Source organism: Pseudomonas sp. TCU-HL1, from assembly GCF_001708505.1.
GTDB lineage: Bacteria > Pseudomonadota > Gammaproteobacteria > Pseudomonadales > Pseudomonadaceae > Metapseudomonas.
On the sequence record NZ_CP015992.1, the window covers coordinates 4065394 to 4122881 of the forward strand.

The 57488-nt window shown below is 65.3% G+C and carries 50 protein-coding genes (2 of these 50 only partly in view); 35 read left to right on the top strand and 15 right to left on the bottom strand.

Annotated elements, in window-relative coordinates:
- From ccoG to hemN, 6 genes are all read left to right on the top strand, one after another.
- A protein-coding gene (gene ccoG, locus THL1_RS18850) for a cytochrome c oxidase accessory protein CcoG (protein ID WP_069084647.1) crosses the window boundary here: on the top strand, nt 1-1160 show its 3' portion. Its footprint begins 256 nt before the window's first position; the window shows 1160 of its 1416 coding nt (coding positions 257-1416); its start codon lies off the left edge, out of view; its stop codon occupies nt 1158-1160.
- A gap of 14 nt (nt 1161-1174) precedes the next feature.
- Nucleotides 1175-1672, top strand: a complete 498-nt coding sequence (locus tag THL1_RS18855; RefSeq protein ID WP_069084648.1) for a FixH family protein — start codon at nt 1175-1177, stop codon at nt 1670-1672.
- A gap of 7 nt (nt 1673-1679) precedes the next feature.
- Nucleotides 1680-4079, top strand: a complete 2400-nt coding sequence (locus THL1_RS18860) for a heavy metal translocating P-type ATPase (protein WP_069084649.1) — start codon at nt 1680-1682, stop codon at nt 4077-4079.
- A gap of 26 nt (nt 4080-4105) precedes the next feature.
- Nucleotides 4106-4324 carry a cbb3-type cytochrome oxidase assembly protein CcoS gene (ccoS, locus tag THL1_RS18865; RefSeq protein WP_069084650.1) on the top strand — a complete coding sequence of 73 codons (219 nt, stop codon included), beginning with the start codon at nt 4106-4108 and terminating at the stop codon, nt 4322-4324.
- The gene (locus tag THL1_RS18870; protein ID WP_069084651.1) at nt 4317-5048 is read left to right on the top strand and encodes a sulfite exporter TauE/SafE family protein; all 732 of its coding nucleotides are present in this window, start codon (nt 4317-4319) and stop codon (nt 5046-5048) included. The genes ccoS and THL1_RS18870 overlap by 8 nt, the downstream gene beginning before the upstream one ends.
- Nucleotides 5049-5130: 82 nt before the next feature.
- Nucleotides 5131-6513 carry an oxygen-independent coproporphyrinogen III oxidase gene (hemN, locus tag THL1_RS18875; protein ID WP_069084652.1) on the top strand — a complete coding sequence of 461 codons (1383 nt, stop codon included), beginning with the start codon at nt 5131-5133 and terminating at the stop codon, nt 6511-6513.
- 7 nt (nt 6514-6520) lie between these two features.
- On the opposite strand, the gene THL1_RS30180 is transcribed toward hemN, so the two are convergent.
- Nucleotides 6521-6694, bottom strand: coding sequence for a hypothetical protein (locus THL1_RS30180; RefSeq protein ID WP_161490981.1), 174 nt, complete (start codon nt 6692-6694; stop codon nt 6521-6523).
- A 194-nt stretch (nt 6695-6888) separates the two neighbouring features.
- Here THL1_RS30180 and fnr point away from each other — a divergent pair, with 194 nt between their 5' ends.
- From fnr to THL1_RS18910, 7 genes are all read left to right on the top strand, one after another.
- Complete coding sequence (gene fnr, locus THL1_RS18880) at nt 6889-7623, top strand: fumarate/nitrate reduction transcriptional regulator Fnr (protein WP_069084653.1); 735 nt, start codon at nt 6889-6891, stop codon at nt 7621-7623.
- A 67-nt stretch (nt 7624-7690) separates the two neighbouring features.
- Nucleotides 7691-8239, top strand: coding sequence for an adenine phosphoribosyltransferase (locus THL1_RS18885; RefSeq protein ID WP_069084654.1), 549 nt, complete (start codon nt 7691-7693; stop codon nt 8237-8239).
- 247 nt (nt 8240-8486) lie between these two features.
- Nucleotides 8487-9323 carry a metal-dependent hydrolase gene (locus tag THL1_RS18890; RefSeq protein ID WP_069084655.1) on the top strand — a complete coding sequence of 279 codons (837 nt, stop codon included), beginning with the start codon at nt 8487-8489 and terminating at the stop codon, nt 9321-9323.
- A gap of 461 nt (nt 9324-9784) precedes the next feature.
- The gene (locus THL1_RS29805) at nt 9785-11392 is read left to right on the top strand and encodes a PAAR domain-containing protein (protein WP_149917123.1); all 1608 of its coding nucleotides are present in this window, start codon (nt 9785-9787) and stop codon (nt 11390-11392) included.
- Entirely contained in the window at nt 11325-11669 is a 345-nt protein-coding gene (locus THL1_RS30045) for a hypothetical protein (protein WP_149917124.1), read from the top strand. The genes THL1_RS29805 and THL1_RS30045 overlap by 68 nt, the downstream gene beginning before the upstream one ends.
- Complete coding sequence (locus THL1_RS18905; protein WP_069084658.1) at nt 11666-12295, top strand: DUF2931 family protein; 630 nt, start codon at nt 11666-11668, stop codon at nt 12293-12295. Before THL1_RS30045 ends, THL1_RS18905 begins: the two co-directional genes overlap by 4 nt.
- Nucleotides 12296-12359: 64 nt before the next feature.
- Nucleotides 12360-12995, top strand: coding sequence for a DUF2931 family protein (locus tag THL1_RS18910; RefSeq protein WP_069084659.1), 636 nt, complete (start codon nt 12360-12362; stop codon nt 12993-12995).
- A gap of 126 nt (nt 12996-13121) precedes the next feature.
- Here THL1_RS18910 and THL1_RS18915 read toward each other — a convergent pair whose 3' ends face one another.
- On the bottom strand, nt 13122-13820 hold the full coding sequence (locus tag THL1_RS18915; protein ID WP_069084660.1) for a DUF6901 family protein: 699 nt from the start codon (nt 13818-13820) through the stop codon (nt 13122-13124).
- A 166-nt stretch (nt 13821-13986) separates the two neighbouring features.
- On the opposite strand from THL1_RS18915, the gene THL1_RS18920 reads away from it, so the two are divergent.
- Genes THL1_RS18920 through THL1_RS31135 form a run of 4 tightly spaced genes read left to right on the top strand, consistent with a single transcriptional unit; the run spans nt 13987 to nt 22886 of the window.
- Nucleotides 13987-15255 (top strand): ATP-binding protein, encoded by a 1269-nt coding sequence (locus THL1_RS18920; RefSeq protein WP_069084661.1) that lies wholly within the window; start codon nt 13987-13989, stop codon nt 15253-15255.
- Nucleotides 15252-16598, top strand: coding sequence for an HD domain-containing phosphohydrolase (locus THL1_RS18925; protein ID WP_069084662.1), 1347 nt, complete (start codon nt 15252-15254; stop codon nt 16596-16598). Before THL1_RS18920 ends, THL1_RS18925 begins: the two co-directional genes overlap by 4 nt.
- Nucleotides 16595-17131, top strand: a complete 537-nt coding sequence (locus tag THL1_RS18930) for a response regulator (RefSeq protein ID WP_069084663.1) — start codon at nt 16595-16597, stop codon at nt 17129-17131. The genes THL1_RS18925 and THL1_RS18930 overlap by 4 nt, the downstream gene beginning before the upstream one ends.
- A gap of 46 nt (nt 17132-17177) precedes the next feature.
- On the top strand, nt 17178-22886 hold the full coding sequence (locus THL1_RS31135; RefSeq protein WP_069084664.1) for an EAL domain-containing protein: 5709 nt from the start codon (nt 17178-17180) through the stop codon (nt 22884-22886).
- Between the two features lie 118 nt (nt 22887-23004).
- On the opposite strand, the gene THL1_RS18940 is transcribed toward THL1_RS31135, so the two are convergent.
- Complete coding sequence (locus THL1_RS18940; protein ID WP_069084665.1) at nt 23005-23712, bottom strand: TetR family transcriptional regulator; 708 nt, start codon at nt 23710-23712, stop codon at nt 23005-23007.
- 114 nt (nt 23713-23826) lie between these two features.
- On the opposite strand from THL1_RS18940, the gene THL1_RS18945 reads away from it, so the two are divergent.
- The 10 genes from THL1_RS18945 (at nt 23827) to THL1_RS18990 (ending at nt 35571) form a co-directional block, all read left to right on the top strand.
- Nucleotides 23827-25377 carry a flavin-containing monooxygenase gene (locus THL1_RS18945; protein WP_069084666.1) on the top strand — a complete coding sequence of 517 codons (1551 nt, stop codon included), beginning with the start codon at nt 23827-23829 and terminating at the stop codon, nt 25375-25377.
- On the top strand, nt 25374-26258 hold the full coding sequence (locus THL1_RS18950) for an SDR family NAD(P)-dependent oxidoreductase (protein ID WP_069084667.1): 885 nt from the start codon (nt 25374-25376) through the stop codon (nt 26256-26258). The genes THL1_RS18945 and THL1_RS18950 overlap by 4 nt, the downstream gene beginning before the upstream one ends.
- Before the next feature lie 403 nt (nt 26259-26661).
- A complete protein-coding gene (locus THL1_RS18955; protein ID WP_069084668.1) occupies nt 26662-27570 on the top strand; it encodes a glutamate/aspartate ABC transporter substrate-binding protein in 909 nt (302 codons plus the stop codon).
- 181 nt (nt 27571-27751) lie between these two features.
- Nucleotides 27752-28498: an amino acid ABC transporter permease gene (locus tag THL1_RS18960; protein ID WP_069084669.1), complete on the top strand. Its 747-nt coding sequence runs from the start codon at nt 27752-27754 to the stop codon at nt 28496-28498.
- Nucleotides 28495-29163, top strand: a complete 669-nt coding sequence (locus THL1_RS18965) for an amino acid ABC transporter permease (protein WP_177343844.1) — start codon at nt 28495-28497, stop codon at nt 29161-29163. The genes THL1_RS18960 and THL1_RS18965 overlap by 4 nt, the downstream gene beginning before the upstream one ends.
- Nucleotides 29160-29894: an amino acid ABC transporter ATP-binding protein gene (locus THL1_RS18970; protein WP_069084671.1), complete on the top strand. Its 735-nt coding sequence runs from the start codon at nt 29160-29162 to the stop codon at nt 29892-29894. The genes THL1_RS18965 and THL1_RS18970 overlap by 4 nt, the downstream gene beginning before the upstream one ends.
- Before the next feature lie 127 nt (nt 29895-30021).
- Nucleotides 30022-31932: a sensor histidine kinase gene (locus THL1_RS18975; RefSeq protein ID WP_069084672.1), complete on the top strand. Its 1911-nt coding sequence runs from the start codon at nt 30022-30024 to the stop codon at nt 31930-31932.
- Entirely contained in the window at nt 31929-33251 is a 1323-nt protein-coding gene (locus THL1_RS18980) for a sigma-54-dependent transcriptional regulator (protein ID WP_069084673.1), read from the top strand. Before THL1_RS18975 ends, THL1_RS18980 begins: the two co-directional genes overlap by 4 nt.
- A 107-nt stretch (nt 33252-33358) precedes the next feature.
- Nucleotides 33359-34651 carry an NTP/NDP exchange transporter gene (locus THL1_RS18985; protein ID WP_069084674.1) on the top strand — a complete coding sequence of 431 codons (1293 nt, stop codon included), beginning with the start codon at nt 33359-33361 and terminating at the stop codon, nt 34649-34651.
- The gene (locus tag THL1_RS18990) at nt 34648-35571 is read left to right on the top strand and encodes an aldo/keto reductase (protein ID WP_069084675.1); all 924 of its coding nucleotides are present in this window, start codon (nt 34648-34650) and stop codon (nt 35569-35571) included. Before THL1_RS18985 ends, THL1_RS18990 begins: the two co-directional genes overlap by 4 nt.
- A 136-nt stretch (nt 35572-35707) precedes the next feature.
- On the opposite strand, the gene THL1_RS18995 is transcribed toward THL1_RS18990, so the two are convergent.
- Nucleotides 35708-36457 (bottom strand): 3-oxoacyl-ACP reductase family protein, encoded by a 750-nt coding sequence (locus tag THL1_RS18995; protein ID WP_069084676.1) that lies wholly within the window; start codon nt 36455-36457, stop codon nt 35708-35710.
- 119 nt (nt 36458-36576) lie between these two features.
- On the opposite strand from THL1_RS18995, the gene THL1_RS19000 reads away from it, so the two are divergent.
- Nucleotides 36577-37515, top strand: a complete 939-nt coding sequence (locus THL1_RS19000; RefSeq protein WP_069084677.1) for a LysR family transcriptional regulator — start codon at nt 36577-36579, stop codon at nt 37513-37515.
- Between the two features lie 86 nt (nt 37516-37601).
- On the opposite strand, the gene THL1_RS19005 is transcribed toward THL1_RS19000, so the two are convergent.
- Complete coding sequence (locus THL1_RS19005) at nt 37602-38882, bottom strand: CynX/NimT family MFS transporter (RefSeq protein ID WP_069084678.1); 1281 nt, start codon at nt 38880-38882, stop codon at nt 37602-37604.
- A 289-nt stretch (nt 38883-39171) separates the two neighbouring features.
- Between THL1_RS19005 and THL1_RS19010 the strand changes: the two genes are divergently transcribed.
- A complete protein-coding gene (locus THL1_RS19010) occupies nt 39172-39414 on the top strand; it encodes a hypothetical protein (protein ID WP_069084679.1) in 243 nt (80 codons plus the stop codon).
- A 184-nt stretch (nt 39415-39598) separates the two neighbouring features.
- Here the strand turns inward: THL1_RS19010 and THL1_RS19015 are convergent, their stop codons facing one another.
- Nucleotides 39599-40228 (bottom strand): class I SAM-dependent methyltransferase, encoded by a 630-nt coding sequence (locus THL1_RS19015; protein WP_069084680.1) that lies wholly within the window; start codon nt 40226-40228, stop codon nt 39599-39601.
- Nucleotides 40229-40341: 113 nt separating this feature from the next.
- Here THL1_RS19015 and potE point away from each other — a divergent pair, with 113 nt between their 5' ends.
- The 4 genes from potE to THL1_RS29155 all read left to right on the top strand — a co-directional run bounded on the left by potE (nt 40342) and on the right by THL1_RS29155 (nt 44006).
- A complete protein-coding gene (potE, locus tag THL1_RS19020) occupies nt 40342-41691 on the top strand; it encodes a putrescine-ornithine antiporter (RefSeq protein WP_069084681.1) in 1350 nt (449 codons plus the stop codon).
- Complete coding sequence (locus THL1_RS19025) at nt 41688-42584, top strand: amino acid ABC transporter substrate-binding protein (protein ID WP_069084682.1); 897 nt, start codon at nt 41688-41690, stop codon at nt 42582-42584. Before potE ends, THL1_RS19025 begins: the two co-directional genes overlap by 4 nt.
- Before the next feature lie 103 nt (nt 42585-42687).
- Nucleotides 42688-43752: a bifunctional DNA-binding transcriptional regulator/O6-methylguanine-DNA methyltransferase Ada gene (gene ada, locus THL1_RS19030; protein WP_069086566.1), complete on the top strand. Its 1065-nt coding sequence runs from the start codon at nt 42688-42690 to the stop codon at nt 43750-43752.
- Nucleotides 43749-44006 carry an Ada metal-binding domain-containing protein gene (locus THL1_RS29155; RefSeq protein WP_083245949.1) on the top strand — a complete coding sequence of 86 codons (258 nt, stop codon included), beginning with the start codon at nt 43749-43751 and terminating at the stop codon, nt 44004-44006. The genes ada and THL1_RS29155 overlap by 4 nt, the downstream gene beginning before the upstream one ends.
- Before the next feature lie 397 nt (nt 44007-44403).
- Here the strand turns inward: THL1_RS29155 and THL1_RS19035 are convergent, their stop codons facing one another.
- Nucleotides 44404-45453 (bottom strand): Gfo/Idh/MocA family protein, encoded by a 1050-nt coding sequence (locus THL1_RS19035; protein ID WP_069084683.1) that lies wholly within the window; start codon nt 45451-45453, stop codon nt 44404-44406.
- Between the two features lie 75 nt (nt 45454-45528).
- On the opposite strand from THL1_RS19035, the gene THL1_RS19040 reads away from it, so the two are divergent.
- Nucleotides 45529-46473 carry a LysR family transcriptional regulator gene (locus tag THL1_RS19040; RefSeq protein WP_069084684.1) on the top strand — a complete coding sequence of 315 codons (945 nt, stop codon included), beginning with the start codon at nt 45529-45531 and terminating at the stop codon, nt 46471-46473.
- A gap of 10 nt (nt 46474-46483) precedes the next feature.
- Here THL1_RS19040 and THL1_RS19045 read toward each other — a convergent pair whose 3' ends face one another.
- Complete coding sequence (locus THL1_RS19045; RefSeq protein WP_069084685.1) at nt 46484-47179, bottom strand: lipopolysaccharide kinase InaA family protein; 696 nt, start codon at nt 47177-47179, stop codon at nt 46484-46486.
- Between the two features lie 227 nt (nt 47180-47406).
- On the opposite strand from THL1_RS19045, the gene THL1_RS19050 reads away from it, so the two are divergent.
- Nucleotides 47407-47751: a cupin domain-containing protein gene (locus tag THL1_RS19050; protein WP_069084686.1), complete on the top strand. Its 345-nt coding sequence runs from the start codon at nt 47407-47409 to the stop codon at nt 47749-47751.
- 188 nt (nt 47752-47939) lie between these two features.
- Here the strand turns inward: THL1_RS19050 and THL1_RS19055 are convergent, their stop codons facing one another.
- The 7 genes from THL1_RS19055 to THL1_RS19085 all read right to left on the bottom strand — a co-directional run.
- Complete coding sequence (locus THL1_RS19055; protein ID WP_069084687.1) at nt 47940-48737, bottom strand: SDR family NAD(P)-dependent oxidoreductase; 798 nt, start codon at nt 48735-48737, stop codon at nt 47940-47942.
- A gap of 304 nt (nt 48738-49041) precedes the next feature.
- Nucleotides 49042-50154 carry a class II histone deacetylase gene (locus THL1_RS19060; protein ID WP_069084688.1) on the bottom strand — a complete coding sequence of 371 codons (1113 nt, stop codon included), beginning with the start codon at nt 50152-50154 and terminating at the stop codon, nt 49042-49044.
- Nucleotides 50154-51563 carry a purine-cytosine permease family protein gene (locus THL1_RS19065; RefSeq protein ID WP_069084689.1) on the bottom strand — a complete coding sequence of 470 codons (1410 nt, stop codon included), beginning with the start codon at nt 51561-51563 and terminating at the stop codon, nt 50154-50156. The genes THL1_RS19060 and THL1_RS19065 overlap by 1 nt, the downstream gene beginning before the upstream one ends.
- Nucleotides 51564-51699: 136 nt before the next feature.
- On the bottom strand, nt 51700-53082 hold the full coding sequence (locus THL1_RS19070; protein ID WP_069084690.1) for an aspartate aminotransferase family protein: 1383 nt from the start codon (nt 53080-53082) through the stop codon (nt 51700-51702).
- 198 nt (nt 53083-53280) lie between these two features.
- Nucleotides 53281-54702 carry an APC family permease gene (locus tag THL1_RS19075; RefSeq protein ID WP_069084691.1) on the bottom strand — a complete coding sequence of 474 codons (1422 nt, stop codon included), beginning with the start codon at nt 54700-54702 and terminating at the stop codon, nt 53281-53283.
- 147 nt (nt 54703-54849) lie between these two features.
- Nucleotides 54850-55902: an ABC transporter substrate-binding protein gene (locus THL1_RS19080; protein ID WP_069084692.1), complete on the bottom strand. Its 1053-nt coding sequence runs from the start codon at nt 55900-55902 to the stop codon at nt 54850-54852.
- Nucleotides 55903-56058: 156 nt separating this feature from the next.
- Nucleotides 56059-57488: the 3' portion of an aldehyde dehydrogenase gene (locus THL1_RS19085; protein WP_069084693.1), read on the bottom strand. The gene runs 61 nt beyond the window's last position; only the last 1430 of its 1491 coding nucleotides appear in the window; the start codon falls outside the window, past its right edge; it ends in the stop codon at nt 56059-56061.

Here is a 57488-nt window from a genome sequence, read left to right on the forward strand (position 1 = left end):
CCCAGGATTTCGTCCTCCTCTCCTGGCTACTGATCATCTGCGCCTTCGGCCTGTTCTTCATCACCGTATTCGCCGGACGTGTCTGGTGCGGCTACACCTGCCCGCAGAGCGTCTGGACCTGGATCTTCATGTGGTGCGAAAAAGTCACCGAGGGTGACCGCAACCAGCGCATGAAGCTCGACAAGGCCCCCATGAGCGGCCAGAAACTCCTGCGCAAGTCCGCCAAGCACGGCCTGTGGTTGCTGATCGGCTTCGCCACCGGCATGACCTTCGTCGGCTACTTCACCCCGATTGGCGAACTGGTCATCGACTTCTTCACCGGCGCAGCCAGCGGCTGGGCCTACTTCTGGGTCGGCTTCTTCACCCTCGCCACTTACGGCAACGCCGGCTGGCTGCGCGAGCAGGTGTGCATCTACATGTGCCCGTATGCCCGCTTCCAGAGCGTGATGTTCGACAAGGACACCCTGATCGTCTCCTACGATCCACGTCGCGGCGAATCCCGTGGCCCGCGCAAGAAAGGCATCGACTACAAAGCCCAGGGCCTCGGCGATTGCATCGACTGCACCATGTGCGTCCAGGTCTGCCCCACCGGCATCGACATCCGTGACGGCCTGCAGATCGAATGCATCGGCTGCGCGGCCTGCATCGACGCCTGCGACAGCATCATGGAAAAGATGAACTACCCCAAAGGACTGATCAGCTACACCACCGAGCACAACCTGAATGGGCAGAAGACGCAGCTGATGCGCCCACGTCTGATCGGTTACGCTATCGCCCTCGTCGCGATGATCGGCCTCTTCGCCTACGCCGTGGCCATCCGCTCCCTGGTGGAACTGGATGTGATCAAGGACCGCGTGCTGTTCCGCGAGAACGAGCAGGGCCGTATCGAAAACGTCTACACCCTGAAGATCATGAACAAGTCCCAGGTCGACCAGACCTTCGTCATCGACGCCGAAGGCCTCGACGGACTGGTCTACGAAGGCAAGCGCGAAGTCCGCGCCGACGCGGGTGAAGTGCTCTCGGTACCGGTGGAACTGTCCATCGACCCCGACCAGCTGCCATCCAGCACCAACAAAATCCTCTTCCGCGTCCACAGCGCGGATGACCTCAGCATCAAGACCGACGCCGACAGCCGCTTCATCGGCCCCAGCGTCCGCTAGCAAACGGAAGCCCCATGCAGTCCGATACTCCCAGCCCCTGGTACAAACAACCCTGGCCCTGGTTCATCCTCGCCATTCTCGGCACCTCTGTGGTGCTCGGCACCACCATGCTGGTAATCGCCACCCGGAACCCGCCGAGCCTCGTGTCCGATAACTATTACGAAGTCGGCAAGGGCATCAACACCTCGCTGGAACGTGAAAACCTCGCCAAGCAACTCGGCATGCAGGCCAACCTGCAAGTCAGTGAGGCCAGCGGCGAAGTTCAACTGCAACTGGTTGGCCAGAGCCGTCCGCAACAACTCGTACTGAGCCTGCTCTCCCCCACCCAGCCGGAGAAGGACCGTCGCGTCGTGCTCCAGCCCCAGGCCGACGGCCAATACCGTGGCCATCTGCAGGACCCGGTCAGTGGCCGCCGCTTCGTCGAGCTGATCGGTCAGGAGCAGGGCCAGGACTGGCGTCTGTTCGAAGAGGAAACCCTGGAGAAGGGCAGCACCATCCGTCTCGGCGAATAAGCGCCCGATGACTGCACTGCTTTCCTGCTACCACTGCGGCTTGCCGGTTCCTGCCGGCAGCCGTTTCGAGGCCCGTGTGCTGGGAGAGACGCGGGCCATGTGCTGTCCAGGCTGCCAGGCGGTGGCCGAGGCCATAGTCGCCGGTGGCCTGGAGAACTACTACCGCCACCGCAGCGACAGCGCCCCCAACCCCGATGCCCTGCCCCGCGAGCTCCCCGACGAGCTGGCCCTCTACGACCGCGCCGAAGTCCAACAACCCTTTGTTCAGCAGCAGGGCGAACTGAGCGAAACCTGCCTGTTGATCGAGGGCATCAGTTGCGCAGCCTGTGGCTGGCTGATCGAGAAACACCTGAAGACGCTGCCGGGCGTTGCCGAGGCCAGCCTCAACCTGTCCAACCATCGCCTGCAGGTACGCTGGTCCGACAGCCAGTTGCCGCTGAGCCAGCTGCTCAAAGAGTTGCGCAAGATCGGCTACGCCGGCCATCCCTACAAGGCGGACGAAGCCGCCGAACGCCTGGCCAGCGAAAACCGCCGCGCCATGCGCCAGCTAGGCGTTGCCGGCCTGCTCTGGATGCAGGTGATGATGGCCGCCATGGCCACCTGGCCGGAGTTCAACATCGACCTGTCACCCGAGCTGGACACCATCCTGCGCTGGGTCAGCCTGTTCCTCACCACCCCCATCGTCTTCTACTGCTGCGGCCAGTTCTTCCGGGGGGCACTGCGTGACCTGCGCACCCGCCACCTGACCATGGATGTCTCAGTCTCCCTGGCCATCGGCGGCGCCTACGCGGCGGGCATCTGGTCCACTGTCACTGGGGTCGGCGAGCTGTATTTCGACGCCGTGGGCATGTTCGCGCTCTTCCTGCTGGCCGGCCGCTACCTGGAGCGCCGCGCCCGCGAACGCACTGCTGCGGCCACCGCTCAACTGGTCAACCTGCTGCCAGCCTCCTGCCTGCGCCTGTACGCCGACGGCCATAGCCAGCGCATCCTGCTCGGCGAATTGCGCGTAGGCGACCGCGTGCTGGTGCCGCCAGGCGCCCTGCTACCGGCCGATGGCCGCATCCTCACCGGCCAGTCCAGCGTCGACGAGTCCCTGCTCACCGGCGAATACCTGCCCCACCCGCGCGGCGAAGGCGACGCCATCACCGCCGGTACCCTGAACGTCGAAGGACCGCTGACCATTGAGGTCCAGGCACTGGGCGACGACACCCGACTGTCCGCCATCGTCCGCCTGCTGGAACGCGCCCAGGCCGACAAGCCGCGTCTCGCAGAAGTGGCTGACAAGGTCGCCCAATGGTTCCTGCTCATCGTCCTTGGCACCGCCGCCATCGTCGGGATCGTCTGGTGGCAGATCGAGCCGCAGCGCGCCTTCTGGGTCGTGCTCTCGCTCCTGGTCGCCACCTGCCCCTGCGCCCTGGCCCTGGCAACGCCCACGGCGCTGACGACCGCCACCGGCAGCCTGCACAAGCTCGGCCTGCTGCTGACCCGCGGCCACGTGGTGGAAGGTCTGAACCAGATCGACACGGTGATTTTCGACAAGACCGGCACCCTCACAGAAGGCCGCCTCACCCTCAGTGCCATACACCCCTTGGCCACTCTGGATCGCGACGCCTGCCTGGGCCTGGCCGCGGCGCTCGAAAATCGCTCCGAACATCCGATCGCCCGTGCGTTCGGTCGCGCCCCGCAAGCGGCCGAACAGGTGGACAGCATTCCCGGCCGTGGGCTCGAAGGCCGGGTTGGTGAACGCCGCCTGCGGATCGGTCAACCGGGCTTCGTCGCCGAACTCAGCGGCCAGCCGGCACCGACCATACCCGGCGACCAGGGCCAATGGTTGCTACTGGGTGACGCACAGGGTCCGCTGGCCTGGTTCGTCCTCGACGACCGCCTGCGGGACGACGCTCCTACCCTGCTCGACGCCTGTCGCGAACGGGGCTGGAAACTCCTACTCCTGTCCGGCGACAGTTCGCCCATGGTGGCCGGCATCGCCCGTGAACTCGGCATCGAAGACGCCCGCGGGGGACTCACTCCGGACGCCAAGCTCGACGTACTGCATCAACTCCACCAGCAGGGCCACAAGGTCCTGATGCTTGGCGACGGCGTCAACGACGTACCCGTGCTGGCGGGCGCCGACATCAGTGTCGCCATGGGCAGCGCCACCGACCTGGCCAAGACCAGCGCCGATGCCGTGCTGCTGTCCAACCGGCTCGACAGCCTGGTGCTGGCTTTCGCCGTGGCCCGTCGGACGCGCCGCATCATCGTCGAGAACCTGGCCTGGGCGACCCTGTACAATGGCCTGGTGCTGCCCTTCGCCGCCCTCGGCTGGATAACCCCCCTCTGGGCGGCGTTCGGCATGTCGGTCAGTTCGCTGCTGGTGGTTGTCAACGCCCTGCGCCTGACCCGCACCTGAACCACGCAGATCAATCGGAGCCCCTGATGCCAGCGCTATACATACTGATCCCGGTCGCCATCGGCCTGGTCGGTTTCGCCATCTGGCTGTTCTTCTGGGCCGTGGACAGCGGCCAGTACGACGACCTCGACGGCCCGGCCCACAGCATCCTCTTCGATGACGAGGACCCCAAGCACCAGGCCGGCATCGCCGAAGCCGAAGGCAACAAGGACAAACAGGACGAGCAGGACAAGCCCCGTGGCTGAACTTGCCCCACTGCTGTTCTCTGCATTCATCCTCGGCCTACTCGGCGGCGGCCATTGCCTCGGCATGTGCGGAGGCTTGATGGGCGCCCTGACCCTGGCCATCCCACCCGAGCAACGCAACCGCCGCCTGCGCCTGCTGCTGGCCTACAACCTCGGCCGCATTCTCAGCTACGCACTCGCCGGCCTGCTCATCGGCCTCGCCGGGTGGGCCATCGCCAGCAGCCCGGCCGCCCTGGCCCTGCGCGTAGCCGCCGCCCTGCTGCTGATCTGCATGGGGCTCTACCTGGCCGGCTGGTGGAGCGGCCTGACCCGCATCGAAGCCCTTGGCAAAGGGCTCTGGCGCCACATCCAGCCGGCAGCGCGCAAGTTGCTACCGGTATCCACCCTGCCTCGCGCCCTGCTGCTGGGCGGGTTGTGGGGTTGGCTGCCCTGCGGCCTGGTCTACAGCACCCTGCTCTGGTCCGCCAGCCAGGGATCGGCCACCGACAGCGCCCTGCTGATGCTGGCCTTTGGCGTAGGCACCCTGCCGGTGCTGGTCGCCACAGGGCTGGCTGCAGAACGGCTGACTGCCCTGCTGCGCAGGCGAGGGGTGCGCATTGCCGGCGGCCTGCTGGTCATTCTCTTCGGCCTCTGGACCCTGCCCGGCCCGCACCAGGCCTGGCTGATGGGCCACGGCGGACATGGCGGCAGCGCCACCAGCAGCGAGCACCAGCACAGCCCCTGACCGGCTTGATGCAAATCAAGACCGCCCTGCTGGCCCCCGCCTAGACTCGCTGCCACTGACAGCCGAACCGGGAAACGCCCGCATGCTCGACAACATTCGCTGGGACGTGGGCCTGATCCGCCGCTACGACACTCCAGGCCCACGCTATACCTCCTACCCCACTGCGGTGCAGTTCAATCACCGCGTAAGCTCCTTCGACCTGCTTCACGCGCTGCGCGACAGCCGCAAGGTGCGCCGCCCCTTGTCGCTCTATGTGCATGTGCCGTTCTGCGCGAACATTTGCTACTACTGCGCCTGCAACAAGGTCATCACCAAGGACCGCGGCCGCACCCTCCCCTACCTGGAACGGCTGGAGCGGGAAATTGAACTGATCGCCTGCCACCTCGACCCGCAGCAGAAGGTCGAGCAGTTGCATTTCGGCGGTGGTACCCCGACCTTCCTCAGTCACGACGAACTGCGCCGCCTGATGGGCCACCTGCGCAAGCACTTCAACCTGCTGGATGACGACTCGGGCGACTACGGCATCGAAATCGATCCGCGCGAAGCAGACTGGTCCACCATGGGCCTGCTCCGGGAACTGGGCTTCAACCGGGTCAGCCTCGGCGTGCAGGACCTGGATCCGGCCGTGCAGCGCGCGGTGAACCGCCTGCAAAGCCTCGAAGAGACACGCGCCATCGTCGAAGCGGCGCGCACCCTGCAGTTCCGCTCATTGAACCTGGATCTGATCTACGGTCTGCCGAAACAGACGCCGGAGAGCTTCGCCCGCACAGTGGACGAAGTGATCGCCCTGCAGCCCGACCGACTCTCGGTATTCAACTACGCCCACCTGCCGGAGCGCTTCATGCCGCAACGGCGGATTCGCAGCGAAGACCTTCCCAGCCCCGGGTACAAGCTGGAAATGCTCCAGCGCAGCATCGAGCAGCTGAGCGCGGCCGGTTATCGCTACATCGGCATGGACCACTTCGCCCTACCTGACGATGAACTGGCCATCGCCCAAGAGGATGGTCGTCTGCAGCGCAACTTCCAGGGTTACACCACCCACGGCCATTGCGACCTGATTGGTCTCGGCGTGTCGTCCATCAGCCAGATCGGCGACCTCTACTGCCAGAACGCCGTGCAGCTCAACGAGTACCAGGGCGCCCTGGAGAAGAATCTGCTGGCCACCAACCGAGGCCTGATCTGTGATGAGGAAGACCGCATACGCCGGGCGGTCATCCAGCAATTGATCTGCGCGTTCGAACTGGACTTCGCCCAGATCGAATCACGCTTCAACATCGAATTTCGCGGCTATTTCGCCGAGGTCTGGCCGCAGCTGCAGCAAATGCACCAGGATCGCCTGATCGACCTCAGCGACACCCGTATCGACGTACTGCCTGCCGGACGCCTGCTGGTGCGCTCGCTGTGCATGCTCTTCGACAACTACCTGGCCGGACAGAACCAGCAGCGATTCTCCAGAGTCATCTGACACCCGCTCAGACGGCGAGCAGCTGGTTGAGCTCAACAGCCTGCTCGTCGCTGAGTCCAGCGTCCCGCACCACCTGGCTTGCGTTGGCGCTGCTCAGGGCCCCCTGCAGCGAGGCGAGCTGTTGCCGCACGGCCTCGGCGTCCACCAGCCCACCTTCCTGGCGTGCGACCTGTCGCCGCACTGACTACGCCCCCCGCGAAACCGTGCTGTTCGTATCCATGCGCAACATGAGCCGCTCCTGGCCTGAATTCCGCCCCTCATATCAGCCATATCCGGCAAAACTTGATCAACCGCTCAACAGGCTTTTTCTGGCTGTTGCCTACACCCTGCGTTACCCTTACAAGCATTGTGTGTTTGCCTCGCAAGGAATGGCTCATGTCCGAAATCATCAAGGTGCGCAACGTACCCCAGGCCCACTGCAAGGACTGCAGCCTGGCCGCCCTTTGCCTGCCCCTGTCCCTGAACATGGAGGACATGGATGCGTTAGACGAGATCGTCAAACGCGGTCGTCCACTGAAGAAGGGCGAGCTCCTGTTCCGGCAGGGTGATGCTTTCGGCTCCGTCTTCGCGGTGCGCTCTGGCGCCCTCAAGACCTTCACGGTCACCGACACCGGCGAAGAACAGATCACGGGCTTCCACCTCCCCAGCGAGCTGGTGGGCTTGTCTGGCATGGATACCGAGCTTTATCCGGTTTCCGCCCAGGCCCTGGAAACCACCTCGGTCTGCGAAATTCCCTTTGAGCACCTGGACGAGCTTTCGGTCCAGCTACCGCAGCTGCGCCGCCAGTTGATGCGCGTGATGAGCCGGGAAATCCGCGACGATCAGCAGATGATGCTGCTGCTCTCGAAAAAGACCGCAGACGAACGCATCGCCACATTCCTGGTCAACCTCTCGGCGCGCTTCCGCGCCCGTGGCTTCTCCGCCAACCAGTTCCGCCTGGCCATGTCGCGCAACGAAATCGGCAACTACCTGGGCCTTGCGGTGGAGACGGTTTCCCGCGTGTTCACCCGCTTCCAGCAAGCCAACCTGATCGCCGCCGAAGGCAAGGAAGTGCATATCCTCGACCCCATCGAACTCTGCGCCATGGCCGGCGGGAGCATCGAGAGCTGACCCCTGCGGGCCTGCCAGTTCGGCGGGCCCGCCTGTTCCACCCGCTCCTTCCCTCAGGCCACTGACGATGACCTTCGACGATTTCTCCATCAAATCCCTGATCCGCCCTGTCCCCGACTTTCCCAAGCCCGGCGTGGTCTTCCGCGATATCACGCCCCTGTTCCAGTCGCCCCGCGCCCTGCGCCTGGTGGCCGACAGTTTCATCCAGCGCTACGTCGAAGCCGAGTTCAGCCACATCGGTGCCATGGATGCGCGAGGCTTCCTGATCGGTTCGATCATCGCCTACGAACTCAACAAGCCCCTGGTGCTCTTCCGCAAGCAGGGCAAGCTGCCGGCCGACGTGCTCTCCGAGCCCTACCAGACCGAGTACGGCGAAGACTTCCTCGAAGTTCACAGTGACAGCCTGTGCGATGGCGACAAGGTGCTGATCTTCGATGACCTGATCGCCACCGGCGGCACCTTGTTGGCCGCAGCCCGCCTGGTTCGGCGCATGGGCGCCAGCGTGTACGAAGCCGCCGCCATCATCGACCTGCCGGAACTGGGAGGCTCCGAGCGTCTGGGCGACGCCGGCATCCCCACCTTCGCCCTCACCGCCTTCGCACTCGACGAACGTTGAGGCTAGCGCGGGTCTGCGCCTGCGGACCCGCCCCAACCGAAGCACGGCCCGCCCTCGCGGGTGACATCCCGCCCGGCCCGCGTTACCCCTCTCCCCACTCCTTTCCACGATCTCCCGCCGAAAGTTGGCGTCCAGGCCCTCGCGTCTGCCTACACGATCCTCAATAGTTACATCGACTGATGGCACGGTTGTCGTGCCTGCCGACAACAACAAGTGGACGGCTCCCAGAGCCCGAGAGGATTCCCGCATGACAGCCAGCGCCAGCGCCCCCCTGCCCAAGGCCAACTTCCCCGTTCGCCGCATGGACTTCAGCTTCGCGTCAACCCAGAAGTACTGGTGGAGCGGCGATCCTTTCATGACCCACTTCATGAACAACCTGTCGTCGCTCTTCCCATATGGCGAGAAGTTCTTCGTCGACAGTGTGCGTGCCGTACGCGACCAGGTCAGCGATCCGCAGTTGCAGAAGGATATCAGCGCCTTCATCGGCCAGGAGGCTATGCACTCCAAGGAACACGCCACCTACAACGACTATGCTGCCGAGCACGGCATCGACCTGGAACGCCTGGAGCTGCGCATCAAAGTGCTGCTGGAGTGGGTCACCCGCTTCACCACGAAGAAGCAGCGCCTGGCCGCCACCTGCGCCCTGGAGCACTTCACCGCCACCATGGCCGAGCAATTGCTGCGCCGCGAAGACATCAACACCCAGATGGACGACCCCAAGATGTACACGCTGTGGATGTGGCACGCCATCGAGGAGAACGAGCACAAGGCGGTCTGCTACGACGCCTACAACGCGGTAGGCGGCGGTTACTTCATCCGCACCGCCACCATGTTCCTCACCTCCTTCCTGTTCTTCGGCGTGATCATGACCTTCCAGGTCCACCTGATGCGCAAGGACGGCCAACTGTTCAACTGGCGCAGCTGGGCGCACGGCCTCAAGACCCTGTTCGGCCCGCGCAATGGCTACTTCCCGAAGATGATCAAGCCGTACCTGGACTACTACCGCCCCGGCTTCCACCCCTTCGACCACGAGACCAAGGCACTGGAGAAGCGCTGGAAGGAGCGCCTGGGGTTCAACGGCTGATCAACACCGCTGCTTCACCCGTGTGAGCGAATTCATTCGCGATTGGGCTGCATGCACAAGCAGCCCTCACCCCTCTTCAAAAAACTCCGCGACAAACCCGTCCAGCGTCCCTTTTTGACCGTCCCGCTTCGCAGCCTGGTGCGGCCAGCAGGCCTCTTCCTGCGCCCCCTCGAAACGCGCCGGGCTGCCAGCCGCTCCAGCGCAAACGCAAACGCAAACGCAAACGCAAACGCAACCAGAGGAGTTCATGGCGCCTCCGAGTTCAACACCGATCGTTGATACATCCCGCCCCTACAACGTTTTCGGAATCCGCTGATCGGCCCACCCTGGCCTGTTCACTCACCCTCGGCCCTTCATTCCCGCGGAGGTTCCCGAGATGCAGGATGTCACCCACCCCACCGTCCGCTCGCCGCGCCCTGGCGCTCACCGCCAGGTTCGGCAACTGAAACGAGGGGGCTGACATGAAGCGCTACCACATCACCCTGGGCGCCAGCACCACCGCCGGCGGCAGCGTCATTACCGCCAGTGCTCACGGCAGCATCAACGACAAGGCCATCGCCCTGGAAGGCGACACCGTCGCCTGCCCCGCGTGCGGCAGCATCGGGGTCATCCAGTGCGTCGGCCCACGCCTTGACGAGGAGTGGAACGGCAAGAAGGTCGCCCTCGAAAACGACCTGTGCCTCTGCCAGTGCAGCCCACCGCCCCGATTGATCGCCAACCAGTCATTGCGCTGCCAGGTACTGGGTAGCGGTGGTGGCGGCGCTGCCATGTCGACCTTCACCGCCCCCCGCGCGCAGCCGGCCACTCCGCCTCCGCCACCCCGCCAATCCCTGCGCCAGGATGCCGCCGGGCGCTTCGCCGCGCTGGAAGAGGAGGAAGAAGAGGAAGAAGAGGAAGAACTGGAGCCAGGCCTGACCCTGCGCATCGCCCGTTTCTTCGACGGCACCGGCAACAACCAGGCCAACTCGGCGCTCACCGCACAGTGCCGCCGCGACGACCGCCAGCATTTCGAGGAAAGCGACCTGAGTTCCATCATCGCCTACTGCGCCCGCTACGGTTACCGCGACCCGGACGCGGACGGCTTGTTCCGCACCACGCCCAGTGACAGCTACGGCAATGCGCCGAGCAATGTGGCGTATCTGTCGCAGCTCTACCCGGATAACGCGACCATTCGCCTGGAGCCTGACGCCAAGACTGGCTACGTGCCGGTCTACCTCGAAGGCATCGGCACCACCAGCGGCGGAACGGACTCCCTGCACAGCCAAATTACCGGGCTGGGCGAGACCGGCATCCTGCAGCGGGTGGTAGAGAGCCCGGATACTATCGCCGAACAGATGGGCGCCTTCCTTAAAACCAACCCGGGCACCACGATCCGCCGCCTGGAGTTCGATATCTTCGGCTTCAGCCGTGGCGCGGCGGCGGCCCGGCATTTCGTCAACGAAGTGCTCAAGCCCAACGGCGGCCTGCTGGCCAACACGCTGCGCGCCGGGCAGTTCGGCCTGGCCGCCGGCTTCGACTGGCGGCGCGATGTGCGCATCCACTTCATCGGCCTGTTCGACACCGTGGCCGCCGTCGCCGCCCCCCCTGCGCGGCGACTGGAGCCCGGCCAATGCCGACAACCCCGGCATCAACCTCTACCTGCCGCCCGGCTGCGCGCGCAAGGTGGTGCAGTTGACCGCCCGCGACGAACAGCGCTGGAACTTCGCCCTCAACAGCGTCGCCCCACACCATCAGGAAATCGCCTTGCCCGGCGCCCACTCCGATATCGGCGGCGGCTACCCGCCGCGGATGGAGGAGCACCTGCTGCTCACCGCCCCCCGCGCCGCCACCATAGGTCCCGGCCAGCCGCTGGAGCGCACTTACGCCTGGCAGGAAGCCAATGGCGAAATCGCCCTGCTGCGCCAGCGCGGCCTGCCCGGCGAGGGCGAGCTCAAGGTCAGCGCCTGGTCGCGCCTGAGCGCCAACCCCGGCCACGAGAATGCCGGCATCCAGCAGGCCCTGGTGGGCGTCACCCTGCGCCGCCGGGTGCGCGGCGAACTCTCCCGCATCGCCCTGCGCGCCATGCGTGAGCTGGCAGTGCAGCATGGCGTGCCGTTCCGCCCCATCCTGGATGAAGACCCCCGCTTTACCCTGCCTGCGGACTTGCAGTCCATCGCGGAAAAGCTTCTCGTCTACGCCCGGGGCGCCTTCATCCAACTGAGCATGGACGAATATCGCCACCTCTGGGCGCGCTACATCCACCTCTCCGCCCACTGGACCCCGACCGCCGGCCTGCTGGTCAGCAAGCCCGCCCCCAATCAGCGCCTGGTGTTCAACAACCAGCCGCAAGCGGGGTATCCGCAATGAAGCGTCTGCTGCTCGCCCTCGCCACCCTCCTGGTGGCCGGCTGCGCCAGTGGCTATGGGCAACCCGATCTGCCCTATAAACGCTGGCGCGTCGGTATAGGCGCGCCGCGTTTCATGGAGGTCTGGGTGGAAAGCGTGGATGTCATCGATCGTCGCGGCCTGGCCTACTTCCGTATCCATGGCGGCGTGGTGGCCTACAACGACAAGACGCCCGGTTGGTACAACGGCGGGGGGAAGATGATGCCCGTCAGCAACGTCGACCTGCCGGAAACCCTCTTCGTGCGCTGGCAATCCCTGGTGGAGCCGCAGACCTACCGGTTGCGCATCGATATCCCACAATGGGTGCGCGACGAGATGGTCAAGCCGCAACGGGCGTACTGCCACGGATGGGGGAAATGGATGGACAACCAATACCGCTACGACATCTCCATCGGTATGGCCCCCGGCGGCATCGTCAAGGCCTGGGTCGGCGGCCCCTGCCTGTCGAATCTGGAGATCGGTCGCTACCAGGCCAAGGTCGATCCGCGCGGGCCCTACGAGGGGCAATCCGGCGGGAAGTACTACTACCTGTCAGACGAGGCCAAGGCGTATGTCCAACAGCATGGCGTCCCCTATGACTCCTGGTAACGGCCTGGCCCACCCCCAACCAGCGCCTGGTGTTCAACAACCAGCCGCAAGCGGGATACCCGCAATGAAACGCCTGCTGCTCGCCTTGGCGATCCTCACCCTGGCCGGCTGCGCCGCCGGCCAGGGCCGCACCCGGCTGCCCTACGACTACTGGTATGTCGGGATAGGCGCCCCCCGTTACATGGAAGTCTGGGTGGAAAGCGTGGATGTCATCGACCGCCGGGGGCTGGCGTATTTTCGTATCCGGGGCGGTGTGCCGGCCTACACCAACAAGCCGGTGGGCTGGCACCAGGGAGGTGGGGGGATGAAGCAGGTGCCGGGCGTCGATCTGCCGGAAACCCTCTTCGTGCGCTGGCAATCCCTGGTGGAGCCGCAGACCTATCGGTTGCGCATCGATATCCCGCAGTGGGTGCGCGACGAGATGGTCAAGCCGCAGCGGGCCTTTTGCAGGGCCGATGGCAAGTGGATCGACAACCTCTACCGCTACGACATCTCCATCGGTATGGCCCCCGGCGGCATCGCCAAGGCCTGGGTCGGCGGCCCCTGCCTGTCGGATCTGGAGATCGGTCGCTACCAGGCCAAGGTCGATCCGCGCGGGCCATCGGAGGGAAAAACCAACGGGCAATATGCGTGGCCCTCGCTGGAGCCGGAATCAGCAGCCTATATCAAGGAGCACGGCATTCCCTATGGCTCCTGGTAATGGCATGACGCCCTCACTGGCCCCGACCGCCGGCCCGCTAGCCGCCCCCCTTGCGTCCGTCTGCGTAGACATCAGATACCGCCAAGGAAACCCCAGAGGCGAGCCATTGGAAGAGCGTACGCCCTGTCATTCCTCGAAATACTCCGCAAAGAACCCATCCAGCTCACCCTCGTAGCTGTCCAGCGAATACAGGGTGTCCGCCGCCAACAGGTCCAGCAGGACCAGGCCGTTGAGACTGGAATCCTCTTCGGCGGCAGCCCGCAGGCGACCGGCCATGCCCATGTTGACCAGACGCAAGTTGCGGTAGAGCTCGCGCAGGCCATCCATCTCCCAATCCGCTTCCTGCCCGCGCTGCCGTCGCAGGTGCTGACCCAGCAAATAGGTTCCCAGGGAACGGTAGAGGGTTTCAGCCGACGTACTGAATGGCCAGTGAAACCAGGCCATGGCCCGCAGCATCCGTGTGTGGGGACAACCGCTAGTAGCCCCGAGCAGCCCGAGCAATGAGCCCAGGGCTCGTTGCAGCGTCGTCTGCTGGCGGATTTCCCGGCCACGCCCGTACACGGTGACCAGCACTTCCTCGTAGGACGGTGAATGCGCCAGCACCGCCACCGGGCGCACCAGTGCGCGGGCGAAGGGGCAATCCCGCGCGTCCGCCGTCGTCAGCGGACAGTGGCTGCACTGCTGAAAGTCCAGCCGGGCCCACTCCGGCCCGTTATCCGTACAGCCACCCGACGGCGCCAGTTCCACCTCATGCTCCCAAAGGCGGCCATCAGGAAAACGGAACTCGTAGCGAACCTGTGCTTCAGCCCTTGGCTCCAGTCCCATGGTCTACCCTTGCTGTTCTGTTGAAGGGAAATTCCGGCGCCGCCCTACGCGTTATCGACAAGATTCAGACGCCCGAAATCTGTCATACACTTCGTACAACAAAGTCGTACAAGCGCCAGAATTCAACCCTGACAACCGTTACATTGCGAAAAAAGCGGGCGACATCATGGATAGCAGCCCTTTGGACCTTGCAAGTGCCCTGGTAGAACACATCGAGGTGGGCGTCATCATCCTCGACCAGGAGCTGCGCATCCTTCACTGGAACACCTTCGTCAGCCAGCGCAGCGGCAAGGCACTGGCTCCGGCGCTGCAACAACCTTTGGTCAGCGTCTTTCCGGAAGCCGACACCCCGCGCCTTGAAATGATGGTCGCCAAGGCCCGCGACCAGGGCCTGCATGCCTACACCCACTGGCGCGAAGACCCCTACCTGATCCAGCTCCCCTACGGCGCCGGGGGCCAGGTCACGCCGCTGCGGCTGCAGAGCACCCTGCTCTTCCCCTTCGACTGCGGCACCGTGCGCTGCTTTGGCCTGCTGCTCTACGACACCACCGAGTTCGCCCGTTCCAACGAACAGCTCGCCGCCGCCCTGAACGCCCTGGGCAGCAAGCAACGGGAGCAGGAGCAACTGATCTACAAGTTGGAGAAGGCCAATGCCCAGCTGTTGCAGTCGGAGAAACTCGCCGCCATTGGCCAGTTGGCCGCTGGCGTGGCCCACGAGATCAACAACCCCATCGGCTACGTCTTCTCCAACCTCAAGACCCTCAGCGGCTACGTCAACGACCTGCTGCGCATCGTCGATGCGGTGGACGGCGTCGGCAGCCTGGAGGAGCTGCAGCAGCTCAAACGCAGCCTGGAATACGACTACATCCGCAACGACGTCGAGGCCCTGATCCACGAGTCCGAGGACGGCATCGAGCGGGTGAAGAAAATCATCGCCGCCCTCAAGGACTTCTCCCACATCGAGGAAGAGGAATTCCGCGCCGCCGACCTGCACAAAGGCTTCGACAGCACCCTCAACCTGGTCAACAACGAGCTCAAGTACAAGGCCGAGGTGGTGCGCGAGTATGGCGACCTGCCGCCGGTGGAATGCATCCCCTCGCAGATCAACCAGGTGGTGATGAACCTCATGATCAACGCCGCTCACGCCATTGAAAGCTTCGGCCGCATTACCCTGCGCAGCGGCCACCAGGGCGACTGGGTCTGGCTGGAGGTCGAAGACAACGGCAAGGGCATCGACCCGGCCATCCTCAACCGCATCTACGAACCCTTCTTCACCACCAAGCCCGTGGGCAAGGGCACCGGCCTCGGCCTCGCGCTCTCCTACAACATCGTGCAGAAACACAACGGACGCATCGAAGTCGTCAGCCACCCCGGCCAGGGCACCCGCTTCCGCGTCTGGCTGCCCCGGCACCAGCCCGGCGAGGTGCCGACATGAACGATGCCCAGCGCCGCCCCACCCTGCTGCTGGTGGATGACGAAGAACACATCCTCAACGCCCTGCGGCGCGTCCTTCGGGGCGAGCCCTACGACGTGCTGACGGCCAGCAGCGGCAACGAAGCCCTTGCACTGCTGGCCGCCAGCGACGTTGACCTGGTGGTCTCCGACGCGCGCATGCCCGGTCTCGACGGCCCCAGCCTGCTGGCCGAAGTGCAGCGGCGCTGGCCGGAGGCCCTGCGCATCCTGCTCACCGGCGCCACCGATCTCGACACCAGCATCCGTGCCATCAACCAGGGGCAGATTTACCGTTACCTCGGCAAACCCTGGAACGATGACGAGCTGCGCTTCACCCTGCGCCAGGCCCTGGCCCACCAACACGCCGAACGCGAGCACCAGCGCCTGGAGCGACTCACCCTGGAACAGAACCGGCGCCTGCAGGAGCTCAACGCCAGCCTGGAACAACGGGTACTCGACCGCACCGCCGAACTGCAGCAAACCGCCGACATGCTCGATCTGGCCTATGAGGAGCTGCGCCACAGCTACGTAACCGCCACCGAAGTCTTCTCATCCCTGCTCGCCCAGCGCCTGCCCGGGGACAAGCAGGGTAACGCCCAGGTCATTGCCCTGGTTCGCGCCTTTGCCGTCGAACACCAGCTGCCGGAAACGGACCGCCGCGACCTCGCCATGGCCGCGGCGCTCTACAATCTCGGCAAACTCACCTGGGACGACCACCTGCTCAACCGTCCCAGCGACCTGCTGCACCGCGAAGAGCGCGAACGCTACTGCCGCTACCCGGCGCAAGGCGAAAGCCTGCTGATGGCGCTGGAACCGCTGCACGATGCCGGACGGCTGATCCGCCATCACCAGGAACGCTGGAACGGCACCGGCTTCCCCGACCATCTCCACGGAGAAGAAATCCCCTTTGGCGCCCGGCTGCTCAAACTGGCGGTGGACTTCGTCGAGCTGCAATGCGGCCTGATCCTGCAACGCCCCCTGCCACGCGAAGACGCCCTGCAGTTTCTCGCCCGATACGCCGGACGCCTCTACGACCCGGAACTCTGCCAGCAATTCATCGACCTCTGCACCCGGCACGCCCCGGACCTGCTGGAGGCCGACCCCAGCATCCTGGCGGTCGATACCCGGCGCCTGGAGCCCGGCATGATCCTGGCGCGCAACCTCCAGGCCGATAGCGGCATGCTCCTGCTCAATGCCGGCAAGCAACTCAGCCGCGCCCTGATCGACAAGCTCACCGCCTTTGAGACCAGCGAAGGTGCGCGCTACACCCTTCACGTTCGCCAACCCGCAGCAGGGACGGACCTGGCCAAGGAGCAGCCCCGATGATCAAGATCCAGTTGGTCGACGACGACCCCCACATCCTCAGTGCCCTGCAACGCCTGCTGCGGCCACAGGGTTGGGCCCTACACCTGTTCGACACCCCCGAGGCGGCGCTGGCGGCCCTGGCCGAGCACCGGTACGCCGCCATCGTCTGCGACCTCAACATGCCGCAGCTGAACGGTCTGACCTACCTGCAGTTCGCTCGCCAGCGCCAGCCCGATGCCCTGCGCATGTTGCTCAGCGCCCACGGCGACCGCGCCACGCTGATGCAGGCGATCAACCGCGCCGAGGTCTATCGCTTCCTGTCCAAACCCTGGGAGAACTTCGAGATCGAAAGCGCCCTGCAGGCCGCCGTCGACCTCTTCCAGCTACGCGACGAGAACCGCCGCCTGCTGGAACAGGTACGCGGCCAGCAGGACACCCTCGACCGCCAGCGCCGCGAACTGCTGCGCCTGGAGACCAAGCACCCGGGGCTGACCCGCGTACGCCGCGACACCGACGGCGCGGTGTTGCTGGAAGGCTATGACGTGGATGACTGACTCCTCGTATTCGGGACTCCCCCAGCCATCGAGGCGGCGCGAACCCATGGCCACCTACCACCGCCACTTCAGTTTCCAGGCCTTCCTGCACTGCCTGGCGTTCGCCCTGCTGGCCCTCGGGGGCATCAGCCTGATCGCCTTCGCCATTCCGACCAACCCGGCTCGACACGAACTGGTGCTGCTTCCCGACACGGCCCTGCTGACACTGCTCGCCGGTACCGCCCTGCTGTCAGCCACCCACGGGCTGCGCCGGCTGCCGCTGCTGACCGGCCTGGCGCTGATCGTCTTCGCCGGCTACAGCCTAGGGCACAACGTGCTGGCCGGCGGCAGCGACCACGGCCGCTCGTTGATCAGCAGCTACTGGCGGATCCGCAGCGAGTTGGCCATCGTCGGTGGCCTGTTCGGCCTGGCCGTGATCCTGGCAGCGACGCGCCAGGGCGGGCGCTGGCTCAGCCAACTGTGTGGCATCAGCCTGATCGGCCTGGCGCTGATGTCCGAGCTGTCATTGCAGGGAGCCGGCCACAGCCTGCCGCGGTTTGCGTTCTACCCTGAGTCCGGGCACATCGCCAATTTCTTCACCGCCCTGCTCGGCGGCGCCGTGCTCATACTCTGCGCGCTGCCCGACGAGCACCGTCGCCTGCTCGACCGGCGCACCCTGATCACCGGCATGCTCGGCGCCCTGGCCACCTGCGTCGGCGGGTTCCTGCTCAGCCAGAACGAAGTGACCACCCTCAACACCCACAGCCATCAACTGCTGCTGCGCGCCCAATCGTCCATCGAGAACACCCTTACCGTGCGCCTGCAACTGATGCAGCGCATGGCCGAGCGCTGGCAGAACCTGCGCGGCTTGCCGCCGGATGCGCTATGGCAACAGGAAGCCCACAGCTATCTGCGTGACTTCCCCAACATCAACCTCATCGCCCTGCTCGACGCCGACCTGAAGCCCATCCAGCAACTCGGCCGCAATCGCCAGGCGGGCGACTGGCTGGCACGCTTCCTCGCCCAGGCCGAACTGCGCGACTGGCTGCTGGCCGTGCGTCTGGGCCAAGGCGCGCAGATGAGCGCCGCGCAAAGCTTCGCCGCCGAAGACAACAGCACCCTGGTGGCCACGCCCCTGCGGATCGATGGCCGGCCCGCCGCGCTGCTGGTAGCAAGCCTGGACATCGGTGCCACCCTGGATCGCCAGTTGGGGCGGGACCTGGACGGTTTCGTACTGGAAGTCTTCGAAGGGCCCAAACGCATCTATGCTTCCGCGATGGGCAGCGAGGGGCACAGCCTGTTCCCAGTCGGCGTGCAACGCGCCAACCTCGGCCCCGAAGGGCGCTGGACCCTGCGCACCTACCAGGCCCTGCCCCGCAGCGACTACGCCGCGGTCTACCTGCCACCGCTGTTCATGCTCTTCGGCCTGGGCTTCACCTTCCTGCTGATGGTCAGCCAACGCTTTGCGCGCCTGGCCATCGAACGCAGCCAGAACCTGCGTGAAAGCAATCGCGAACTGGAACTGAGCCTGCAGCACCAGGCACGGCTGCAGGTGCAGAACCAGCGGATCATGGACTACTCCATGGACGTGCTCTGCTCCATAGACGAAGCCGAGCGCTTCACCCAGGTCAGCCCGTCCTGCCACAGCGTGCTCGGTTACCGGCCCGAGGAAATGATCGGCCACCCCTACACCGATTTCGTCCTGGCCGAGGACCGTGAGCGAACCCGAGGCGACGTCCAGGCCATCATCCGTGGTGACTCCTGGGATGCCGTGCGCAACCGCTGCCAGCGCAAGGACGGCAGCGTGGTCCACCTGCTCTGGTCGGCCGGTTGGTCGGAAGGCGAACGCACTCTCTTCGCCGTCGCCCACGACATCACCAGCCTGGTCCGCCACGAGGCCTACGCCGAAGACCAACGCGACATTCTCAGCATGATCTCCACCGACCAGCCGCTGCAGGACATCCTCAAGGCCATCTGCCAGATGAGCGAAACCCTGGAGCCCACCGCCCTGTGTTCGGTGCTGCTGGTGGACGGTGACCGCAAACACCTGCACCTCGGGGCCGCACCGAGCCTGCCGGAGGCCTATGGCCAGACGCTGGACGGCCTGCCCATCGGGCCGCTGTCGGGCACCTGCGGCACCGCGGTATTTCGTCGGCAGATGGTGATCAGCGAGGACATCAGCGAAGACCCGCTCTGGCACGAACATCGCGAACAGGCCCTGCGCCACGGCCTGCGGGCGTGCTGGGCGATTCCGCTGATCTCCCACCATGGCGACGTGCTCGGCACCTTCGCCGTACACCTGCGTCACCCCTGCGCACCGGATGACGAGGCCCTGCAGCTGATCGGCACCGCCGGACAACTGGCGGCCATCGCCATCGAACGACAGAACGACCACCTGCGCCTGCAAGTGAGCGAGCAGCGCTACCGCTCACTGTTCACTTTCAACCCCGACCCGGTGTTCTCGTTCGACCCCGAAGGGCGCTTCGTGAGTCTCAACCAGGCCGGTTGCGAGCTGATCGGCTACAGCGCTCCGGAGCTCCCCGGCCAGAGCTTCACCAGCCTGGTACAAGCGGAGGACGTCGAACGACTGCGCCGGCACTTCCGCACCGTGCTCCAAGGCACCGCACAACGCTACGAGTTGCGCTGCCGCAACCGCGCAGGGCAGGTCCTGGAGCTGGACATCACCAACCTGCCCATCGTGGTCGAAGGGCAGATCGTCGGCGTGTTCGGCATTGCCAAGGACATCGGCGAACGCAACCGCATGACACGGACGCTGCAAGAAACCCTGACCCAATCCGAACGCAAGGCCCAGTTGCTGCATGGCCTGAGTGACACCGCGTTGCGTATCGGCGGCATCCTCGATACCCACGCCCTGCTGGACTTCATGTGCGAACAGCTGCGCCAGCTTGTTGGCGCCCACCAGGCGCTGTTCAACCTGGCCGACGATCAGCGTCTCGACGCCTTCTCCCTGTCCACCAAGTACCAAGCCTGGCAGGCCCCGCAGCTACCCGCCGAAGGCCTGGCGCTCTACGCCCGTGCCAGCGCCGGCAACCAACCGTTTTTGCTGACACGCGCCGAGCTGGAGGCCCCGGGCGACTCGGCCACCGGCCAGCTGCCGCTGCAGGGCTGGCTGGCCGTTCCACTGATCGACCATGGCGGGCGCCACCTCGGCCTGATCCAGCTTTCCGACAAATTCGACGGTGACTTCAACCAGGACGACCTCGCCATCGCCCAGCAATTCGCCCGGATGGCCGTGGCCGCCCTGGAAAACATCCGCCTGGTGCAACAGGTGCTCTCCGGCGAGCAGCGCCTGCAGGAACAGCTGGATTTCACCTCGGCCATCACCGACAGCGTCGGCGAAGGCCTGCTGGCCGTGGACCGCCAGGGGCGCCTGACCTTCGTCAACCCGGCCGGCGCCGGGCTGCTCGGACAAAGTGCCGACGCCCTGCTCGGGCAGGCCCTGGCCGACCACCTGCCACTGGACCTCTACAGCGCGCCCGCCACCGGCAGTCGCCATGGCGAAGTCAGCCTGGACGGCGAACGCCATGTCGCCTACGACTGCGCGCCCCTGCTGCATGCCCGGACACTCGGCGGCTGGGTCATCGCGTTCCGCGATATCAGCCGCGCCAAAGAGTCGGAGAAACAACTGCGCATCCTCCAGCGCAGCATCGAGGCCAGCTACAACGGCGCGCTGATCTGCGACGCCACGGCCGACGACCTGCCGATCATCTATGTCAACCCGGCCTTCGAGCGCATCACCGGCTACAGCGCGGGCGAGGCCCTGGGGCGCAATTGCCGCTTCCTCCAGGGCGCCGACCGGGAGCAAGCGGGCATCGCCGAAATCCGCCACTCCCTGGCGGAAAAGCGTGAGGTTCACGTGGTGCTGCGCAACTTCCGCAAGGACGGCACCCCGTTCTGGAACGATCTCTATATTGCCCCGGTACCCAACGAGCACGGCGAAATCACCCACTTCATCGGCGTGCAGAACGACATCTCCGAACAGAAACGGGTGGAGTCCGAACTGGCCTACAACGCCAGCCACGATGTGCTCACCGGCCTGCCCAACCGTTCCCTGCTCGAAGACCGCCTGCGCCAGGGCTGCCAGATCAGCCAGCGCTACCAGCGCAAGCTGGCGGTGATGTTCATCGACCTCGACGGTTTCAAGCCGATCAACGACTCCATGGGCCACGGCATCGGCGACCAGATTCTGGTGGAAGTGGCGCGACGTCTGAGCCAGCAGGTACGCCCCGGCGATACCGTGGCACGCCTGGGCGGGGACGAATTCATCCTGATCCTGCCGGACCTCGCCCGCGAGGAAGATGTGCTGCAAGTGGCTGAACGGGTCATCGACTGCATCGCCCGCCCCTACCCGATCGCCGGCAGCGAACTGCACATCACCGCCAGCCTGGGCATCGCCATGAGCGAAAAGGGCATGCAGCAGCCCATGCAACTGATCCAGCAGGCGGACCTGGCCATGTACAAGGCCAAGCAGCAGGGGCGCAACTGCTACCAGTGGTACACCACCGACCTGGAACAGAAGGTCAGCGAACGGGTGACCCTGCGCAATGAACTGCAGAAGGCCCTGGAAGCCAGCGCCTTCATGCTCTACTACCAACCCCAGATCGACGGCCGGAACGGCCGGGTCACTGGCTACGAAGCGCTGCTGCGCTGGCAGCATCCCCTGCTGGGGTTCATCTCCCCGTCGCAGTTCGTGCCGGTGGCCGAAGACACCGGGCAGATCATCCCGCTCAGCGAATGGGTGCTGGCCACCGCCTGCCGTGACTGCCGTGAACTGCTCGACCGGGGCATGGGCAGCACCGTGGTCGCGGTGAACATCTCGGCGGTGCACTTCCAGCGCAACATCTTCGTCGACAGCGTGCGCCGCGTTCTCGAAGAAACGCGCCTACCGGCCGAAATGCTGGAACTGGAAATCACCGAGACCGTGCTGCTGGACAACGCCGAACGCGCGATTGCCACCCTGCAGGCGCTCAAGGCCCTGGGCGTGCGCCTGTCCATCGACGACTTCGGCACCGGCTTCTCCAGCCTCAACTACCTCAAGCGCCTGCCTATCGACAAAGTGAAGATCGACCGCGCCTTCGTGCAAGAGATCATCAGCGACCACCACGACGCGGCCATCACCCAAGGCATCATTTCCATGGCCCACCACCTGCGCCTGCGGGTGATCGCCGAAGGGGTGGAGACCGAACCCCAGTTCGCCTTCCTGAAGAAAAGCCACTGCGACGAGTTCCAGGGCTACTACTTCGCCCGCCCCATGCCTTTCAAGCAGCTGGAGCAGTTCCTCCACGAGCACCACAAGAGCCCGGCGGCCTACCTGGAAACCCGCTCAGGCACCAGCAACACCCAGACCCTGCTGCTGCTCGACGACGAAGAAAACATCCTGCGCGCCCTGACCCGCGTATTGCGCCGCGACGGCTACCAGATCCTTACCGCCTCCCGCGCACAGGACGCATTTGCCCAACTGGCCAAGCACGACATCCAGGTGATCCTCTCCGACCAGCGCATGCCGGAAATGAACGGCACCGAGTTCCTCAGCCGGGTCAAGGACCTCTACCCCGACACCATCCGCATCGTGCTCTCCGGCTACACCGACCTGAAGTCCGTCACTGACGCCATCAACCAGGGCGCCATCTACAAGTTCCTCACCAAACCCTGGGACGACGAGCAGCTCCGTGCGGTCATCGCGCAGGCCTTCCTCCACCACAGCCTGGCCAAGGCCAAGGAAGAGAACGCGACGGTGGAAGAGGATGAGGAATGAAGCAAGAGGCCCTGTGGGAGCGAATTCATTCGCGAAGCAGGCCGCAGGCCTGCCCTGCGGGCCCCCATAGAGACGCTACACATCCATTCGCGAATGAATTCGCTCCCACAAAAAAGACCTAAACCGCTCCCAACGCCTGCAACACGCTGGCCCCGGTGAAGAGGAACAGCACCTGCTCCTCCGCCTCCGCACGGATGGCCTCGCGGCGATCCGGTTCGCCGATGTAGTCCAGGGACATCTGGAACAGGTTGCGGCTGATCAGGCGCGACACGCGCCGTACCACCGGCTCGGGCACCGTGGCCGGCAGCAGCGTGTACTCGAAGACGTCTTCGGCCATGTCGGCGGCGAAGTCTTCCATCACTTCGCGCAAGGCTTCTCGCAGCACCGGTGAGGCGCCATGCAGCTCACGCACGCCGATGATGAAGGCCTCGGCGTTACCGTCGACGAAATCGAAGAACAGCTGCACCGTCTCATGGCAAACCCGCCGGCCTCGTCCGAGGTCGATGCCCATCAGCTTCGGCGTACCGCCGCCATCGCCCTGCACGGCACGTGCCGCCGCCTCGCGGCGAAGGTCGCGCAAGGGCTGGCGGAGCTGCGTGGCAATCGTGCGGATGATCGCCAGGCCCAGGTCATCCACATCCTTGAAGTGGCGATAGAAGGTGTTGGGGTTCAGCCCGGCCTCCCGCGCCAACTCGCGCAGGCCCAGGCTACCCAGGCTGCGGCTCTGGGAACCCAGGCGCAGCGCCGCCTCCATCAGCAGGCGCTTGCCGGGTGCATCGGGGGCTCGGTCTGGCGACTGCGAACTGTCGCCGCTGACGGAATTCATGTCTGGCCCTACCTAAGGTTGGTTGTGACGCCGTTGGATTGCCGGCGAGTATACAGTTGTCTACCTTGGTATGCAGCTGTATACGTCGCAACTAATAAGAAAGGAGCTCCGCCCATGAACGCGTCAGCCTCACCCCGTCCCATCGCCCGCCATTGCAAGATTGCCATCATCGGCTCCGGCTTCTCTGGCCTGGGCATGGCGATCCGCCTGAAGCAGAAGGGCGAGAACGATTTCCTCCTGTTCGAAAAGGAGCCCGGCATTGGCGGCACCTGGCGGGTGAACAATTACCCGGGCTGCGGCTGCGACGTGCAATCGCACCTGTATTCATTCTCCTTCGAGCCGAACCCCAACTGGACGCGCATGTTCGCCAAGCAAGGGGAAATCAAGACCTACCTGGAAGGCTGCTGGGAAAAGTACCGATTGCAGGACAAGACCCTGCTCAACACCGAAATCACTCGCCTGGCCTGGAATGACGTGGACGAGCTGTGGCAGATCGAAGACGCCGCCGGCCATCGCTACACCGCGCAGTTCGTGGTCTCCGGCATGGGCGCCCTGTCCACCCCGTCGACCCCGGCGCTGCACGGCCTGGAGAACTTCAAGGGGATGCGCTTCCATTCCCAGCAGTGGAACCACGACTACGAACTCACCGGCAAGCGCGTCGCCGTGGTCGGCACGGGCGCCTCCAGCATCCAGTTCGTACCGCAGATCCAGAAACAGGTCGCCCAGCTCGACCTCTACCAGCGCACCGCGCCCTGGATCATGCCCAAGCCCGACCGCGCCATCAGCGAGGGCGAGCGCTCCCGCTTCAAGCGCTTCCCCTTCCTGCAGACACTCTGGCGCGGCGCCATCTACGCCGTCCTCGAAAGCCGCGTGGTGGGCTTTGCGCTGACGCCACGGGTGATGAAACTCGCCGAACTGGTCGCCAAGGGCTACATCAAGCGCAAGATCAAGGACCCGGTGCTGCGCGCCAAAGTCACCCCGGACTACACCATGGGCTGCAAGCGCGTGCTGATTTCCAACGACTACTACCCGGCGCTGGCCCAGCCGAACGTCGACGTGATCACCGACGGCATCCAGGAAGTCCGCGCCCATAGCATCGTCACCGCCGACGGCCAGGAACGCGAGATCGACGCCATCATCTTCGGCACCGGCTTCACCCCCAGCGACCCGCTGCCCCGTGGCGTGGTGTTCGGCCGAAACGGCGTCGACCTGCTGGATACCTGGCCACAAGGCCCCGAAGCCTACAAGGGCACCCTGACCGCCGGCTTCCCCAACCTGTTCTTCCTCATGGGGCCGAACACCGGGCTTGGACATAACTCCATGGTCTACATGATCGAATCGCAGATCCATTACGTGCTCGGCGCCCTCGACCTGCTCGACGCCCGCCGCCTGCGCTCTCTGGAGGTCAAGCGCGACGTGCAGGACAGGTTCAACGGCAAGCTCCAGGGCAGCCTCGGCAATACCGTGTGGAACGCCGGCGGCTGCAAGAGCTGGTACCTGCACCCAGTGACCGGTCGCAACTGCACCGTCTGGCCCGGCTTCACCTGGCGCTTCCGCCTGCTGACCCGCAACTTCGACCCGGCGGCCTACCATTTCAGCCGCAGCGTGCCCGCGCACGCTGCCCAGGGACCGCTGCAACTGGCCACCCTGGAGGTGTCGGCATGAAATCCTTTGAGAATAAAGTCGCTGCAGTCACTGGTGCCGGTTCCGGCATTGGCCGCGCCCTGGCCTGCGCCCTCGCCCGCCAGGGCTGCCACCTGGCCCTGGCCGACGTGAATGCCGACGGCCTGTCAGAAACCGCAGCCCTGGTGCGCAAGCTGGGCGTGCAGGTCACCGAAACCCGCGTCGATGTCGCCGACCGCGACGCCGTGCACGCCTGGGCCGAACAGGTAGTGCTGGACCACGGCCGGGTCAACCTGATCGTCAACAACGCCGGCGTCGCCCATGCCGGGACAGTTGATGGCAGCGACTACTCGGAATACGAGTGGATCATGAACATCAACTTCTGGGGCGTGGTATATGGCACCAAGGCTTTCCTGCCACACCTCAAGGCCAGTGGCGAAGGCCATGTGGTTAACGTTTCCAGCGTGTTCGGCCTGTTCGCGCAACCGGGCATGAGCGCCTACAACGCCACCAAGTTCGCTGTGCGCGGCTTTACCGAGTCATTGCGCCAGGAACTGGACATGGAAGGTTGTGGCGTCTCGGCCAGTTGCGTGCACCCCGGCGGCATTCGCACCAACATCGCCAAGACCGCGCGCATGAACGACAGCCTGGCCAAGGTCACCGGACAGGAGTCCAGCCGTGCCCGCCAGCAGTTCAACGACCAGTTGCTGCGCACCAGCCCGGAAAAGGCCGCCGACGTCATCCTGCGCGGCGTGCTCAAGGATAACCGGCGCATCCTCATCGGCGCCGACGCCTGGGCACTGGACGGCATGCAACGCCTGCTGCCGACCCTCTACCAGCGCCTGGTCACCAGTTCCATGCGCCTGGCCGCGAAGTTCGCGCCCAAGCCAAGGGCGGTGGAAGTGTCCAAGGCCGTTGATTGATCCCAGGGGCTGCTGCGCAGCCCTTGGCGATTGAAATCGCCCCTACAGGCTGTAGGGGCGAATTCATTCGCGATGCAGGACGCAGTCCTGCCGTAGGTTGGGCAGAGGAACGAAGCCCAACGATGCGAGGCACACCAAAAAACCCTGGCACCGCCCTCTCCAAAGATGACTACGAAGTCACTCGTTCGGATATCCGAACGATATTCGGAGTGCATATTCGGAAGCCCGGACAAGACGAAAATCCCGTTAGCCGCCTATCAAATAAAAAACATTTAATTTCAACAACTTATATATAAATCAAAGTCACCATACAGCTGGCACGCATCCTGCGAATACAGATCCCCGACGGACGCGAACTCCTGCTCGCGCCGATAAGAACAATCAACATCGAGGACTGTCGTTCATGCGTATGCTCCCCAAGGTTCTGGCCACCGCTATCGCAGCAACCCTGATCTCCGCTCCGGCCTTCGCCGCCGAGCTGACCGGTACCCTGAAGAAGATCAAGGAGACCGGCACCATCACCCTCGGTCACCGTGACGCTTCCATCCCCTTCTCCTACCTCGGCACCGAGCCGGGCAAGCCCATCGGCTACTCCCATGACCTCCAGCTGAAAGTGGTCGAGGCCATCAAGCAGGAACTGGGCATGCCGGAACTGAAGGTCCGCTACAACCTGGTGACCTCCCAGACCCGTATCCCGCTGGTGCAGAACGGCACCGTGGACATCGAGTGCGGCTCCACCACCAACAACCTCGAGCGCCAGAAGCAGGTTGGTTTCTCGGTCGGCATCTTCGAAGTAGGCACCCGCCTGCTGTCGAAGAAATCCGCCGGCATCAATGAATTCGACGCCCTGAAAGGCAAGAACGTGGTGACCACCGCCGGCACCACCTCCGAGCGCCTGCTCAAGTCCATGAACGCCGAGAAGCAGATGGGCATGAACATCATCTCGGCCAAGGACCACGGCGAATCCTTCCTGATGCTGGAGTCCGGCCGCGCCGTGGCCTTCATGATGGACGACGCCCTGCTCTACGGTGAAATGGCCAAGGCCAAGAAGCCCGATGACTGGGTCGTGACCGGCACCCCGCAGTCCTTCGAAATCTACGGCTGCATGGTCCGCAAGGGTGACGAGCCCTTCAAGCATGTGGTCGACAAGGCCATCGCCAACACCTTCGCCTCCGGCGAGATCAACGGCATCTACGACAAGTGGTTCACCCAGCCCATCCCTCCGAAGGGCCTGAACCTGAACTTCCCCATGAGCGAAGAGCTGAAGAAGCTGGTGGCCAATCCCACCGACAAGTCGGCTGAAGAAATCTGACGCAGCCCCGCTCCGCTTCAGCTCCCCTCTCCCTTAAGGGAGAGGGGTTGGGGGAGAGGGTGGTGGGCTCCGTGCATGGCCATGCTGCCCTCTCCCCGGCCCTCTCCCTGAAGGGAGAGGGAGTTTCCCCCCTTCCACTGCCTTCACCGCAGAACGATCGACCTGATAGGGGACAACCCTGATGAATTACAACTGGGACTGGGGCGTGTTCCTCAAGTCCACCGGGATCGGCAGCGAAATCTACCTGGACTGGTTCGTCACCGGCCTGGGCTGGACCATCGCCATCGCCCTGGCGGGCTGGATCATTGCCTTGCTGCTGGGCGCGCTGCTCGGCGTGATGCGCACCGTGCCGAACCGCTGGGTTTCCGGCATCGCCACCGTCTACGTGGAAGTCTTCCGTAACGTGCCGCTGCTGGTGCAGCTGTTCCTCTGGTACTTCCTGGTACCCGACCTGCTGCCGGAACCCCTGGAAATCTGGTTCAAGCAAGACCTCAACCCGGCCACCTCGGCCTACCTCAGCGTGGTGGTCTGCCTCGGCCTGTTCACCGCCGCCCGCGTCTGCGAGCAGGTTCGCACCGGCATCCAGGCACTGCCCAAGGGCCAGCTCGGCGCCGCCCGCGCCATGGGCTTCCGCCTGCCGCAGATCTACCGCTACGTGCTGCTGCCCCAGGCCTTCCGCATCATCATTCCGCCGCTCACCAGCGAGTTCCTCAACATCTTCAAGAACTCCTCGGTGGCCTCTCTGATTGGCCTGATGGAGCTGCTGGCGCAGACCAAGCAGACCGCCGAGTTCTCCGCGAACCTGTTCGAAGCCTTCACCCTGGCCACCCTGATCTACTTCACCCTGAACATGAGCCTGATGCTGATCATGCGCACGGTGGAGCGGAAGGTCGCGGTGCCCGGCCTGATCTCCGTAGGGGGTAAATGATGGATTTCTCCGCGATCATCCCCGCCCTGCCGGGCTTGGCCGACGGCCTGCTGATGACGTTCCAGCTGATGGTGCTGGGTGTATTCGGCGGCGTGGCCCTGGGCACCCTGCTCGCCCTCATGCGCCTGTCGCACAGCCCGCTGCTGTCGAAAGTTGCCGGGCTGTACGTCAACTACTTCCGTTCGATTCCGCTGCTGCTGGTGATCACCTGGTTCTACTTCGCGGTGCCCTTCCTGCTGCGGGCGATCACCGGTGAAGACACCCCGGTAGGCGCGTTCACCTCGTGCCTGGTGGCCTTCATGATGTTCGAGGCGGCGTATTTCTGTGAAATCGTCCGCGCCGGCATCCAGGCCATCCCGAAGGGCCAGATGGGCGCGGCCTCCGCCCTGGGCATGACCTACGGCCAGAGCATGCGCCTGATCATCCTGCCGCAGGCCTTCCGCAAGATGACCCCGCTGCTGCTGCAGCAGAGCATCATCCTGTTCCAGGACACCTCGCTGGTTTACACCGTGGGCCTGATGGACTTCCTCAACGCCGCCCGTTCCCGTGGCGACATCATCGGCCAGCCCCACGAGTTCCTCATCTTCGCCGGCCTGGTCTACTTCAGCGTGAGCTTCATCGCTTCCCAGCTGGTCAAACTCCTGCAGAAAAGGTTAGCCGTATGATTTCCATCAAGAACGTCAACAAGTGGTATGGGGACTTCCAGGTGCTGACCGACTGCAGCACCAACGTGAAGAAAGGTGAAGTGGTGGTGGTGTGCGGCCCCTCGGGCTCGGGCAAATCCACCCTGATCAAGTGCGTGAACGCCCTGGAGCCCTTCCAGAAGGGCGACATCGTGGTCGACGGAACCTCCATCGCCGACAAGGCCACCAACCTGCCCAAGCTGCGGTCCCGTGTCGGCATGGTGTTCCAGCACTTCGAGCTGTTCCCGCACCTGTCCATCACCGAGAACCTGACCATCGCCCAGACCAGGGTGCTCGGCCGCAACAAGGACGAAGCCCTGGACAAGGGCCTGAAGCTGCTCGACCGCGTTGGCCTCAAGGCCCACGCCCACAAGCATCCCGGCCAGCTCTCCGGCGGCCAGCAGCAGCGAGTGGCCATCGCCCGCGCCCTGGCCATGGACCCGGTGGTGATGCTGTTCGACGAACCCACCTCCGCACTGGACCCGGAAATGGTCAACGAAGTGCTGGACGTGATGGTCGAGCTCGCCCAGGAAGGCATGACCATGATGTGCGTGACCCACGAGATGGGCTTCGCCCGCAAGGTCGCCGACCGCGTAATCTTCATGGACCGCGGACAGATCGTCGAAGACTGCGCCAAGGACGAGTTCTTCGGTGACGTCAACGCCCGTTCCGATCGCGCCCAGCAGTTCCTCGCGAAAATCCTCCAGCACTGATGCAACGCGCCCCTCTCCCACTCGTGGGAGAGGGGCCGGGGGAGAGGGCAAAACCGCCCGCGCATTCCCCCGACCTACTCCGCCACTCGGCACCCGGGCGGCGACTGGAACGGCCTGGATGTCTATGATGCAATGCCCTACCGCCAGCCTCCGCGCCGTGCCGCCCGCATTGACCGTGAAACCGCGCCTGTTCCGCCACGTCCTGCTGTTCCTGCTGCTGCTCCTGTGCATGCTGGGTTTCGGCTACATCGGCTATCACCTCAGTGAAGTCGCCGGCATCCGCCAGCTGAAGGATAACGGCGAGCGCCAGCTGGAACTCCACGCCCGCGCCGTGGAAAGCGAGATCAACCGCTACACCTACCTGCCCAGCCTGCTGGAGCTGGAGTCCAGTGTCAGCCACCTGCTGCTCAATCCCACGCCCTATCGGCGCAACCTGGTCAACGACTACCTCGAAGGGCTGAACCGCCGCAGCGGCGCCCGCGCTATCTACCTGCTGGACACCTCCGGCCGCGTGCTGGCCACCAGCAACTGGCGCGACAGCGACAGCTACCTGGGCGAAGACCTGTCCTTCCGCGCCTACTTCCAGGAAGCCGTGCAGGGGCGCCCCGGCCGCTTCTACGGCATCGGCAGCACCACCGGCGAAGCCGGTTACTACCTCGCCCACGGCCTGCGCTACCAGGGCCGGATCATCGGCGTGGCGGTGGTCAAGGTGAAGCTCGAATCCCTGCAGGAGCGCTGGGAAAAGGCTCGGCTACAGGCCTTCGTCAGCGACGAGAACGGCATCATCATCCTCTCCAGCGACCCGGCCCTGCGCATGAAGGCCGTACGCCCGCTTTCGGCCGAAGACAAGGAACGCCTGGCCCGCAGCCTGCAGTACTACTGGTGGGCGCTGAACGAATGGGAGCCGCGCAACCGCGAGGTGCTGGGCGAAGGCCTGGAAGCCATCAGCTTCGCCGCCAGTGGCCCGCAAGGTGAGGAAGAAGGCGAAGTCGCCTACCTCGCCCAGACCCGCACCCTCAACGACACCCCCTGGCATTTCACCCTGCTTTCCCCGCTCGCCGACCTGCGCCGTGAAGGCGTAATCCAGGGCATGCTCGCCGCCGTCGGCTTCGCCCTGCTGGCCTTCCTGCTGATTGCCTGGAACGAGCGACGCAAGGTCATTGCCACGCGCCTGGCCGCCCGCGAGGCGCTGCTGGCGGCCAACAACGAACTGGAACGCCGCATCGCCGACCGCACCCAGGACCTGCGCGCCAGCAACAGCCGCCTGCTGGCGGAAATCCGCGAACGCAAGCAGACCGAAGAGAACCTGCGCAAGGCCCAAGACAGCCTCGTCCAGGCCGGCAAGCTGGCGGTGATCGGGCAGATGTCCACCAGCATCGCCCACGAACTCAACCAGCCGCTGGCGGCGCTGCGCACCCTGTCCGGCAACACCGTGCGCTTCCTTCAACGCGGCGCCCTGGAAACCGCCAGCACCAACCTCGCGGCCATCAACGAGTTGGTCGACCGCATGGGCCGCATCACCGCCAGCCTGCGCGCCTTCGCCCGGCGGTCCGACGACCACGGTGTCGCGCGCCTGGGCAAGGCGGTGGACGCCGCCCTGTTCCTCCTGCAGAGCCGGCTGGAGCGCACTTCCCTGACCCTGCACCGGGACTTCGCCGACGTGCTGCTGGCCATCGACCAGACTCGCCTGGAGCAGATACTGGTCAACCTCATCACCAATGCCCTGGATGCCATGGCCGGGCAGGCCGACTGCCAGCTCTGGCTGAGCGGCGTGGCCGAAGGCAACACCTACCGCCTGCAAGTGCGCGACAACGGCCCCGGCATCGACCCAGCCAACCGCGTGCACCTGTTCGAACCCTTCTTCACCACCAAGCCCGGCGAACACGGCCTGGGCCTGGGCCTGACCCTCTCCGCCAGCCTGGCCACCGCCGCTGGCGGCAGCCTGGCGGCCCATCACCCGGAAAGCGGCGGCACCGCCTTCGAGCTCTGCCTGCCGCTGCTGGAAAGCCCCGAAGATTCCATGAGCCCCGCCCCATGACCGAGCCGCTCAGCGTCCTCATCGTCGAAGACGACCCCCACGTTCTGATGGGCTGCCAGCAGGCGCTGGCCCTGGAAGACATCCCCAGCATCGGCGTCGGCAGCGCCGAGGAAGCCCTGGCCCAGGTGGGCGAGGACTTCGCCGGCATCGTCATCAGCGACATCCGCCTGCCCGGCCTGGACGGCCTGACCCTGCTGGAGCGTCTCAAGGCCCGCGACCGCAGCCTGCCGGTGGTGCTGATCACCGGCCACGGCGACATTTCCATGGCCGTGCAAGCCATGCGCGACGGCGCCTACGACTTCATGGAAAAGCCCTTTTCTCCCGAACGTTTGGTGGACGTCGCCCGCCGCGCCCTGGAGCAGCGTGCCCTGGCCCGCGAGGTGTCGAACCTGCGTCGCCAGCTCGCGGGCCGCCAGTCCCTGGAGCAGCGCATCATCGGCCGTTCGCCGGCCATCCGGGCCCTGCGCGAGCTGATCGCCAACGTCGCCGACACCTCGGCCAACGTCCTGATCGAAGGCGAAACCGGCACCGGCAAGGAACTGGTCGCCCGCTGCCTGCACGACTGCAGCCGGCGCCACACCAGGGAATTCGTCGCGCTCAATTGCGGTGGCCTGCCGGAGAACCTGTTCGACAGCGAAATCTTCGGTCACGAGGCCCACGCCTTCACCGGCGCCGGCAAGCGCCGCATCGGCAAGATCGAGCATGCCCACCAGGGCACGCTGTTCCTCGACGAGATCGAGAGCATGCCGCTCAACCTGCAAATCAAGTTCCTCCGAGTCCTGCAAGAACAAACCCTGGAACGCCTCGGCTCCAACCAGCCGATTCCGGTGGACTGCCGCGTGATCGCCGCCACCAAGTTCGACCTGGACGAGGAAGGCCGTGCCGGACGCTTCCGCAGCGACCTCTACTACCGCCTCAACGTGGTGACCCTGGAACTGCCGCCCCTGCGCGACCGCCGCGAAGACATCCTGCTGCTGTTCGAACACTTCCTGCAGCTCTCCTCCCTGCGCTTCGACCGCACTGCCCCCGAGCTGGACAACGCCACCGTTTCCGCGCTGATGGCCCACGACTGGCCGGGCAACGTGCGCGAGCTGCGCAACGTCGCCGAACGCTTCGCCCTCGGGTTGCCGGTGTTCAAGAAAAGTGGCCAGACACCGGACGGCAACGAACCGCGCTTTGCCGAAGCGGTGGAAGCCTTCGAGAAGAGCCTGCTCAGCGCCGCCCTCGAACGCCACGGCGGCAACCTCAGCCAGGCCTGCATCGCCCTTGGCATGGCCAAGACCACGCTGTTCGACAAGGTTAAGAAGTACGGGCTTTGAAAGGGTGGAAACGACTTTGTAGGGGCGAGTGAATTCGCCCCTACAAAGATTTCCTCCTCATCCGCCATGGTCTAAAACCACCAGACCACCCCACACGAACCGCCGCCATGCCCCTGCTCCACCGCGCTATCCATGCCAGGCCCGGTGAACGGGTCCCGGCCCTGGCCGCCTTCGCCCTGTTGCTGTGCCTGTTCGGCGGCTACTTCATGCTGCGGCCGGTGCGCGAAACCATGGGCATCGCCGGGGGCGTGGAGAACCTGCAATGGCTGTTCAGTGCCACCTTCGCCGCCATGCTGCTGGCCGTTCCCGCCTATGGCTGGCTCAACGCGCGAGTGCCGCGGCGGGTGTTCCTCGACTGCGTCTACCTGTTCTTCGCCAGCAACCTGCTGGGCTTCGCCTGGCTCTTGTGGCGCACGCCCGATCCACTGTGGGCGGCGCGGACGTTCTACGTCTGGCTGTCGGTCTACAACCTGTTCGCGATATCCCTGGCCTGGAGCCTGCTGGCCGACGTGTTCGACCGCCGCCAGTCCAAACGGCTGTTCCCCGCCATAGCCGCTGGCGCCAGCCTGGGCGGAATGATCGGTCCACTCGCGGGCGGGTTGCTGGTGGGGCGTGTAGGCATTGCCGGACTGCTGGTACTGGCCGCCCTGCTCCTGCTGCCCACACTCGCCCTGCGCCGCTACCTGATGACCTGGCGCGGCATCGGTGGTGCGGGTCGGCATGGCGCGGAGAACGAACCGCCGGAACGCCCGGTGCCCGGCAACCCCTTCGCAGGCATCAGCCTGGTGCTGGGCTCGCCCTACCTGCTGGGGATCTGCGCCTTTGTCCTGCTGCTGTCCTGCACCAGTACCTTCCTCTATTTCGAGCAGGCACGGCTGGTGGCGGCACTGTTCCCGGACAGCCAGCAGCAGGTCCGCGTATTCAGCCTGATCGACTTCGCCGTGCAGGCACTGTCGCTGATCTGCCAGCTGTTCATCGCCGGGCGCGTGGCACAGCGCTTCGGTGTCGGCGCGCTGCTGGCGGGGGTGCCGCTGCTGGTGTCCCTGGGTTTTCTCGCCCTGGCCCTGCTACCACAGTTCGCCGTGCTGGCCGGAGTGATGGTGCTGCGACGGGTGGGCGAGTACGCCTTCGTGCGGCCGGGGCGGGAAATGCTCTTCGTGCCGCTCGGCGCCCAACTCAAGTACCGAGCGAAGAACTTCATCGATACGGTGGTCTATCGCGGAGGCGACGCCCTCAGCGCCTGGCTCAACGCACTGCTCAATGGCATCGGCCTAAGCGCCGCCCTGGTGGCGCTGGTGGGCGCGGGCGTTGCGCTGGCCTGGTCCGCGCTGGGCTGGCGCCTCGGCCAGCGTCACGAGCACACTGAATCCCCGGCAACCTCACAGGAGGCCAAGCCATGAGAACCGGCATCACCCGCGCCGAATTCCTCCGCCTCAGTGCCGGCACGGCGCTCCTGGCCATGAGCCCATTCAGTCTCGGTGCAGAAATGGGCCAGCAGTCGCTGCGTCGCCGCACCATTCCTTCCAGCGGCGAGCAGTTGCCGGTGATTGGCGTCGGTACCTACCGAGGCTTCGACATCTCGCACAGTGCCCGCGAAGCCTGGGCCGATTGCCTCAAGGTGCTGGGAGAACTCTTCGCCGCTGGTGGCTCGGTGATCGACAGCTCGCCCATGTATGGCCAGGCGGAGGAAGTGGTCGGCGGCCTGCTCAACGAACTCAGGGCCCACGACCGCGCCTTCGTCGCCACCAAGGTCTGGACCCAGGGCCGCCAGCAAGGGGTGGAACAAATGCGGCACTCCATGCGCCTGCTGCAGCGCCAGCGCATCGACCTGATGCAAGTGCACAACCTGGTGGACTGGGAGGCTCACCTGGCGACGCTGCGGCAATGGAAGGACGAAGGGCTCATCCGCTACCTGGGCGTGACCCACTACACCTCCAGCGGCTACGACGAGCTGGAACAGGTGCTGCGCGCCGAGAAGCTGGACTTCCTGCAGGTCAACTATGCCCTCAACGACCGCGAAGCCGAGGAGCGCATCCTGCCCCTGGCCCGGGAGCGCGGCGTGGCAGTGCTGATCAACCGCCCCTTCGGCGGCGGCAACCTGCTGCGCAGCCTCCTGCAGCAACCGCTACCGGACTGGGCCGCCGACTACGACTGCATGAGCTGGCCGCAACTCTTGCTGAAGTTCTGCCTCAGCCACCCGGCGGTAACCTGCGTGATCCCCGGAACGGGCAACCCCCGCCATATGCTGGACAACCTCCAGGCCGGGCGGGGGAAGGAAGCGGATCAGGCATTGCGGGACAGGCTGATCCGGCTCTTGTAGGGTGGAAGTCGCTCTTAATTTCCACCATCGGTGCCAAGCCGGACTCCGCGCTTTCGTAGGAGCGAGCTCTGCTTGCGAAACCTCGCACTGAACGTTCGCGAGCAGAGCTCGCTCCTACAACCTGCTCAGCCCGCCGTCAGGCCGAGAACCCACCATCGATCATCAGGTTCGCCCCGGTGATGTAGCCGGCTTCCGGACCCGCGAGGTAGGCCACGAAACTGGCGATTTCCTCGGCCTGGCCGTAGCGCGGCAGGGCCATCAGCTGCTTGAGGGAGGTGGCGAACTCGCCGTGGTCGGGGTTCATCTCGGTGTCCACCGGGCCGGGCTGCACGGTGTTGACGGTGATGCCGCGCGGGCCGAGGTCGCGGGCCAGGCCCTTGGTGAAACCGGCCACCGCTGCCTTGCTCAGGGCATAGACCGAGCCGCCTGCAAAGGGCATGCGCTCAGCGTTGGTGCTGCCAATGGTGATGATGCGGCCACCCTCGCCCATCACTCGGGCGGCTTCCTGGCTGGCGATAACCACGCTGCGCACGTTGACGTCCAGGGTGCGGTCGAGGTCGTCGATGCTGAAGTCTTCGATGGGAGCGACGGCCAGCACGCCGGCGTTGTTCACCAGGATGTCGAGGCGGCCGTAGGTTTCCACGGTGTGGCGAATGGCGGCGCGGATGGCCTGCTCGTCGCGGCTGTCGGCCTTGATGGCGATGGCGCGGCCACCGGCAGCTTCGATGGCCTGTACCACTTCAAGGGCGCTGCTGGCGGAAGCCGCGTAGCTCAGAGCTACCGCAGCGCCCTCATTGGCCAGGCGTTTGGCGATGGCAGCGCCGATGCCACGGGAACCGCCCTGGATGAATGCGACTTTGCCTTCGAGGGTTTTCAGAGTGCTCATTTGGAATCTCCTGGAACTGGGGTTGGTGTGGAAGACGGCCCCAGTATTCACCCCGCATTCACAACCGATAAGCTGGCAATCGCTATATTCAATCGATACCAACGGTTTACGGTGATCCTATGGAAACCCTCAGCAGCATCGAGTGCTTCGTCCGCGCCGCCGAAGCGGGCAGCTTCGCCGAAGCCGCGCGGCGCCTGGGTCTGACGCCAGCAGCAGTGGGCAAGAACGTGGCGCGGCTGGAGTCCAATCTCGGCGTTCGGCTGTTCCTGCGCAGCACCCGCCGCCTGACCCTGACTGAGGCCGGTGAGCGCTTCCTGGCGGAGGTGAGTGGCGGGCTGGCGAGCATCCAGGGCGCGGTGGCAAACCTCGCCAGCAGCCAGGGCCAGCCGGCGGGCACCCTGAAGGTCAGCATGGGCATGGCCTTCGGTCGCGACTACATCCTGCCGCACCTCGCTGACTTCCTCGCTCGCTACCCGGCGATCATCCCCGACTGGCACTTCGACAACCGCCCCGTGGACCTGATCGGCGAAGGCTTCGACGCGGCCATTGGCGGCGGCTTCGAACTGCCGCCCGGCGTGATCGCCCGACAACTGGGGCCGGCCCATCGGGTGCTGCTGGCATCCCGGGAATACCTGGCGTGCAACCCGGCCATCGAATCGCCGGACGACCTGGCCCGGCACGACGGCATTCTCATTCGTTCACCGCAGACCGGACGCGTGCGGGCCTGGCCGCTGCGCACGCGCGACGACCGCCAGGCGACCTTCGAATTGAAGCTGCGCATGGCCATGACCGATCCGGAAGCGGCCTGCCATGCTGCGATGCAAGGGCTGGGGGTGACCCTGGTGAGCACGGTGCATGCCCTGCCCCACCTGCGCAGCGGCAGCCTGGAACGGGTGCTGCCGGACTGGTACGTGGACACCGGCAGCCTGTCGCTCTACTTCAGCGCGCAAAAGCTGCTGCCGGCCAAGACCCGCGTGTTCATCGACTTCATCGTCGAACGTTTCCGCGAGCAGAAGATGGCGGAACAATTCAACGCCAACTGGCGGCCCGGCACGTAATGAGCCAGGGCTCTGTAGGGTGGAAGTCGCTTTTCACTTCCACCAACGAGCCACGCCGGGGCTCTCGGATTGGCAGGAATCGACCATCAGACATGCTCGCTACGGGCCGCCACATGCAGGTTGCGCCCGGCGCCCAGGCCGAACGCCGTGGCGGCCAGGCTGATCACCACGAAGATGATACCCACCGCGCTCCAGCCCTCGGTGAGGTCATGCACCACGCCTACCATCAGCGGGCCCATGGCCGCCAGGGTGTAACCCACGCCCTGGGCCATGCCGGAAAGGTTGGCTGCCACGTGGGCGTCCTTCGAGCGCATTACGATCAGCGCCAGGGCGATGCTGAAGGTGCCGCCCTGCCCCAACCCGAGCACCACGGCCCAGCCCCAGATGCCGGACAGCGGCGCATAGAGCATGCCCAGCAGGCCGGCCAGGGTCAGGCCCATCACCAGCACCACGGCGACGCGCTGGTCGCGGCCACGGGTGGCCAACCAGGGCGCGCCGAGGGCACTGATCAGTTGTGTCATCACCGAACCGGAGAGCACCAGTCCGGCCTGCACCGCGCTCAATCCCCGGTCGATCAGGATCGACGGCAGCCAGCCGAACACGATGTAAGCCAGGGACGATTGCAAGCCCATGTAGAGCGTCACCTGCCAGGCCAGCGGGTCGCGCCACAGGCCAGTCACCTTGTAGGCCTGACGATGGGCGTGCTGGCCCTGGCGAGCCTGGGATAGCCAGATCAGCGCCGCGAGAATCGCCGGCAGCGCCCAGAAGGCCAGGGCCGGTTGCCAGGCCTGATCCATGAACTCGGCCAGCGGCACCGTGGCGCCGGCGGCCAGCGCCGCGCCCAGGCACAGCGCCATGGTGTAGACCCCGGTCATCAGGCCGGCGATGTGCGGGAAATCGCGCTTGACGATGCCCGGCAACAACACACCGATGATGCCGATGCTCGCCCCCGCCACCAGGCTGCCGATGAATAGCCCCGCCACCGGGAACAGGCTGCGCAGCACGATGCCGCCAGCCAGGGTAAACAGAATGAGCAGCACCGTGCGCTCACTACCCAGGCGCCGCGCCAGCATCGGCGCCAGCGGTGCGAACAGGCCGAGGCAGAGCACCGGCAAGGTGGTCAGCAGGCCGGCGCCGGTGGCCGACAGGCCCGTGGCTTCACGCACCATGTTCAGCATCGGCGCCAGGCTGGACAGCGCCGGACGCAGGTTCAGCGCCACCATCACCAACCCTGCCAGCAGCAGCCAGGTGCTGCCGCGCACCGCATGGGGTTGGAGCTCATCGTCGGCTTCGGCGTCGATCAGCAGTTCTTCCGGCGGACAGTTCGAGGGTTCCGGGGCGTCATCCAGCGGACGGGAAGTGGTCATGAAAGCAGTTCCATAAGAGGGGCAAGATCAGTTCAACAATGCGCGGTTGGCCGCTGCGGCGGCGTCCGCGTCTTGGCGTTCGATGGAGTCGAGCAGTTCGCAGTGCTGGTCGGAACTCGGCTGCTCCCGCTCGGGAATTTCAGGAAAATAAGGTTAGCTCCCTAACCAATTCGCCGCAACCGACATACTTGCGAGTAACGAAATAGTCATTATCGGCGCGGATGATTTTTCCCCCTCCCCGGCCGTTGGTAGCCTGCACTCACTCACCAACACCGCTCGGGAACGTCCCATGAAGCACGCCCACATCCTTGCGCTGACCGTAATGGCACTGATCCTCACCGGCTGCGCCAGCCGACCCGAACCCGAGCAACGCCCCTACACCGACGCCGAAGTGAAACAGTTCGCCCTGGAAATGCTCAGCCGCGCCGGCCTGCCCTATGACGACTACGAGAAGGTGCGCCAGGCCATCCTCCAGCCCAAGGTGCCCGAGGCGGGGAAGGACCTGCCCAAGCAACTGCCGCGCAGGGGCTGACCCTCTACCGAGCCGCCGGGGCTCACTGTGGGGGCGATTTCAATCGCCAAGCAGGCCGCAGGCCTGCCGTAGGTTGGCGCTGAGGAACGAAGCCCAACGTGAGGGCGTGACCACGATCGTTGGGCTTCGCGGAGCTCAGCCACAACCTACGAGAAGCAAGGCGAATGAATTCGCCCCTTCAGGTTCAGCCACCCTTACGCCACACGCTCGCTAGCCAGGGCTGCTGCTCGCGCGGCAGGCCGGCAGGGCGGTAGTAATGCTCCAGGGCTTCGAAGCCCGCGTCCTCCAGCAATGCCTTCCAGCGCTCAAAGTCGTGCCAGGCGCCGTAGCGGCTGCCGCTCCAGCCTTCGTCGTTCTGCCCGCGCGGGTTGGAGCTGAAGAGCACGCCGCCGGGCTTGAGAGTGGCGTGCAGCTGGCGCAGGACGCGGGGTAGTTCCTGACGCGGCACGTGGAACAGGCTGGCATTGGCGAAGATGCCGTCGAAGCGTTCGGCGGGCAGATCGAGGGCGAGGAAGTCCTGGTGCCAGACCTCGCAGCCGGAATCGGCGCGGGCCATGGCGACGAAACTTTCCGCGCCGTCCAGGCCAATCGCCCGGTGGCCCAGGCGGGTAAAGGTTTGCAGGTCGCGACCGGGACCGCAGCCGAAGTCGAGGAGGGTGAAGGGGGCGCTACCCCGGATATGCCGCAGCAGTGCCTCGATGTTCTGGCTCACGTCGTGGTCGCGGGTGCCTTCGCGAAAGCCCTCGGCGTTGCGGTTGTAGTCGTCGAGGGTAGTGGCAGTGATGCTGGCGAGGTCTTCCGGTTGCAGGGGCATGGGCGGCTCGGGGCGGCGTATTGCGGGAACGTCAATTCTACCTCCAGTGCGGCGGCAACAATGCCCCGCGCCGCCTATCGTTCTGGAATCATGCCTCCACGAAGGGCACCTGCATGGCAGCTTCCGGCAAGAAGATGGGCCTCACCGGGCTTACGACCCTGGTGGCAGTGAACATGATGGGCTCGGGCATCATCATGCTGCCGTCCGGCATGGCGCAGCTCGGCGCGATCTCCCTGCTGTCCTGGGTGATCACCGCGGTGGGTTCCATGGCCATCGCTTACTGCTTCGCCCAGTGCGGCATCTTCTGCGCGCGTTCCGGCGGGATGTCGGCCTACACCGAGGAAGCCCACGGTAAATCGGCCTTCTTCCTCTGCTCCTACCTCTATTTCCTTTCGCTGGCCATCGGCAATGTGGCCATCGCGATTTCCGCCGTGGGCTACCTGACGCCCTTCTTCCCCTGGCTGGGCAGCGGCGCCGTGCCGCTGTTCATCGGGGCCTTGGGGTTGATCTGGCTGACCACCCTGGCCAACTTCGGCGGGCCGAAGGTCACCGGGCATATCGGTTCGATCACGGTCTGGGGGGTGATCATCCCGGTAGCGGGGCTGTCGGTGATCGGCTGGTTCTGGTTCGACGCCGACACCTTCGCGGCGGCCTGGAACCCGAACGGAATCGCCACCAGCGACGCCATCACCCAGAGCATCCCCCTCACCCTCTGGGCCTTCCTCGGCATGGAATCGGCGGCGCAGAACTCCGACGCCGTGGAGAACCCCAAACGCAACGTGCCGCTCGCCTGCCTGCTGGGCACGCTGGGTGCGGCGGTGATCTACGTGCTGTCCACTTCGGTGATCATGGGCATCGTGCCCAACCCCGAATTAGCCAACTCCAGCGCACCGTTCGCCTTCGTCTACGCGAAGATGTTCAACCCGCTGGTGGGTGACGTGATCATGGGCCTGGCGGTGATGGCCTGCGTCGGCTCGCTGCTGGGCTGGCAGTTCACCCTGGCGCAGACCGCCAAGGTCACTGCCGAGCAACGCATGTTCCCGGGGCTGTTCGCCAAGGTCACCCTGCTCGGCGCGCCCATCGCCGGGCTGGTGGCCAACGCCGCCCTGCAGAGCGCCATGGCGATCTCCACCATCTCGCCGAATGCCTCGGAGCAGTTCGGCAAGCTGGTCAACCTGGCGGCAGTGACCAACATCGTCCCCTACATCACCTCACTCTCGGCGCTGCTGGTGATCATGCAGAAGGCCGGGGTGAAGGGTTATCCGCACCACCGCAATGTCGTGGTGCTGGCCATCGCCATGGCGTACAGCTTCTATGCGCTGTACGCCTCGGGGACGGAGGCGGTGTTCGGCGGGATGATCGTCACCGCGGTGGGCTACCTGATGTTCGGCTACATCGCCGACCGTTTCCTCGAAGAACGCGCCGAGCGCGCTCGAGCCTTGGGCCTGGAGGACAACGCATGAACCCGAAAGCGCTCCCCTGGCTGCCCCTGTTGCTGACACTGCTGCTGCCGTCGCAGGCGCCGGCCCAGACGCTCGAGCGTATCCGCGCCAGCGGCACCCTCACCCTCGGCTACCTGCCGGACCAGCCGCCATTCTCTTCCGCCGAGGGCGAAGGGGCGTCCGGCTACGCCATCGACCTCTGCCAGAAGGTGGCCGACCAGCTGCGCACCCAGCCGGGCCTGGCGTCGCTGAAAGTACGCTTCGTACCCCTGGCGCCAGACAAGGCCCTGGACGTGGTGCATGACGGCGGTGTGGACCTGCTCTGCAGCCCCATGGTGGAAACCCTGAAACGCCGCCAGAACGTGGCCTTTTCCCTGCCCGTGTACACCGCGGGTATTGGCGTGGTGCTACGCAAGAACGCCCCGCCGTCGCTGGTCAAAGTGCTCAATGGCGAGGTGGAGCAGACCGGTCCCACCTGGCGCGCCACCCTCAATCGCGGGCTGGCGGCCCACAGCTTTGCGGTGCAGGGTGGCACGGTGGTAGAGGACTGGGCGCGGGAGAAACTGCGGCTGCTGAAGGTGCTGGTTTCCCTGGAGACGGTGGCGAGCCCCGCCGAAGGCGTCGAACGCGTGGCCAACGGCCAGGTGGATGCCTTCTTCGCCAACCAGATGATCCTGCGCAGCCTCGCGGCACGGGACACCGCTAACACCAACCTGATGGTGCTGGACCGGCGCTTCGAGTTCGAGCCGGTGTCCATGGCCCTGGCCCGGGGCGACGAAGACTTCCGCCTGCAGGTGGATACCGCGCTGAGCCAGCTCTACCGCTCCGGCGCCATCGTGCCGCTCTACACTCGCTACTTCGGCGCCCCCAGCGAGCTGGACCAGACGTTGTTCAAGGTCTACTCACGCCCCTGAGAGCCGGCTCATGGTTTTCCGAATTCAACCGCAAGAGTCGGGATGCGGGCGGCACTCTGCCCGCATACTCTCTGCCATGACCGAACAGCATGCGGATAGCGCCATGAAGCCCTCAGCCCATACCGCCATTGAACAAGACCCGCGTTGGGCCGCCGTGCAGGCCCGCGACCCGGCCGCCGACCGGCAGTTCGTCTACGCGGTGAAGACCACCGGCATCTACTGCCGACCCAGCAGCCCGACCCGCCTGCCGCGCCCTGAGAATGTCGAGTTCTTCGACAGCGCCGAGGCGGCCGAAGCCGCCGGCTACCGGCCCAGCCGCCGCGCCGCTGCCGACATGACCCGCGTTGCCGAACAGCATGCGGCACTGGTCGCGGCCGCCTGCCGGCAGATCGAAACCGCCGAGGACGCACCGGGGCTGGAGGCCCTGGCCGAGTCGGTGGGCATGAGCGCCTCGCACTTCCACCGGGTGTTCAAGGCAGTCACCGGCCTGACTCCCAAGGCTTACGCCCGCGCGCGTCGCGCGCGCAAGGTACGCGACCAGCTCGGCCCCGGCACCTCGGTGACCGAAGTGATCTACGACGCGGGCTTCAACTCCAACAGCCGCTTCTACGCGGACTCCGCCCAGGTGCTGGGCATGAAGCCCGCCGACTATCGTGCCGGCGGCACCAACAACGCCATTCGCTTCGCCCTGGGTGAATGCTCGCTGGGCCATTTCCTGGTGGCGCAGAGCGACATCGGCGTGTGCGCCATCCTCCTTGGCGACGATCCGGACGCCCTGCTGCGCGACCTGCAGGACAAGTTTCCCCGCGCCCGCCTGATCGGCGGCGACAGCGACTTCGAGCAACTGGTGGCCAAGGTCATCGGTTTTATCGAAGCGCCGAGCCTCGGCCTGGACCTGCCGCTGGACGTGCGCGGCACCGCCTTTCAGGAACGGGTCTGGCAGGCCCTGCGGGAAATCCCCGTCGGCAGCACCGCCAGCTATGCGGACATCGCCGAACGCATCGGCTCGCCTCGCGCTGTACGCGCCGTCGCCCAGGCCTGCGCGGCCAACAGCATCGCGGTGGCCATCCCCTGCCACCGCGTGGTGCGCAGCGACGGCAACCTCTCCGGCTACCGCTGGGGCGTGGAGCGCAAGCGCCGCCTGCTGGAGCGCGAGGCCGAGGGGTGAAAAGCTGGACCCTGCTGGGAGCGGACGGCAGGCCCTACTCCAGCCCCGTTCCCGGCACGCTGGGCGGGCACCGCAAGACGCGCCTCTACGGCCGCCTCGATTGCCCCAGCGCCCTGCGCGCCATTGCACGGGGCGGGTATGTGAAGGACCGGGTGTTCTTTCTCGATGAAGCCACCGCACGGGCTGCGGGATATCGGCCTTGTGCAAGGTGCATGGGGGCTTCCTACCGAGCATGGAAGGCTCATCGCAAATGAATTCGCTCCCACAAGAATCGCGGAGTTGTGGGAGCGAATTCGTTCGCGATACAGGACGAAGTCCTGTCGTGGGTTGGTGCGGGCCACGTTGGTCTGAGGAACTAAGCCCAACAGGGCTATCGTTGGGCTTCGCTAAGCTCAGACACAACCTACAAGAGCCTCACGCCAGGCCGTGGACTAAACCGTTGTAGGGTGCGCCGTGCGCACCGGCGGTTTTACGTGGTGCCGAAGCTGATCCCGGAATTGGTGCGCACAGCACACCCTACGATGCAGACCGAGCTAAAGAGGCCCGCCTTGTGCGTGGGGGAGGATTTGCCCCCCTTCCAGGGGGCTACCGCAAGGGAGCAGCTGCACTGCCCTTGGCGATTGAAGTCGCCCCTACAGACAAACGATCAACCTACTGCGTAACCACCACTGTTCCACCTTCCCGCGCTGCCTGGGCGATGGCTTCGACCACCCTCAGGTTCTGCAAGCCGTCGCGCACGCTCACCAGGGGCTCGGCTTCACCACGGATGACCTGGCAGAAATGCTCCAGCTGCCGCGCCAGCGGGTCTTGCCGCTCCAGCTCGGCCACCGCGCAGGTGAAGGGTTTCCACCAGGAGCGGTCTTCCGGCCGGTCGTAGCACTTCAGGCGCAGGGTGGGGACGGCCAGGGAGCCACCGGTGCCGGCGATCAGGTAGCAGTCTTCATTGTCGTAGCTGGGATAGTCGCGGTTTTCCCGTGAGGTCTGCTCCCAACTGCGCGCCGAAGCGGCGGTGTCGGAGAGCAAGAAGCTGCCCAGGGCGCCACTGGCAAAACGCAGGCTGATGGACACCGTGTCTTCCACCGGAAAGCCTCGGGTAGCGCTGGAGGCCAGGGCCTGCACGGCGACGATCTCGCCGCACAGCGAACGCAGATTGCCGATCTCGTGAATCAGGTTGATCAGCACCGGCCCACCGCCGGCTTGCCGACGCCAGGGCGCGGCGTCGAAGTAGTCGTCCGGCTTGTAGAACAGCGCGCTGCCCATTACCGCCACCAGGCTTCCCAGGCGCCCCTCGCCAATGATCGCCCGCGCACGTTCGAGGATCGGGCTATGGGCGCGGTGATGGCCCACCAGCAGCGGTACCTTCGAGCCTTGGCTGGCGAGCAGTAGCCGCTCGCCCTCCTCCAGGCTGTGTGCCACCGGCTTTTCGATCAGTGCGGGCACGCCGGCCTGCAGACAGATCAACGCCTGCGCCACATGCAACGGGTTGGGCGTGGCAAGGATGATGCCGTCCGGTCGCCCGGCCTCGAACAGCGCTTCCAGCGAGGGGTACCGCGGCACACCCGCCCGTTGGGCAGCGGCTTCGGCGGCGGGGGATGGGTCCACCAGGCCGACGAGTTCGCAGGCAGGGTTGGCCTGGATGAGTTCAAGGTGGCGCTGGCCGATCAGGCCGGCGCCGGCAATGGCGATGCGAAGGCTGCTCATATCGTCGATCGATTCCTGTGGGGAGAAGGTCGATCGAGAGACTAATATTCACTGTCCAACCAATAATCAGCCGCCATGAAAAATCAGAATGCGCTTTTAGCGAACAATGATCCCTTCCTCCGTGACCTGTTGCTGTTCTGCACCGTGGCCCGGCGCTCCAGTTTCGTGGCCGGCGCGACGGAACTGGGCATCTCCCCCGCCCATGTCAGCAAGCGCATCGCGATGCTGGAGGAGTCCCTCGGGGTCAAGCTGTTCAACCGCACCACGCGGCGGGTGAACATCACCGCCGACGGCGAGGCCGCCTTCGCCTGGGCACAGAAGATCCTCGAAGACGTGGAAGGCATGGTGGAGGCCCTGTCCGGCCTGAAGGGCGAGCCGCGCGGGGTGCTGCGCATCGCCACCAGCCTGCGCCTGGGAAGGGACTACGTGTCGCCGGTGCTGTCCCTGTTGCGCCAGCGGCATCCGGGGCTGGAAGTCTGGCTGGAGCTGCTGGACCGGCGGGTGGACCTGATCGGCGAGAACTTCGACATTGACCTGCGCGTGGGCGAAGTGCACGAGCCGCACCTGATCGCCCACAAGATCGCCGCAAGCTACCGCATGCTCTGCGCCGCGCCGGCCTACCTGGCGCGACGCGGCCAGCCGCGCACCCTGGCCGAACTGGCGCAGCATGAGTGCCTGCTGTTCCGCGAACGCGAGCTGGGCTTTGGCGTCTGGCGCCTGTCCGGCCCCAACGGCGAGGAAACCGTGAAGGTCACCGGCCCCATGGCCTCCAACCACAGCGACGTGGTGCGCCAATGGGCGCACGAGGGGCACGGGGTGATCATGGCCTCGGTCTGGGACGCCGCCCCGAGCATTCGCGCCGGCAAGCTGGTGCGGGTGCTGCCGGCCTACCAGCAGAGTGCCGATGTCTGGGCGGTGACCGCCGCGCGCGCCTCGGGCTCGACCAAGGTGAAGCTGTGCATCGACTTCCTCAAGGAACAGCTCGCCCACGGGCCCCACGCCCTGGATATCCGCCTCTGAACCTTGCCCGCTAGCGCACGTAATCACTCTCCATCACGTCCCGATAGGCCGCGGCGAAGGCCTTCCAGTCCTCATCCGGCATGGGCTTGCGGTGCTCCTTGAACTGCTCGTAGTCATGCTTTGACGCGCTGTAGGCAGTCAGGCGGTGGCAGCTCTTGGCCAGACCCAGCAGGGCAATCTCCGCCTTCTGCTCCCGCTCCCCCGTGACCTTGACGAAGATGTTCTTCGGGTAGAGCCGGCCATGCTCCCAGCCGGCGCGGTGCATGCGCCCGATGGTGTTGGCCAGTTGCTGGATCATCTGCTGGCGCAGATCGGCCGACGCCGGCCGGGCATACCACTCCTCGAGGCTGATGAAGCCGTCCAGGCTTTCAGTGATGAGCAGCGCCTGCCATTCGGTCTCGGTCTTGCGCGCCGCGCTGAATACCACCTTGGGCACGCGTATGCCCAATTGCGCAAGAGCCTGCAGGGCCTTCATCTCATGGAGGATGGTGGGCTCACCAAAGGGATGGACCAGATCGCGGTGGAAATGGTTGATCTGGCGCTTGCTGTAGAGCACCTGGCCATCCGGCGCATGTAGCCGCTGGATGCCGCTTTCGCCGCTCAGCAACTGGTCCTGGGAGTCGAACCATTCGCCGTAGGTATCCCACCACTTGTCGAAGCTGCCTTCCGAGGCGGCGTTGTCGTGCCTGAACCACTGGGTGTTCACAAGAGCACCTCCTCGTGGAGCACCTTCGCCCCACCGGGCTACTGCCGAGGCAACCCGACGCGGGCCGCCGCCTGAGACCGGGGAACAGATCCCCTGGATTCAACTTAGCGCCCTTTTGCCCAGTTTGCTGGCGCGTTCCAAGGCATATGGAAGTCGAATCCAGACAACTCCCGGCAGAGCATTGGACCTATGGTGATGGGCCTTTCATCAGATCGTTTGGAGCTGAAATGTCCGACTTCATCACCGTTCTGCGCGAAACCTGCCCCACTCCGGTTCTGGATGCCACCAAGTGGAAGCGCATCGGCGGCGATCCGCACACCGTGAACCTCAACGCCTACCTCTCCAAGGACGGCAGCAAGATCATGGGCACCTGGATCTGCACCCCCGGCAAGTTCGAGGTGAACTACGAAAAGTGGGAGTACTGCCACTTCCTCGACGGCTACTGCATCATCACCCCCGAAGGTGAAGAGCCGAAGCACCTGAAGGCCGGCGACGTGTTCGTGATCGAGCCCGGCATGAAAGGCACCTGGGAAGTGGTGGAGACGGTGCGCAAGTACTTCGTGTTCGCCTGAGCCTATCGCGCCTGAACTGATGGGTTTCGCAAGCTCTACCCATCCTACGAGCTGAGCAGGCAAAGACGTAGGTTGGGTCGGGCGGCGTTCCGCGAGGAACGAAACCCAACACAACAATGCTCGATGGCGAATTCATTCGCGAAGCAAAAGGCCGGGCATGTGCCCGGCCTTTTGCCGTCTGGGGCCGATCAGGCCTTGTAACGATCCGCTGCTGACGAACGCGACAGGTTCGGCGCCATATGGAATCGGGCGGCGGTAAAGCGCTCCCAATCGTCCTTGTCCGGCAGCGAGGGGATGCTCACCAGCTCGCCCTGGTCCAGGCCGGCCAGCGCGGCGTCGACCATCTCGCCCACGTCCATCAGGATTTCCTGGGGGATGTTCTCGATCCCGGTGCCCGAGCGTTCCCAGATTTCGGTACGGGTCGCACCCGGCAGCACCACTTGCACGCGCACGCCCTTGTCTTTCACTTCGGCATTCAGCGACTGGCTGAGGTTGAGCACGAACGCCTTGGTACCGCTGTAGGTGCCGTTGAACATTTCCGGCGCCAGCGCCAGCACCGAGGCGATGTTGATGAGGGTGCCGCGCCCCTGGGCGACGAAGTTGGCGGCAGCGGCGGCGGCCAGGTGCGTCACGGCCACTACGTTGAGCTGGATCATGGCATCGAAGCGGTCCAGATCAGTGTCCAGCAGGCTGCCGCTGACGGCCACGCCGGCGTTGTTCACCAGCACGCTGATGGCGGCATCGCTGCGCAGGCGCTGGGCCACGCGGGTCAGGTCGGCCTTGTCGGTCAGGTCGGCCTTCAGCACTTCCACCTTCACACCGGCGGTTTCGCGCAGCGTGGCGGCCAGCGCTTCCAGGCGCCCCTGGTCACGGGCGACCAGCAGCAGGTCATGGCCCCGTTCGGCCAGGCGCCTGGCATAGGTGGCGCCGATGCCAGTGGACGCGCCAGTGATCAGGGCAACGCCTTGGTGCTTCTGTTCGCTCATGGTTCTGTCTCCGGGGAAGGTGCTCGTGATTGAGCGATGGACTTAAATTACACTCGTAATATTACAAGCGCAATATACCCACTCAAACCATTCGTCGCGACGAGGGCCAATAAATCCCCGCAGGGTTTGATTTATCCCGAACCAGAATCCCGCCAAAAAAAACGGCGCGCGGGCAGCAATCCCGGGCGCCGTAACACTGCCTAGCAGCTGTGGTAACGGACCGCCGGCCCTGGTCGCCGGCAGTCCGTAGCGGGGCTGGAAACAGCCCCGACTTCTGCGCGGTGATTGCCACCGCGATGTGTTCTCAACCCAGCAGTGCTGCCGCCATCCGATCGATCGCCTGCCGCTGGAAGGCAACGAACTCTGCGTTAGGCTGCTGCCCTTCCAGCATCGGCAGGAAGGGGTCCTCCACTGCAGTCCGCACGCCGGCCAACTCTTCGATTACCGCATGGCCGCAGAACGGCACGTAGGCCTCCGCATAGCCCCCTTCGTGAACCAGCACCAGCCGCCCGCCACAGAGCCGGTCGGCCGCTTCCCGCAGCATGGCCGTCATGGAACGGAAGGATTCACTGTGCAACAGCATCCGCGCCAGCGGGTCCACGCCATTGGCGTCGAAGCCGCAGGCGACCACTATCAACTCCGGTTCGAAACGTTCCAGCGCCGGCACGATGACCCGCTCCATGGCATAGCGGTAGGCATCGTCGCCGCTGCCGGGGAACAATGGCAGGTTGAGGTTGCAGCCAAGCCCGGCGCCTGTGCCCCGCTCCTCCACTGCGCCCTGACCGACAGGGAAGCAGTTGTCCTGGTGGATCGACAGGGTCAGCACATCGTCGCGGCCGTAGAAGATCGATTGGGTGCCGTTGCCGTGGTGTACGTCCCAGTCCAGCACCGCGACCCGACCGACACCGTGGCGGGCCTTGGCGGTTTCTACGGCGATTGCAATGTTCGCCAGGTAGCAGAACCCCATGCCGCGATCCGCCAGGCAGTGGTGGCCCGGCGGGCGCGACAGGGCATAGGCGTTGTCCAGCTCGCCACGCAGTACGGCATCCACGGCGGCAATGGCCAGCCCCGCCGACTGCCGGGCGATTTCATAGGTGCCCGGCCCGACGGCGGCCTCCTCGCCCAGCTCACCGTGACCGGCATCGCTCATGGCCTTGAAGCGTTCCAGGTAATGGGTCGGATGGACCCGCAGCAGGTCGCTCTCGGCGGCCATCGGCGCGCTGGACAGCACCAGGCGATCACTCAGTCCGGACACGTCCATCAGGCTCTTCAGCCGGCGTTTGGTTTCCGGCGATTCGGCATGGCCGGAGCCGCTTGGCGGCTGCAGCCAGCCCCCCACCGGCAGCACCAGGCTATGCAGCCCTGCGGCGTGCCAGAAACAGCGCTCGTCGAAAAAGAATCCGGTACGACGGGTCATCAGGCACCTCCTTGAGCGCTCTGGGCCAGGGCACGGGTCCGGCCGCCGAGGCGGCAGGCCAGGTAGTAAACCGGCGAGATCACACCCAGGCCAACGATCCAGGAAATATCGGCACCGTCCATGGCGCGCGCCACCGGGCCGGTATAGAGGGCGGTGGACATGAAGGGGATCTGCACCAGGATGCCCAGCACGTAGCAGTTGACCGCCGTCCAGTTGCAGCGACCGTAGAGGCCACCATCGCGACGGAAGAACGACGGCAGGTCGTAGCGACCATGGGCCACCAGGTAGTAGTCCACCAGGTTGATCGCGCTCCAGGGCACCAGCACGTACAACAGCAGGAGAATGAAATTGGTGTAGTTGGCCAGGAAGTCGTCCTGGCCGAGCAGTGCCAGGGCGAGCGAGCCGCCAAAGAGGATCAGCGAGATTAGGATGCGTGCACCGGCACGGGCCGACCACGACGGCACCAGGGTCTGTCCCACGGTGATGGTGGACAGGGCGCCGCAGTACAGGTTCATGGCGTTGGTGGCGGCAATGCCGATGGAAAGCACCGCCACCAACAGGCCACTGAGGCCGCCGGTTGCGGCGATCAGGCCGCCCACCACGTCATCGCCATCGATGCTGAGGGCCACCATGACCCCGAGCAGCATGGGCAGCAGCGATCCCAGGCAGCAGCCCCAGTAGCTGGACCAGAACGCACTGCGGGATCCGGTGGCCTCCGGCAGGTAACGGGAGTAGTCGGAGACATAGGGCGCGTAGGCCAGTTGCCAGAGCGCGGCTACCGACAAGGTGCCGAGGAAGCCGGCCAGGGTGGTTTCGTTGCGCTCGAGGAAGTCCGCTGGCAGCCCGTGGACGAACACCAGCCAGAAGAAGGCGAGCAGCAATACCGCGCCCGAAAGATAAGTCATCACACGGGTATAGACATGGATAAGGCGGTAGCCGACCGAGGCCGCCACCAGGCTGATGGCCCCGACCAGCAGGATGCCGAAGTGGGTGTCGATCGCAGGGAACCGACCGTGCAGGGACTGGCCACCCAGTACCAGATTGGAGGCGAAGAAGCCGAGGTACATCACTACCACCAGGCCCACGACCAGCAACGAGCCGAAGGAACCGAACTGCCCGCGGGTCTGTACCATCTGCGGGACGCCCAGCTGCGGCCCCTGGGCCGAGTGCAGGGCCATGAACACGCCTCCCACCAGGTTGCCCAGCACCAAGGCCGCCAGTGCGGAAACGAAGGGCAGCTTGAACACGGTCACCGCCAGGGCGCCGGTAATTACGGTCAACAGGATCAGGTTGCAGCCGAACCAGATGGTAAACAGATCCCGAGGTCGCCCATGGCGCTCCTCGGCGGCGATCGGCTGGATCGTACTCAGTTCCAGCGCCGGAGCCTGCGGATTGTCATTGTTGTGCATGCCAGGTCTCGCACTCGTTTCTTGGGGATGAGCGCCGCCCCGGCAGTCCGGAGCAAACCGAGGCACCACCGTCATCAGCGCAGATCAGGGAATGGCTGCCCCGGTCCAGAGCCGGACCGGGGCAGTCGAAAGGGACTTAGAGGCGTCCCAACTCTTGTGCGGTGCGATCTACCGCGATCTTGGTCTTGCTCACCAGCTCGTCGATCTCGCCGCGAGTGGCTACGAGCGCCGGCGCCATGATCATGCGACCCAGGGTGGAGCGGATGATCAGCCCTTCCTCGAAACCGATGGTGCGGCAGCGCCAGGCGATGTCGTTCTCGTTGTCGAAGCGCTTGCGGGTGGCCTTGTCTTCGGCCAGCTGCAGCGCGGCAACGAAGCCCGCGCCCTGGATGTCGCCCACCAATGGGTGGTTGCCGAACACTTCACGCAGGCACTGTTGCAGGTACGGGCCGGTGTCGGTCTTCACCTGGGTCACCACGCCTTCATCGCGCAGCGCCTTGAGGTTGGCCAGAGCCACCGCCGCCGCTACCGGGTGACCGGAGTAGGTCAGGCCGTGAGCGAACACACCGCCCTGCTCCACCAGTGCCGCGGCCATGCGCTTGCTGAGGATCAGACCGCCCATGGGGATGTAGCCGGAGGTCAGGCCCTTGGCGATGGACAGGGTGTCCGGCTCGAAGCCGAAGTGCTGGTGGGCGAACCACTCGCCGGTACGGCCGAAGCCGCCGATCACTTCATCCGCGCACAGCAGCACGTCGTACTTGCGGCAGATGCGCTGGATTTCCGGCCAGTAGGTTTCCGGCGGGAAGATCATGCCGCCCGCGCCCTGGAAGGGTTCGGCGACGAAAGCGGCAACCTTGTCGGCGCCCAGTTCGAGGATTTTCTCCTCCAGCTGGCGCGCGGCGCGCAGGCCGAATTCCTCCGGGGTCAGGTCGCCGCCATTGGCGTAGAAATACGGCTCGTCGATGTGGGCGATGTCCGGCAGCATGCCGCCCATCTCGTGCATGAACTTCATCCCGCCCAGCGCCGTGGCGCCCAGGGTGGAGCCGTGGTAGCCGTTCCAGCGGCCGATCATGATCTTCTTCTCGGGCTTGCCGAGGATCTGCCAGTAGCGGCGCACGGTGCGGATCAGCACCTCGTTCGCCTCGGAGCCTGAGTTGGTGTAGATGGCGTGGCTGTAGTGGCCTGGCAGCAGGCTGAACAGCAGTTCGGACAGTTCCACCACCGCCGGGTGGGTGGTGTGGAAGAACATGTTGTAGTACGGCAGCTGCTCCAGCTGGCGGGTGGCAGCCACGGTGAGATCCTTGCGGCCATAGCCGAGGTTGGTGCACCAGAGGCCGGACATGCCGTCGAGATAGCGCTTGCCGTCGTTGTCCCAGAGGTGGAGGCGTTCGCCGCCAACGATCACTCGCGGCCCTTCGGCGTTCAGTGCTTTCTGGTCGAGGAAGGCATGGATGTGGTGGGCCGCATCGGCTGCCTGGTAGTCACGGGTTTCGCGTTGGGCCTGGAATTGAGCGTTCATTGTTAGGGGTCTCCTCGTCCCGGTATTCAGTGATACCGATGCTGGCTGAAGCCGATGGGCAGGGAAAATACTAAATATGTCTTCGCGCTATATGAAAAAGCTGCCCTGCCCGCCGCGCTCCAGTGCCGGGCGCACGGCGGGCAAGGCCCGGCAAGAAGCCGGGCGAGGTCGGGGCGTGGCGCACCCCGGATAAATCGATCAGCGGTCAGCGGCTTCGCCGGCGACCTGCTCCAGGGGTTCAGGCTGGAACAGCGGTTTCTTCATCACCACCTTGATCCAAACGACCGCAATCAGCGACACCAGGGCCAGTACCACACCGGCGATGCCAAAGATCTTGCCGGTCATGTCCGGGCTCGGCGAGGCGTACCAGATGGCGTAGAACATCCCGGCGATGCCGAAGATTTGCGGCCACGGATAGAAAGGCGTCCTGAACGGACGAGCGATGGCCGGGTAACGGCGACGCAGGGCGATCACATCCAGGTGGACGATGATGTAGGCCAGCAGCCAGGCCAGCGCGGCAGCCAGCAGCAGCAGGTTGACCGACGCGGCGTCCTGCCCCAGCACCAGGATCGGCAGGCCGGTAATCGCCGACACGAACAGCACCGATACCCAGGGGGTGCGGGCACGCGGGCTGAGGCGCTTGAACACCGGGAAGGCCTGGCCGTTCTGCGCCATGCCGTAGAGCATGCGCGGAATGGAGGCGAGCGAGGAGTTCAGGGTGCTGAAGGTGGCGGTCACCGAAGCGATCACCAGGAACAGCTCACCTGCCTTGCCGAACACCTTGGTGGCGAACAGGTAGTGCGGCAAGGCATCGGTGGTCAGCGCCTCCTGCGGCACCAGGAACAGGGCACCCAGGCAGTAGAGCGCGATGGTGATGAAGATCACCGTGAGGCCGATGATCATCGAGCGCGGGATGTTGCGCTCGGGCCGCTTGGTTTCTTCCACCAGCGGGCAGACGAACTCGGCGCCGACGAAGCCCCACACAGCCAGCGCGGTGAGGGTCAGGACACCGGCTCCCATCGGGTTCCAGTCACTCTGCAGCACGGTGCTGGCGGTTTCCGTGGACGCGCCCTCGACGATTGCGGCGATACCCAGCAGCAGGAGCACGAACACCATGATCACCGCCAGGGCGGTCTGCAGCTTGGCGAAGATGTCGATCCCCATGAGGTTGAGCACGGTGAACATTCCGAGCACACCAAAGGCGACGGTGAAGGGTGGGAAAACGCCCGGGTAGACCTTGCCGACGATCAAGTCGAGCAGCAGCAGCTCGGCCGACAGGGCGAACATCGCCACCACGACGTAGCCGGAGAAGGTCGCCAGGATCGCAGGGAAATGCCCCAGCGCAACCTCGGTGTAGCTGGACAGACCGCCGGCACGCGGGATCATCAGCGACAGTTCCGAGAAGGAAAACGCGTAGCTCAAGGCCAACAGATAGGCCAGCCCCAGCGGCACGATGAAGCCCAGCCCGGAGAAACCCGCGCCTTGCAGCATCAGCACCATCACACCCTGAGACACCACCAGGCCGATGGCCACCGATAGCAGCGCTCCCAGACCCAGCACCCGGCGGAATCCGCCCTCTTCCGCTTGCCCTTGGGCAGCAACGGACACACTTGCACTCATGACACTCTCCCGATCTTGTACTTGTTGTGTGCCCGCCTGGCCGTGGAAGGCGGCGGGCCTGGTAGGGCGAAGCTCGACGGATTGCCGACCTCACCTGTCACGCCCCACCCGGCGGCCGAACCTGCCGACGCCGGTGGGACGCAAACCTCAGCGTGCCGCCCAGGCGTTGAAGCGCTCTTCCAGCTCCTCGCCGTGGTTGACCCAGAACTCCGCACTCACCAGCTGCGCCTCGGCCAGGTTGGCCGGCGCGGTGGGCAGTTGCGCCTGGGTGGCGGCGGGCAAGGCGGCCAGGGCGTCCTTGTGCACGGGGCCGTAAGGGATCTGGCTGGAGAAGGCTTGCTGGGGTTTCGCCTGGCTGGCAAAGACGATGAAACGTTCGGCCAGCGCCTTGTTCGGGCTGCCGCGAACGATGGCCCAGTGGTCCGGGTCGTAGAGATTGCCGTTCCAGACGATGGCGAGCTTCGAACCCTCTTTCTGGGCGGCGGCGATGCGACCGTTGTAGGCAGCAGACATCACCACGTCGCCGGCCACCAGCCATTGCGGCGGCTGGGCGCCGGCTTCCCACCACTGGATGTTCGGTTTGAGTTCATCCAGCTTGCGGAAGGCGCGGGCAACGCCTTCCGGGGTTTCCAGCACCTTGTAGAGGTCTTCGCGCTTCACTCCGTCGGCCAGCAGCGCAGCCTCCAGGGTGTACTTGGCGCCCTTGCGCAGACCGCGCTTACCCGGGAAGCGCTGGGTATCCCAGAAGTCCGCCCAGGAGCTGGGCGCGCTGGCCAGCTTGTCGGCGTTGTAGGCCAGTACCATGGACCAGACGTAACTGGCCACACCGCATTCGCTGACGGTGCCGGGCATGAAACTGGCCGACTCGCCGAGCACGGCCGGGTCGATACGTTCGAACAGCCCCTCCTCGCAGCCACGCAACAGCTCGGGGCCTTCCACTTCCACCACATCCCAGGTGACCTGGCCGATGTCGACCATGGCCTTCACCTTGGACAACTCGCCGTTGTATTCGCCGGCCACCACCCTGGCGGCGCCGCTTTGTTCGAAGGGTTTGAAATAGGCCGCATCCTGCGCGGCCTTGGTGGCACCGCCGAAGGAAATCACGGTGAGGCTGGAGGACTGGGCCAGGGCCGGCACGCTGGCAGTGGCCAGCAGGGCGAAACCGAGGGTGGCACGGAGGCACGGGAAGGACTTGAGCATGAAAACTCCCTCACTACTTGTAAGTTGTGGTCAGTTGCTGAGGCAGTCGTGGCCAGGAAGCCGTGAACCCGTGCGTGCACCACGCAACCGGAGGGTGTTTCTTGTTATGGGCGGCCGCGCGCTGCAGGGGCGTGCGGCCGGGTCGTCATCGCGACCTCAGCGCAGCTGGAACCAGGTGGTCTTCAGTTGGCTGTACTTGTCGAAGGAATGCAGCGAGAGGTCGCGGCCGAAGCCGGACTGCTTGCCGCCGCCGAAAGGCACGGTGACGTCCAGGGCGTCCACCGTGTTCACCGACACCGTGCCCGCCTTGAGCGCGCGGGCCACGCGGTGGGCGCGATGCAGGTCATCGCTCCACACCGAAGCCGCCAGGCCGTAGATGCTGTCATTGGCCAGGCGTAGCGCCTCTTCTTCGGTATCGAAGGTACTGACGGCCAGCACCGGGCCGAACACCTCTTCACGGGCCAGCTGCATGTCGCTGCTCACATCGGCGAAGACGGTGGGTTCAATGAAGTTGCTTGAACCGTTGAAGGACAGGCGACGACCACCGGCAAGCAGCCGTGCGCCCTCCCCTTGCGCGCCCTCAATGAAGGCCATGATGCGTGCGGCCTGCCCGGCGTCGACGATGGCGCCAGCGCGACTGGCCGGGTCCAGCGGGTCGCCGGGCATCCAGTCGCGGGCCTTGGCCAGCAGGCGTTCGATGAATTCATCGCGGATGGAGCGCTGCACATAGAGGCGCGAGTTGGCCGAGCAGACCTCACCCTGGTTGAAGAAAATGCCGAAGGCGGCCTTCTCGGCGGCCAGGTCCAGGTCGCGGCAGTCTTCGAATATCAGGTTCGGGCTCTTGCCGCCGCATTCCAGCCAGACCTGCTTGAGGTTGGACTGGGCCGAGTACTGCATGAAGTATTTGCCCACCTGGGTGGAGCCGGTGAACACCAGGCAATCCACATCCGGGTGCAGGCCCAGCGCCTTGCCAGCGCTTTCGCCCAGGCCCGGCACCACGTTCAGCACGCCCTCCGGCAAACCGGCTTCCAGCGCCAGCTCGGCCAGGCGCAGGGCGGAGAATGGCGACTGCTCAGCGGGTTTCAGCACCACGCTGTTGCCGGCGGCCAGGGCCGGGGCCAGCTTCCAGGCAGCCATGTCGAGGGGGAAGTTCCACGGTACTACTGCGGCGACTACGCCCAGCGCTTCGCGGGTGATGGTGGCCAGGGCATTCGCCGCGGTAGGTGCCACCTGGTCGTAGAGCTTGTCCAGGGCCTCGCCGTACCAGGCGAACACGTGGGCGGCGCCGGGCACGTCGATGTTGTAGGCGTCCATCACCGGCTTGCCCATGTTCAGCGAATCCAGCAGGGCCAGTTCTTCGCGGTGAGCCAGCATCAGTTCGGAGAGACGCAGCAGCACCTTCTTGCGCTCCACCGGCGCCATGCGCGCCCAGGGCCCTTCGTTGAAGGCGCGGCGGGCGGTGCGTACGGCCAGGTCCACCTCGGCTTCGCCGCAGGCGGCAACGCGGGCCAGCAACTGATTGGTAGCCGGGTTGATCGAGTCGAAGGTTTCGCCGGACGCGGCGGCCACCTGGCGGCCGCCGATCA

Coding starts and splice junctions, on each gene's coding strand:
- THL1_RS18975 (WP_069084672.1), top strand. CDS start 30,022: ATGCAATGCCCTACCGCCAGCCTCCGCGCCGTGCCGCCCGCATTGACC.
- ada (WP_069086566.1), top strand. CDS start 42,688: ATGAAGCCCTCAGCCCATACCGCCATTGAACAAGACCCGCGTTGGGCC.
- THL1_RS19015 (WP_069084680.1), bottom strand. CDS start 40,228: ATGCCCCTGCAACCGGAAGACCTCGCCAGCATCACTGCCACTACCCTC.
- THL1_RS18980 (WP_069084673.1), top strand. CDS start 31,929: ATGACCGAGCCGCTCAGCGTCCTCATCGTCGAAGACGACCCCCACGTT.
- THL1_RS19070 (WP_069084690.1), bottom strand. CDS start 53,082: ATGAACGCTCAATTCCAGGCCCAACGCGAAACCCGTGACTACCAGGCA.
- potE (WP_069084681.1), top strand. CDS start 40,342: ATGGCAGCTTCCGGCAAGAAGATGGGCCTCACCGGGCTTACGACCCTG.
- THL1_RS18940 (WP_069084665.1), bottom strand. CDS start 23,712: ATGAATTCCGTCAGCGGCGACAGTTCGCAGTCGCCAGACCGAGCCCCC.
- THL1_RS18950 (WP_069084667.1), top strand. CDS start 25,374: ATGAAATCCTTTGAGAATAAAGTCGCTGCAGTCACTGGTGCCGGTTCC.
- THL1_RS19065 (WP_069084689.1), bottom strand. CDS start 51,563: ATGCACAACAATGACAATCCGCAGGCTCCGGCGCTGGAACTGAGTACG.
- THL1_RS19005 (WP_069084678.1), bottom strand. CDS start 38,882: ATGACCACTTCCCGTCCGCTGGATGACGCCCCGGAACCCTCGAACTGT.
- THL1_RS31135 (WP_069084664.1), top strand. CDS start 17,178: ATGGCCACCTACCACCGCCACTTCAGTTTCCAGGCCTTCCTGCACTGC.
- THL1_RS19050 (WP_069084686.1), top strand. CDS start 47,407: ATGTCCGACTTCATCACCGTTCTGCGCGAAACCTGCCCCACTCCGGTT.
- THL1_RS18920 (WP_069084661.1), top strand. CDS start 13,987: ATGGATAGCAGCCCTTTGGACCTTGCAAGTGCCCTGGTAGAACACATC.
- ccoS (WP_069084650.1), top strand. CDS start 4,106: ATGCCAGCGCTATACATACTGATCCCGGTCGCCATCGGCCTGGTCGGT.
- THL1_RS29805 (WP_149917123.1), top strand. CDS start 9,785: ATGAAGCGCTACCACATCACCCTGGGCGCCAGCACCACCGCCGGCGGC.
- THL1_RS18985 (WP_069084674.1), top strand. CDS start 33,359: ATGCCCCTGCTCCACCGCGCTATCCATGCCAGGCCCGGTGAACGGGTC.
- THL1_RS18955 (WP_069084668.1), top strand. CDS start 26,662: ATGCGTATGCTCCCCAAGGTTCTGGCCACCGCTATCGCAGCAACCCTG.
- THL1_RS18970 (WP_069084671.1), top strand. CDS start 29,160: ATGATTTCCATCAAGAACGTCAACAAGTGGTATGGGGACTTCCAGGTG.
- THL1_RS18945 (WP_069084666.1), top strand. CDS start 23,827: ATGAACGCGTCAGCCTCACCCCGTCCCATCGCCCGCCATTGCAAGATT.
- THL1_RS18860 (WP_069084649.1), top strand. CDS start 1,680: ATGACTGCACTGCTTTCCTGCTACCACTGCGGCTTGCCGGTTCCTGCC.
- THL1_RS18925 (WP_069084662.1), top strand. CDS start 15,252: ATGAACGATGCCCAGCGCCGCCCCACCCTGCTGCTGGTGGATGACGAA.
- THL1_RS19010 (WP_069084679.1), top strand. CDS start 39,172: ATGAAGCACGCCCACATCCTTGCGCTGACCGTAATGGCACTGATCCTC.
- THL1_RS19025 (WP_069084682.1), top strand. CDS start 41,688: ATGAACCCGAAAGCGCTCCCCTGGCTGCCCCTGTTGCTGACACTGCTG.
- THL1_RS18885 (WP_069084654.1), top strand. CDS start 7,691: ATGACCTTCGACGATTTCTCCATCAAATCCCTGATCCGCCCTGTCCCC.
- THL1_RS18965 (WP_177343844.1), top strand. CDS start 28,495: ATGATGGATTTCTCCGCGATCATCCCCGCCCTGCCGGGCTTGGCCGAC.
- THL1_RS19035 (WP_069084683.1), bottom strand. CDS start 45,453: ATGAGCAGCCTTCGCATCGCCATTGCCGGCGCCGGCCTGATCGGCCAG.
- hemN (WP_069084652.1), top strand. CDS start 5,131: ATGCTCGACAACATTCGCTGGGACGTGGGCCTGATCCGCCGCTACGAC.
- THL1_RS18930 (WP_069084663.1), top strand. CDS start 16,595: ATGATCAAGATCCAGTTGGTCGACGACGACCCCCACATCCTCAGTGCC.
- THL1_RS18890 (WP_069084655.1), top strand. CDS start 8,487: ATGACAGCCAGCGCCAGCGCCCCCCTGCCCAAGGCCAACTTCCCCGTT.
- THL1_RS19060 (WP_069084688.1), bottom strand. CDS start 50,154: ATGACCCGTCGTACCGGATTCTTTTTCGACGAGCGCTGTTTCTGGCAC.
- THL1_RS18960 (WP_069084669.1), top strand. CDS start 27,752: ATGAATTACAACTGGGACTGGGGCGTGTTCCTCAAGTCCACCGGGATC.
- THL1_RS18910 (WP_069084659.1), top strand. CDS start 12,360: ATGAAACGCCTGCTGCTCGCCTTGGCGATCCTCACCCTGGCCGGCTGC.
- THL1_RS18915 (WP_069084660.1), bottom strand. CDS start 13,820: ATGGGACTGGAGCCAAGGGCTGAAGCACAGGTTCGCTACGAGTTCCGT.
- THL1_RS19080 (WP_069084692.1), bottom strand. CDS start 55,902: ATGCTCAAGTCCTTCCCGTGCCTCCGTGCCACCCTCGGTTTCGCCCTG.
- THL1_RS19000 (WP_069084677.1), top strand. CDS start 36,577: ATGGAAACCCTCAGCAGCATCGAGTGCTTCGTCCGCGCCGCCGAAGCG.
- THL1_RS19075 (WP_069084691.1), bottom strand. CDS start 54,702: ATGAGTGCAAGTGTGTCCGTTGCTGCCCAAGGGCAAGCGGAAGAGGGC.
- THL1_RS18855 (WP_069084648.1), top strand. CDS start 1,175: ATGCAGTCCGATACTCCCAGCCCCTGGTACAAACAACCCTGGCCCTGG.
- THL1_RS18995 (WP_069084676.1), bottom strand. CDS start 36,457: ATGAGCACTCTGAAAACCCTCGAAGGCAAAGTCGCATTCATCCAGGGC.
- THL1_RS19040 (WP_069084684.1), top strand. CDS start 45,529: ATGAAAAATCAGAATGCGCTTTTAGCGAACAATGATCCCTTCCTCCGT.
- THL1_RS18905 (WP_069084658.1), top strand. CDS start 11,666: ATGAAGCGTCTGCTGCTCGCCCTCGCCACCCTCCTGGTGGCCGGCTGC.
- fnr (WP_069084653.1), top strand. CDS start 6,889: ATGTCCGAAATCATCAAGGTGCGCAACGTACCCCAGGCCCACTGCAAG.
- THL1_RS18990 (WP_069084675.1), top strand. CDS start 34,648: ATGAGAACCGGCATCACCCGCGCCGAATTCCTCCGCCTCAGTGCCGGC.
- THL1_RS19055 (WP_069084687.1), bottom strand. CDS start 48,737: ATGAGCGAACAGAAGCACCAAGGCGTTGCCCTGATCACTGGCGCGTCC.